Genomic DNA, 57,671 nt, shown 5'->3' on the forward strand with positions numbered 1-57,671 from the left:
GGAGGCGAAGCGAGGTCGTCATTGCCACGAAATTCGGGTACACGAACAATCCCGCCGCCCGCGAAGTCTATCTGCGCCATGACGTGACGCCCGAATACATTCGCAAGGCATGCGAGCATTCGCTGCGTCGCCTTGGCACCGACTATATCGACCTCTATCAGATCCACGTCGGCATGCTGAACGAGAAGGAGACGGATTCCGCGCTGCTCGCGTTGAACCGGCTGCGGGAAGAGGGATTGATCCGCAGCTACGGCTGGAGTACGTGGGATGTCGGACGGGCGACGGTCATGGCAGAGCAGCAGGGAGCCGTGGCGATTCAGCATGCGCTTAATGTCCTGCAGGACGCGCCGGATCTGGTTGGGCTGTGCGAATCCAAGGGGCTCGCGAGCATCAATAATTCCCCCCTTGCGATGGGGCTGCTCAGCGGCAAGTTTCACGGCGGTTCGCGGCTTGCGCCGACCGACGTGCGCGGCAGCGGCCACGAGTGGGTCGCCTACTTCAAGGACGGCAAGCCGGTGCCGGAATATCTGGATATGCTGGAGTCGGTCCGCGAAATATTGACGAGCGGCGGGCGGTCGCTCGTGCAAGGCGCGCTTGCCTGGATTTGGGGAAGAAGCGAAGCCACCGTGCCTATACCGGGCTTTAAGACAAGGCAGCAAGCGGAGGAGCTGGCGGGGGCAGTCGGGCACGGACCCTTATCGCGCGCCCAGATGGACGAGATACGCACGCTGCTCGCTTCCTTCCGTTAATCGCTTGCGGTTTGGCGGCGCTAACCCTATAATCCCATTATGCAGGAGGGATGAAGATGGAGATCAGGATCAAACAAGCTGGCGGCGTGCAGGTCGCCGTCCTTGAAGCCGAAGCGCCCCTAATTACGGATGTCCAGTCCGCGCTCGATCTGATGGCCACGGTCCGGTACGAAACCGGCTGCGACCGAATCGTCGTGAGGAAGGAGCAAATCGCCGAGCCGTTCTTCGATCTGAAGACGCGAATCGCGGGCGAGATTTTGCAGAAATTCATCAACTACCAATTCAAATTCGCGGTCGTCGGCGATTTCTCCGGCTATGAGAGCAAGAGCTTGCGCGATTTCTTCCGCGAGAGCAACAACGGCAGGGACGCGTTCTTCGTGCCGAACGAAGAAGAGGCGCTAGCAAAATTGAGCATCGCGTAACATGGCATTAGTGCCGGGATGCATGCAAATCGCGTGCTAGCGTCGGCGCCGCGCAAGCGACACGGTCGCGGCCGAGTTACCGTCACGTTTATGCGCCTAAGCCTCCGTCCGCATGACGGAGGTTTTTTATGTTCAGCTGAGCGAGGGGAGGCTAAAGGTGGCGGGCATAGCCCTAAAGAGTCATGCCGATCGTCAGTCGTTGTGGTAGACTCGAGGCGAACTTAGAGATGGAGGAGAAGATTCGATTTTGCGCAAATCATTGCATTCATTATGGCTCATCGCGATCTTGCTGATGCTGCTGCCGACTAGCGCGCTGGCCCATACCGGCGTGAAGACATCCAGTCCGGCCAAAGGCGACGTCGTCACGACGCCGCTGACGCAGCTGGAATTAACGTTCAATACGGTCATTGAGCCGTTATCGTCACTAATCGTGACGAACGAAGCGGGAGAAGAGGTGCCCGTTACCGTCGAGATCGGCAAAGATAGCATGAAAGGCGTGCTCGAGCAGCCGCTGGTCAGCGGCACGTACACCGTCAAATGGCGGATCATCGGCGAGGACGGGCATAACGTCGACGGCGATTATACGTTTAAAGTCGAACGCCAAGCAGAAGAAACGCCGATGGCACCGAGCGAGCCGACGGCGAGCGCGGTCGGCGAGACGGGCGCCGCGGCGCCCGACCAGGAAGCGGCGGCTTCCGGGCAGACGAACGCTGCCGAAGGTTCGAATGTATCGACGCCGACTCCGGACGAACAGCCCCAAGCGGCGGTTGATAACCGTGATGCCGACACGGCAGTCACGCAGCAAGCCGAATCTGGTGCGGACGAGACGTCTGGCGGTACGATCAACGGTACCACGATTATGTGGGTCATATTCGGCGTGCTGCTGCTCGGCGGATTTGTGTTCGGCGTCGTGCGAATCGCGTCCAAATCGTAAGCTAGCGCATGAACTTGTTCCCAACAATACGAAGAAGCCGTCCTTGCCGGGTGCAAGGGCGGCTTCTTCGTATTGTTCGAACGCGGAAGGTTGATTCACACGGACATCGCTTTCCATACCATATGGGCCGCGCCGGTCGCGACGGCGTCTTCGCGCAGTACGCCCTTGGAGAAAGCGGGGACATACTCGGGATAATAATACGTATGCGTCAGCGCGACCTCGATGGCCGTCTGGTAGAACCGTTCATGCGCCGTGACGAGCGGGCCGCCGAGGATGATCAGCTCGGGGTGGAACACGTTGATCAAATTCGCGAGACCAATGCCGAAATGCCTGGCCGTCCGTAGAAACAGCTCCAGCACCTGCGCGTTGTTCTGGGACAGCTCGCTAAGCAGCCGGTCGTAGGCGATCGTGTCGGGCGAAGACTGGCGGAGCGGAAGCAGCTCGTCGCGCCGGATCTTGGCTTCCGTCTGTGCCAGCTTCTCCAGCGCACGCACGGAGACATACGATTCGAGCGCGCCGTAATTGCCGTGCGATCCGAGTCGCTCGCCGCCCGCCTGGATGATCATTTGTCCGATCGAGCCCTCCATGTCTACCTTCCCGTGCACGATCTGGCCATGGGACATCATGGCGGATCGCAGACTTACGCCCGCGTGTACATACAGCGCATGTTGAAGGTCAGGCCGCTCGTCCCGCATCGCCCACTGTTCGCCCATAAGGGCCGTATTCGCGCCGTTATCGAGCATGGCGGGGATGCCGGTCTCGCGCTCGATCAGCTCGCAAATCGGCACATCCGTCCAACCCGGCGCCCGGAAGTGCAGCGGCTTCAAGATACGGCCTTTCTCTCGGTCGAGCGGGCCGACCGCGCCGATCCCGATCCCGATGATAAGCTCGCGGCCCAGACGATGATCCTTCAGCATAGCGTCCAGTTGCCGGGCCGCATGCACCACGAACGCCTCGGGCGTCATATCTTCGTCCATCCGCCAGCGGATGAGCGTCTTCGCGTTCAGATGCAGATCGAACAGCCCAAGCGCCGAGTAAAACCTCGAGATCTCTAAGCCGACGATGTAGCCGCGCGAGGCGGACGCTTGATAGAGGATCGGCTTCCGCCCGCCGCTGGAAGGCCCAAAGCCCACCTCTTCAATATAGCCGTCCCCGGTTAGCTCCTCCAGCAGTCGATTCATCGTGCTGGTCGACAGCTCGTATTGTCCAAGCAGATCCGTCTTGGAGACGATGCCGCGCTTGGCAATGGACTGGTACACCAGCTTTTTGCGATTAACTTGATTGTCCATGATCGCTCCCTGCTTACCCGTTAAAGTTGATGCGATTACTAGATTCTCTCATCATAGCCGAAACGGCGGGAAAGAGCCATAACCGAATGCCAAGGCCTCGCTCCTTACAAAGCGGGATTCACACATCGGGATAGGAGGTGTTTTGTTCAATGAGAACGAAAGTGTACTAGATGTTCAATAATAAAGATAAGAATGAGGTTGGATAAGAATTAATGATGGCCTTTTCCGCTAATCTTTATTCCAAAATAAAATAAAGGCGTTATAATAGAAAGAAAGCGACAAACGAGCTTATCGGCCTAAAAGGAGTTAACAACCATGATCCTTGCCAAAAATAACGCTTTGCTATTCGATCTGTTCTGGACCTTCTGCCGAATAGGTCCGTCGGCGTTCGGCGGCGGTTATGCGATGATTCCGATCATCGAGCGGGAGGCGGTCGCGAAGCGCCAATGGATCCCCGAGTCCGAGCTTGGCGAGCTGTTAACGGTCGCCGGCACGGCGCCGGGGGGCGTCGGTGTCAATGCGGCCGCCTTCATCGGCTACCGCACCGCGGGCGTAGCTGGGGCGATCGCGGCGGTCGCGGGTATTACGCTGCCGACCTTCCTCATCGTATTCCTGCTTGGCCTCGGCTACTCTGCCTTCGGGCAGCATGCCAAGGTGGAGGCAGCGCTGCAAGGCATACACGGGGCGGTTATCGCGCTGATCGCTGCGGCGGCGTACAAGATGGCCAAGACGTCGTTGTTCGATAAAGCAACCGCAGGCGTTGCGGCGCTGGCGTTGATGCTGCTGATATGGACGCCGATTCATCCCGCGATCCTGATGGTATTGGGCGTGGCGGCGGGTATCGCGATCATCCGGGCCAAAGAACGACTCGGCATGCGCGCGCGCACCGAAAAGGCGCAGCCGAACGTCGGCGAAGCCGTCTATTATCCCGAATACTACATTTAATAAGGAGGTGGCGGCATGGGGTCATGGTGGGCGTTGTTTCTCGTCTTTCTCAAGGCGGGCTTGCTCTCCTTCGGCGGCGGTTATTCCGTCATGCCGATGATCGAGCGGGAAGTCACGGACCGGGGATGGATGGCATCGGGCGAATACCTGGAGCTGACCGCGGTGGCCGGATTGTCGCCGGGGCCGATGGCGACGAATACCGCGACGATGGTCGGCTACCATACGGCAGGCATACCCGGCGCCATCGCCGCTACCGCCGGCATCGTGCTGCCCTCGCTCTGCATCATCGTCCTCGCCGCCGCGTTTTGCGCGAAATTATCCCGTCATAAGTGGGTCCGCTCTTCGTTCTACGGCTTGCGGCCGATCGTAACGGGTCTTATTCTTTATGCCGCCTTATACGTCGGTTTTATTGCGCTGCCGAAGCCGCTGCTGGATTGGTCCACGTTCGCGACGCTCATGATCGCCGCCGGTTCGTTGCTCGTCATGATGCGCTACAAGTGGCATCCGTTCAAGGTCATTGTCGCGGCGGCCGTCGCGGGAATCGTGCTCTTCTAACCGAATGGCTGGCTTTGTTGGTCGCCGCCTGCTTGAATGGGTATAATAATCATACGATGAATGCAGAGGCATCCTTCACGATTTTCGCAGCGTATTCGCCACGTCATTATGCGGACCGTCCGCGTTCGCAAGAACAAAGGAGCAACTTATGACAGCAACCAACGAAACCCTTGCGGCAGGCTGGAACTTCGACAACAGTTACGCCCGCTTGCCGGATGCTTTCTATTCCAAACAGCAGTTGAACCCGGTCGAGGCCCCGGCACTCGTCGTCTTGAACGGCCCGCTTGCCGCATCGCTCGGCTTGAACGAGGAGCAGCTGCGAAGCGAAGCGGCGATTGAGGTGTTCGCGGGCAATCGCGCGCCCGATGGTGCCGAGCCGCTCGCGCAAGCGTACGCCGGTCATCAGTTCGGACATCTCAATATGCTGGGCGACGGCCGGGCGCTCCTGCTCGGTGAACAAATCACGCCTGCGGGCGAACGATTCGACATTCAGCTGAAGGGCTCGGGACGCACGCCGTATTCGCGCGGCGGGGACGGCCGGGCGGCGCTCGGTCCGATGCTGCGGGAGTACATCATCAGCGAGGCGATGCACGGACTCGGCATCCCGACGACCCGCAGTCTGGCCGTGGCCGCGACGGGCGAGTCGATCCAGCGCGGCGAGGAGCTGCCGGGCGCGGTGCTTACCCGTGTCGCTTCCAGTCATATCCGGGTCGGCACGTTCGTCTATGCGGCGGGCGCCTTGTCCGGCGAACACCTGGCCGCGATGGCCGACTATACGATCGAGCGTCATTATCCGCAAGCCGCCAATGCGGAGAACCGGTATCTCGCGCTGTTGGAAGGCGTCGCAGCCCGCCAAGCGTCGCTGATCGCGAAATGGCAGCTGGTCGGCTTCATCCACGGCGTCATGAACACCGATAACATGGCGCTCAGCGGGGAGACGATCGATTACGGGCCGTGCGCCTTCATGGATGTTTATGACCCCGCGACGGTGTTCAGCTCGATCGATACTCAGGGTCGCTACGCATATGGCCAGCAGCCGAAGATCGGAGCTTGGAATCTCGCCCGTTTCGCGGAAACGCTGCTTCCTCTTCTTCATGACGAGGAGCAGGAAGCGGTCAATTTGGCCCAGAAGGCGATTGAAGGCTATATGGATCAGTTCCACGCCCACCTGCTGTCGGGCATGCGGGCGAAACTCGGCTTGTTCGGCGAAGAAGCGGAAGACGAGGAGCTGATCGGACAGCTGCAGCAGCTCATGCAGACGCATCGGGCCGATTATACGAATACGTTCCGGTCGCTTACGATCGGGGAGCTTGAAGACAACGCGTTGTTCGGTTCCGATGACTTTAAGGAGTGGGAGCGCTCGTGGAAGGCGAGGCTGGCCCGCCAGCCGCAGGCGGAAGAAGCGTGGCGAGCGCTTATGCGCGCCAACAACCCTTCGGTAATTCCGCGCAACCATCGCGTGGAAGAAGCGCTCGAGGCCGCTTCGGAACGCGGCGATCTAGAGCCGATGCAGCGGCTGTTGTCCGCACTCGCTAATCCGTATGCCTATGCGCCGGAGCAAGAGGAGTTTGCCGACATGGCCGCATGCGGCGTCGGGCCGTACCGTACCTTCTGCGGGACGTAATCGACGGCGCGTTACATCGGCTGCCATTACGATTCTCCTGAAATCGCGTGCGCGATGGAACGATAAGATCAGCGTAATCAAGGGGGCGTAACCGCCCTCTTTTTTGCCGTTGTCTGCTTTTCTGCGGATCGGTTGATCTCGGGCAGGAGAGATTGCGAGGAGTTTCGATCCGACGACCACTGATTTTTAAACACAAAACACGGATATTTCGCTATGTTGCGATGGGAGTCATTCCTATAATAGGAACTGGCTTGCATGTTGAGGGCGAAAGGAGGACGACACGCATTCTGTTTTGTAAGCGCATCCATCTAGAACTCGGACGAGGAGCATGTACATATCCAGCACATTTAGGAGGGGTTTTATGGCAAAACGCAGCAAACGCATGCGCAAGACGTTCATCGCATCTTTGGCGGCGGTGACGATGGTGGCCGGTTCTGGCGGCATGGCCGCGGCAGGCAAGCCGAGCGATGGAGACGGAGGGCGGGCGAAGGCGGTACAGCTCGAGTATTTGGACCGCGGACTCGTGGCCGCAACCACCTCGGAAGGCGTTTTCTTGAGCTGGAGGCTGCTGGCAAGCGAAGCGAACGGCAGCACGTCCGCCGGTTTGACGGGCGCCGATTTTCGCGTCTATCGCAATGGCGTCAAGCTCGCGGACGTCAAGGACAGCACGAATTTCCTCGACCGCTCCGGGTCGGCGGAGGCCGTGTATACGGTCGCCACGCTCAACGGCGGACGCGAGGTTGGCATGAGCAAGGCAATCAAACCGTGGCAGAACGCTTATTTCGACCTCAAGCTGAACAAGCCTGCGGACGGCGTTACGCCGGCGGGCGAAGCATACACGTATGCGGCGAACGACATGAGCGTGGGCGATGTCGACGGCGACGGCGCTTACGAATATTTTGTGAAATGGGATCCGTCGAACGCGAAGGACGTCTCCCAGATCGGGTACACGGGCAATGTGTACATCGACTGTTACAAGATGGACGGCACGCTGCTGTATCGGATCGATCTCGGGGTCAACATCCGCGCAGGCGCGCACTATACGCAATTCATGGTGTACGACTTCGACGGGGACGGGAAGTCCGAGATGATGTTCAAGACGGCGCCGGGCACGAAGGTGATTCGATACGGCAAGAACGGCGTCGTAGAATCCGAAACGTATATCACGATGCCGAAGGCGGATCAGGCGGCGGGTTATTCGAATACCGACGACTATCGGCTCAGCAAGCAAGGTTATTACGACCACGTCGTTAATTTGTTCATGAATTGGCACAAGCACGAAGAAGTCGTGAACGGCCATTGGCCGGCGACGCTGGAGGAAGCCTTCGGCATCGAGAAGCAATACGCGTATCCGCTGTCTAAGGCGGACGCCGCTAAACTCACCGATTATTTCATGGACGTCTATGCGCCGAAGCGAAGCGCCCGCAATAATCTGAGAGCATTCGAGGGCTTCATTCTGAACGGACCGGAGTATTTGACCGTCTTCGGCGGCGCGGACGGACGCGAGCTGCAGACGATTCCGTACAAGCCGGGCCGCGGCGACGACGGCTTGATGTGGGGCGATTACGCGATGGCGCGGATCGAGCCGGGCAACCGGGTGGACCGTTTCCTGGCAGGCGTCGCGTACCTGGACGGGACGAAGCCGTACGCCGTATTCGCGCGCGGTTATTACACGCGTTCGACGCTGGTCTCGTACAGCTGGGACGGACGCAGCTTGAAGGAGCACTGGTACGTAGACAGCGGATGGACGCCGATGACGAATCCGTTCAATGACGGACCTCACGGACGCAGCGGTACCGATCCGGAGTATGGCGCGCTGACGACGCAGGGCTTCCACTCCTTGAGCGCTGCAGACGTGGACGGCGACGGCAAGCAGGAAATCGTCTATGGGGCGGCTACGATCGACGATGACGGATCGCTGCTCTACAGCTCGATGGCCGAGATGCCGCCCCAGAGCGCGGCGCCGGGCACGACGGCCCGACTCGGACACGGAGACGCCATGCACGTCGCGGATCTCGATCCGCAGCGCGACGGCATGGAGATCTTCACGGTCCATGAAGGCGGCGCCTACGCGCCTTATGGTTACGCGATGCGGGATGCCAAGAACGGCGAAGTGTTATGGGGCGGCTATACGGGCAAGGACACGGGACGCGGAATGGTCGGCGACGTCGATCCGGCGCATTCCGGCTATGAATCATGGGCGGGGATTCCGCTGTCGCCGGCCGGCGCGCTCTGGAACGCGAGCGGCAGCCAGATCGACTCCAAAGCGCCGGGCACGAATATGAGCATCAAGTGGGCGGCCGACATGACGACCCAAATCGTAGGCGGCGCGCTGGAGGTGACGCCGACCATCGACGACTGGAAGCGCGGGACGCTGCTGACCGCAGAGGGAATGCGTACGAACAACGGCACCAAGGGCAATCCATCGCTTGTAGCCGACATCTGGGGCGATTGGCGGGAGGAGCTGCTCGTTCGCAAGGCCGACAGCTCAGCCATCCGGATTTACACCAGCACGGAGCTAACGAACCGCAAGCTGTACACGTTGATGCACGATCCGCAATACCGGGCGGAGATCGCAAGGCAGAATACGACCTATAATCAGCCGTCGTATACAAGCTTCTACTTCGGTTCCGACATCGATTGGGCGAAGGTCCCGCTCCGCAAGCCTGACATGCCGGGGGTGCTGAGCTTGCTTGACAACGAGCTGGCTCGATTCAATGAGTCTGGTGAACTGTCCGGTCCGCTCGGCGAGCAGCTTGAAGCTTCGCTCAATCAGGCCAAGTACCATCATGACAAGGGGCAGCAGGAACAAGCGGCCAAGTCGATCGAGAAATTCCTCTCCCAACTGGAGAAGCGGGGGAGCAAAGACAAGGCGTCCGACGCTGCTGCGCTGCGGTTGACGGAGCTGGCCAATCAGCTGCTGGGCGTGTGGCAGGCGTAGTCCCGATTACAACGTGCATGCAAGAGATGCGCATGCGATAGCACCTAGAAGAGCACGGAGACGGTGCTCTTCTTTGGCGTAGCTTGATGCATAGTCCAGGCCGTCGCGGCCACAATAATGGGGTATGTTTACTTTCCATATTCATCTTAAGGGAGACGACTGCCATGAACGCGCTTCTCGTATTTGCACATCCTCACGAGGATAGTTTTAATCGCGCCATTCTGAACACGGCCTCGGACGCCTTGCGTGCGAACGGGCATGACGTCACGGTGCGGGACTTGTACAAGCTGAATTTCAACCCGGTGCTCACCGGTGAGGACACGTCCGCTATGCGCGCGGGCCGCACGCCGGAAGACATCCGGACCGAGCAGGAATATGTGGCCAAGGCCGACGTGATCGCGTTCATCTACCCGATCTGGTGGACGGGGCTGCCGGCAATATTGAAGGGCTATGTCGACCGCTCCTTCTCGTACGGATTCGCTTATCAATACAACAGCGAAGGCGGCATCGACAAGCTGCTCGCGGGCAAGCGAGGCGTCATCGTCAATACGTACGGCACGCCCGAAGAGGTCTACGAGTCGATCGGCATGACGGGCTCGCTGAAGCAGACGTCCGGTGGCGGCATTTTCGAATTTTGCGGCGTCGAAGTGGCTGAACATCTGCTGTTCGGCGGCGTTACGTCCGTATCGGACGACGTGCGCAAAGAGATGCTGGCCCGCGTGGACCGCGCATTCCGAGCCTTGTAATCCAATGCGGCACGAGCGTTTCCAACCCTAGGCAGCGTTGACAGCAAAATTTTCGCGAATTTTCTAAAAGGTTATTTACCTCGCGGGGGGTAATCTGTTATTATTAGCGCAACATTCAAATGCGTTGACGAGACGAGTAGATAAAGGATTACTTTCACAGAGAGCTCCGATTGCTGGGAAGGGGCAAAGGGACCTTTATCGAAGAAAGACTCCGAGCAGCGCGCCGGAACCCGATTATTGCGGGGGGTGGCGCGACAGGAGCTCCTGTTACAGAGCTAAAGTATACGCGCACGCCATGCGGGCGCCGTACTTGAAGAGGCCACAGGCGGCGACGTCTTGGCGAATCTGGGTGGTACCACGAGTATTCCAATCTCGTCCCTGAGACTTGCGTCTTGGGGGTGGGATTTTTTTATTGCCGTCGTCGTCGGTCCGCGCTCTAATCGTAACCGATTTCGGTGGTTTGAATAGGTTTTAATAGGTTGCCGCAATCATCTTCCATTACATTACCCGAAAGGATGAAACGCATATGTCGCAAAAATTGAAAGCCGGTATCGTCGGAGGTACGGGCATGGTCGGCCAACGCTTCGTGCAGCTGCTGGATGGGCATCCTTGGTTCGAGGTGACATCGATCGCCGCGAGCGCGGGCTCCGCCGGCAAAACTTACGAGGAAGCCGTTCGGGGGCGTTGGAAACTGGATACCCCGATCCCGGATGCGGTCAAACAAATCGTCGTGCAAGACGCTTCCAAAGTGGAAGAGGTCGCGGGCGGCGTCGATTTTATTTTCTGCGCGGTCGACATGAAGAAGGACGAAATCAAAGCGTTGGAAGAAGCGTACGCCAAGACGGGCACGCCGGTCATCTCCAACAACTCCGCGCATCGCTGGACGCCGGATATCCCGATGGTCATCCCGGAGATCAACCCGGGCCACATCGCAGTCATCGAATCGCAGCGCAAACGTCTGGGCACTTCGTCCGGCTTCATCGCCGTCAAGCCGAACTGCTCGATCCAGAGCTACGTGCCGGCGCTTAACGCGCTGCTCGATTATAAGCCGACCCAAGTCGTCGCCTCGACGTATCAAGCGATCTCGGGCGCAGGCAAGAACTTCACCGACTGGCCGGAGATGCTCGACAACGTCATTCCGTACATCGGCGGCGAGGAAGAGAAGAGCGAGCAGGAGCCGCTTCGCATCTGGGGCACCGTCGAGGGCGGACAGATCGTCAAGGCAAGCTCGCCGCTCATCACGACCCAGTGCATTCGCGTGCCGGTAACGGACGGTCACTTGGCGACCGTATTCGCCTCGTTCGAGAAGAAGCCGTCGAAGGAAGAGATTCTCGCGCGCTGGCTGAACTTCAAAGGCCGCCCGCAGGAGCTGCAGCTCCCGAGCGCGCCGAAGCAATTTATCACGTACTTCGAGGAAGAGAATCGCCCGCAGACGAAGCTTGACCGCGATATCGAACGCGGCATGGGCGTGTCGGTCGGACGTCTTCGCGAAGATTCGCTGTACGACTTCAAATTCGTCGGCCTGTCGCACAACACGCTGCGCGGCGCGGCTGGCGGCGCGGTGCTGATCGCCGAGCTGTTGAAGGCGGAAGGCTACATTCAACCGAAATAAGCAGATGAACGTCGGCAAGCGGGCCGGCGATCCCAAGCAGCAAGCATGTCGGATACGTCCGGCGGCTTGCTGCTTTTATTGTTTGGGCATGTCTTTGCCGCGGTTACTCGGTTGGCAGCCTGCCTTCTTAAACTAGGCAGTTGGAGTTCTTGGTTATTTCGGCCGCGGCATAGTCTAAATGTGCCATAACTTTGGAACCTGGCAAAAGTTGGTTGATTCTGGTAATCTGTCGATGGTCTCTATCGAAGGGCAGGGAAGCACGGAGGAGGGAATCCAAGTTGAAGGTGATGAAGGCAGGATGGCGGCGGTCGGCGTTATTCGCGTTGATCGCGGCCCTGATGATGGCGATGTGGCCTGCGGCTGCGCGCGGTCAAGGCGAGAGCCCGATCCGGGTATTCGTCGACACAAGCGAGCTTGTGTTCAAGCAAGAGGTCGTCGTGCGAGGCGGGACGATGTTCGTGCCGTTCCGGGCGCTGTTCGAGGCGATGGGCATGACGGTCGCCTGGGATGAAGGCACGAAGGCTGTTACGGGCAGCAAGGAAGGACTGCAGATCGCGCTCTCGACCGACCGTCCGGCCGCGACGGTGAACGGCGAGCAGGTCGCGTTGAGCGCGGGGGCGTTCAGCGTAAACGGATCCGTGCTCATCCCGCTGCGATTCGTGGGCGAAGCGACCGGCGCGATTGTGCACTGGGACGCGAAGAATCGAGAGATCACGATCGTGACCGAAGCGCTGTGGACGGCGCTAGGTATGACGAAGGAGCAGCTGCAGCAGCAGCTCGCCGCGCTGGCAGACAACCCGCCGGCGGCGAGCGGGGAGGAATCGGCCGGGAGCGGCCAAGGCGCGGAGGGAAGCGACGCCGAGCAGAGCGGCGGAACCTCGTCCGCGGGCCAGCAGCCGGTCAAGCAGGCGGATCCCGCCCAGGTCGAGAACAAGTACAAGGGCAGCGGCACGTATAAGCCTGGCCCGGAGAAGGTGGATCTCGCCAAGCTGCAAGGCATGTATTATGGATTCCGGGACGACTACGGCGGCTACGAGTGCGGCGGCGCATGCTGGGATATGTATACGTTCATGCCGGGGAAGCAAGTTCTCGTTGGGCTCCCGCCGCACGGCGGACCGGAGACCATCGATTGCAAGCGCGACGGCTGCTCCGCCTACAAAATCGCGAGCGGGAAGATGACGCTGGCCGATGGGACCACCTATACGATCAAGAAGTCGAAGGAAGGCCATCTGACCATCAACGACATCGTGCTTTTCCCGGTCGAACCGGTAGCGGCAGGCCTCAAACTGAACAGCACGTACAAGCATATTAGCTACAGCGGGTTGGTCGGCATCACGCCTTACTCCAGCTCGAGTACGTCGTATATTACCTTCAACAAAGACGGCACGTTCGAGAGCACCGATATATCGCTTGGATCCTTGGACTTGATCGTAAGTTCGACGAATTCCGCCGGTTCCTCCGAATCGGGCGGCACATATCGAATTAAGGGCAACACGCTCGATCTCTACTTCGGCGACGGCAGTGTTCGGCGCGCGCTGTTCTTCTCTCACGATACGGACGGGAAGGGCGAGATCGACAGCGTTCAGATCGGCAGCGATAATTACTATATCCCAGAGGATTAGAAAGGAGGCCAAAGGCGATGCGGCGCCAATTCGAGAAGTGGTTCCGTTTGACCTTGCCGCTAGGGGCTATGCTGGTTTTGCTCGGCATGTTGAAGCTGACGACATATGTGATCCGCGGGACGGAGCAGCTCGTCGATACTTCGTATGCCTATGGGTACAAACTGGGTTCGCTCATCGAACAACTGCTTTAAGAGCTTGTAGCGGGTTCATTGAATTGCCAGCCGGAATGGGTCCTCTATTCGATAAATGAGGCAACCACGCAGCCATGGGACGGCACTAGCCGGTTCACCTCGGTCAATAACGAGGCGTCACAGGTATTTACGCCTGTGGCGCTTTTTTTGCTTTGTGCACCTCAATTGGGCTATGACTGACAAAGCAGCTCGCAGGAATTATACCGTGTCGCTTTCCATGAAACGAGGTTCTTTTGTTCGTTATAAAATAAAACAACAAAAAAAGATTGACTATTACGAAGAATTGGGCTAATTTATGAACAGGAAATAAACGATATTATTATAACGGTAACAAAAGTATTAATCTTAGTTTAGTGCGGTTTCATTTCCTTCTGGTTCGCCGGTCCGAATTTCAAAGATTCAGGCTTACGTACGAGTAGAGGGATGAAATAAATCTGTATGATGCGAATTGCAAACGCTAACAATGCGATTCGCGCTTAATGGGAGGTGAGAGCCGACTACCTGGAGTTTCGTCAACATTCCATCGAATAGGAGCGTGTCAACATGATTAAGAGAAGTAAGAAGAATGTAACACTTGTATTATTATCTGCTTTGCTGCTGCTTATGGCGGCCTTTCCTGTAAACGCTTCCACTCGCACCCTATCGGGCGACATCGGCGTACATGATCCGGCGTACATCGTGGAGAACGGCACGACATGGGTATTCAGCACGGGCCAAGGCATCCAAGTGCTGTATTCGTCGAACGGGACGACGTTCAACCGCGGCATCCAAGTGTTCGCGACCGAGCCGGCCTGGTGGAGCCAATACGTGCCGAATCATACGAAGCTGGACGTATGGGCACCGGATATTTATTACTATAACGGGAAGTATCATCTGTACTATTCCATCTCTTCGTTCGGCTCCAATACGTCCGCGATCGGTCTGATTACGTGCACCTCGATCGCGAAAGGGGACTGGGTGGATCAAGGCGTGGTCGTAAGCTCGAATTCGTCCTCCACGTACAACGCGATCGATCCGAACGTGTTCGCCGATAAGAACGGCAACCTGTTCATGGCCTTCGGCTCCTGGTTCGCCGGCATCTACATCACGGCGATCGACAAGAACACGATGAAGCCGACGGGCAATTCCTATCGCGTCGCGACCAAATCCGGCGGCATTGAAGGCGCAAGCGTCATCTACAATGGCAGCACCGGCTACTACTATCTGTTCGTATCCATCGGCAACTGCTGCCAAGGCACGAACAGCACGTACAAAGTGGCGGTTGGACGTTCGACGAGCGTGTTCGGACCTTACTATGCGAAAGACGGCACGTCGATGTTGAACGGCGGCGCGACGGTAATCGATAGCGGCAACGCGGCATGGGTCGGGCCGGGCGGCCAGGATGTGCCGAGCACGAACCTCATCGTTCGCCATGCGTACAGCGCGGCAGACAACGGCAATCCGAAGCTGCTCATCAGCGACCTGTACTGGGATTCCAGCGGCTGGCCGTACTATAACTAACGCTCGACGGTAAAATAAACGGAAGCCCTCTCCTAGGCGGTTGCTTGGGAGAGGGCTTTGCCGATGTTACGACCGGCGGCCGAACACGATTGAGCTGACGACCAGTCCGAGACAGAAGCCGGACAGAGGCGAGACGACGAGAATACCGAGCGTGTTCCCGCTGTCCGACACGATCAGCTTAACAGCTGCGACAATCGCTGCGACGAGGACGGCCATGAGCCAGAAGCGCGCTTTGCGGCGCGAAGAGACGACCGGCAGGCTAACCTGGTCCGTCTTCGCCCGTCGCAGAGCGGCTGCGGTGAGGAAGGCTAGGAAGAGCAACCCGGTCAAGGACAGGCCGTGCTGAAGACATTTGTACAACGGAAGCCCGAATAGCGCAGGTTGCTGCAGCAGCGGCCAGCGAAGAACAGTATAGCCGGATTGATGGGTGAACGCGTCAAGTACGACATGCGTGAGAAAGCCGATGATAACGGAGCAGAGGAATACAATCCACGCTCGCAGCGTATTGAGCTTCCATGGGCCAAGCAGCCGATAGGCGCGCCGGTCGAGCGCGAAGACCGAAGGCAGATGAAGGGCAAGCTGCTTTTTCACGACTAGATGGAACAGGGCAGCGAGCAGCACGCTCAGCGGCAGCGCATGCAGCAGCAGCCCCCAGACGGAATGGCCGATCGTGGCATGCGGTTCGAGGTTCGCAAAATATTCGAAATCCGGGGCCATGCTGCCTAATACGAGACCGGTTGTGCTGAGATAGCGAGGAGCTGTTCGCTTGATTGGAAGGGCAAACGCGGGGTGGGCAAACGTAAACGGCATCATCGATATTCCTTTCGCGTTTCGAATCGGAGTCAACTCGCGGATGTGTAGTTCGAGTGTACCTGAAGACGACGCCTGTGTGAAGAAGAGGTGCGGTCGAATAGATCATGAAGAGACCTCCGCGGCGCGGCCACGGAGGTCTCTTGCTGTTAGCTGTTAGATGAGCTTCATGCGGAACGAGTACGCATACGACTGGTTCGCTTCCAGCCAATATGCCTGGTGCGGCTTCGTCCCCCAGCTGTCGTCGCCGCCGACGCCCATTTGCTTATGATTGATACGCAGCACCGTCTTCGAGACCGGAGGGAGCAGATGCGCGTGATCGTGCGACTCGAGCTCGGACGGGGTATACGGAAGCGCATTGAATTCGATCGGCAATCCGGTCTCGATGCGCAGTCCTGCGCCATCGGAATCCTTAATCTCCGCCCAGCGCACCTGCGTATGGTTCCCGCACTCCTGCGGGCGTAGATACGGCACGAATTGGTCGGCCACGAGGCCTTCGTGAATCGCAAGCTTCGCGCTGCTCTCGCGGTCCCAGTAGGATTCATGCGGACCTTTGCCATACCAGGTTAACCGGTCGAACGAAGGATCCAGCTGCACCATGAGTCCGATCTCCGGAATCTCAGGCAGGTTGGCGCCCGGGGAGAGTGCCATCGACACGTCGATCTCGCCGCCAGCCATTACCGCGTATTGAATGACGCAAGCGGAAACATTCGTCGTGGGAAGCTCGAACGTCGCGCGAATCAGCACGCGGTCTTGCAGCGCTTCCCATGTCAACGCGAGCAATCGCCGGTCGCGGCCCGCATCGCGCCAAGTGGCGCACCGCTCATGATGCTTGTTGCCGCGGTCGTTGTCCGTGTACGCCCGCCAGAAGTTCGGGACGAGCGGAGCGAGCAGCGTCTCGCGTTCGCCGGATGTCCAGGAGACAAGCGCGCCGGTGGATTTGTCGAAGGCCGCGCGGAAGCCATTCCCCTCGACGGCAAGCACGGAATCCGAGTCCGTCAGCGTCACGGATCCGGCTGCCGCCAGCGCGCCGACACGGGCGATGCCCGCCGCAGCCGGGAGGACGAACTGCTCGAACGCGATCTCATGGCCGGCGTCGGCCCACAAGGTGGCTTCCTTCAAGTGGAGGGTGATCGTCACGACCGCTTCCGCGAGCGGATCTTGGCGTCTCGGCAGCTCAATCTCGAATTCCGTTCGGCCGTCCGGCTCGACCGCGAGCGCAATCGTCCCTTCTCCTGCAGCGTGACCGTTCTCCGTTATCTGCCAACGAACCGCGTAGGCGCTGAGATCGGTGAAGAGCGATTTGTTCCAGATCGAGAACCTTCCGTTCACCGCATCGACCGCCAAGATATCGACGTTCTGGTAGCATTTGCGAACCTCGAGCAGTTTCGGCGTAACGGCGCGGTCGGCGAAAACAAGGCCGTTGCCGCAGAAGTTGCCGTCATGCGGGCTTTCGCCAAAATCGCCGCCGTAGGCCATGTACGGCTTGCCGTCCTCCCCATACTGACGGATCGCTTGATCAACCCAGTCCCAAATGAAGCCGCCCTGAAGAATCGGATATTGATCGAATAGCTTGGTGTAATGATGTAATCCGCCGACGGAATTGCCCATGGCGTGGGCGTATTCGCACAGGATGAACGGTTTGCGCGGGTTGTCGAGCGCGTATTGCTCCACTTTGTCCGGACGGGTGTACATGTGGCTTTCGATGTCGGAGGCGTCCTCCGAGGCGCGCCAATGGAATACGCCTTCGTAATGCACGATCCGGCTCGGATCGGCTTCCCGCAAGAAATCGTGCATGCGGATGAAATTGTCGCCCCCGAACGATTCGTTGCCCAGCGACCAGATGAGCACGGAAGGGTGGTTCTTGTCGCGCTGGAACATCGAGTTCGCGCGGTCGATCACGTTGGCCGTCCACTCCGGCCGGCTGCCCGGCACCGTGAAGTCGCCAAGCTCGCTTTGATTGTAAGACCAGCTGCCGTGCGTCTCCAAATTCGTCTCGTCGATCACATACAGGCCGTATTCGTCGCACAGCTCGTACCATGCCGAATCGTTCGGGTAGTGGGAGGTGCGCACGGCGTTAATGTTATGCGACTTCATCAGCTTGACGTCGGTCAGCATATCCTCGCGGCTCGGAACCCGGCCGTGATCGCAGGAGAATTCGTGCCGGTTCACGCCCTTGAACACGATGCGCTTGCCATTAATTCGCATCAGGCCGTCTTGAATGTCGAACTTGCGGAAGCCGACGCGGCAGCTGACTGTCTCGATAGCAGCGCCGGTCTCGTCGCGGAGCGCGAGGACGAGCGTGTACAGATTCGGCTGCTCGGCGCTCCACTTCGCGGGGTTGGCGACGGGAATGCTGCCTTGCACGGCGACCGAGTCGCCTGGCACGACATTCGTCTGCAGCGTGAATGGCTGATCGAGCGCCGGAGCTCCGGCGGCATCATATAGCATGGCTTCCAGCGAGTACGCGAGGGCGTGACCAGCCTCGTACTCGTTCGCGATAAGAGCCCGAATCGTCAGCTGCGCGTCGCGATACTGTTCGTCCAGATCGGGCACGGCGAAGAAATCGTAAATATGGACCGGCTTGCGGGTATACAGATAGACGTCCCGGAAGATGCCGCTGAGCCGCCAGAAGTCCTGATCCTCCAGCCAGCTGGCGTCGCACCAGCGGTACACCTCGACGGCGAGCTTATTCTCGCCCTTGCGCAGATAAGGCGTCAGATCGAATTCGGCCGGCGTGAACGTATCCTCGCTATAGCCGACGAGATCGCCGTTCACCCATACATAGAACGCCGACTCCACGCCTTGAAAGCTGATGTAGACGGACTGGCCGTCCCATGCGGCTGGTATGGTAAAGTGACGAACATAGGAACCGACCGGATTGTAGGTTGTCGGGGCGAACGGCGGCTTCAGCTCCTCCGTGCTCTCCCATGGGTATCGAATGTTCGTATATTGCGGGTAATCATAGCCTTGAAGCTGCCAATGGCCGGGCACTTGAATGTCCGCCCAAGCGCCGCAGTCGAACGCGTCCTGCTCGAAGCCGGCGATTCGGGCGTCGGGATTGGCTGCCCAGCTGAATTTCCAGGTGCCGTTCAACGACAGATAGCTGGCGGATGCGCTTCTGTCGCCTCGGATGGCTTCCTCGACGGACGCATACGGCATGAGCGCCGCATGGGCCGGCATCCGGTTGAGCGCGAAAATATCCGGATTGTTGTTCCACTCCGGATATCCGTTGGCCGGGGCGGTGTAGGCGAATTTGGTTTTCGTCTTACGTTCGCGGTTATCGAGTTTCAAGGACAAATCCCCCTCAGGCTAGAAAGTAAACGCTTTATTCCAGCGTAATGGATGAGATCGGGGACGTAAATATAAGATAAACAGCGGGAGATAGAAGAAAATAGTCCTTTAACCGAGGGTTGTCCTCCCTAAATCTGCGAGCGGCGGAACAGACCTGCGCCTGCGCAAGTCCGTTCCGGCCGACAAGAAAAGTTTAGAGACCCGCGCTGCGCTTCAGCCGCTCCGCGATTTGAAACAAATCCTCGGCCGAGACGCCCGGCGCGAATTCCTCCGGCACGTCCGGGAGATCCGGAATGACGCCGCAGTATCCGGGAAGTCCCGCCATCGCTTCCAGTCTGCCGCCGTCGCTCGGATGCGTCCCTTTCCATATGCTGGCGATCTGTTTATAATCCTGGTCGCTAAAGGTGTAGAGCCTTCGGTGCTCGCCGGCTGCCTCCCATACGCGGGTCGCATCGAACGCCTTATTCTCCAGTTTCGGAATCGGGAACATCTTCGTTACGTCGACGCCCGTCGCCATCTCGAGCGCTTTGGCGTAGGCGAGCACGTGGACGCCGCCGCGGACGAGCAAATAGCCGGTCATCGCCCTAGCCGTCGGATGGTCCGTCATCTCGTAGACGCGCATTTTGTGCGTTCGCGCGCCGCACTCGAGGAAGAAATTATGTAGCAGATCGAAGATCAGATTTCCGCTATTGACGACATAGCTCCCATTCCAGGGACGTCCCATGGAATCGTAGGGGAGCGCGGATTGCGCCGATTCGATGAAATGCGAAGTCATCCGCACATCCTTGCCGACGCGCAGCGGCGTCGAATCCGGATCGCCCGGAGCGCTCGAGCCGATCAGCATGATGTTGATCGTATTGGCGACCAGCTCGACATGCCCGAATTCTTCCGCCGTTATGCTGGCGACGATGTCGTAGAATGGGCGCAGCTTCGACTTGCCGCGGAAGTTGAACGATTGAAACATGTAATTGTTCAAGGTCGACATTTCGCCGAACTTCCCGCCCAGCAGCTCCTGAACGGCGCTTGCGCCGTTCGGATCGGGATGATTCGGAATCGGCAGATCGATTGCAAGCCGGTCTACTCGTTTAAATACCATGGTAGCCCACACCCTTCCGAGGTTCTCGTTACGATTATGGGTATGGAGAAAGGCTTGCCCATTATGCACGCCGAGGCGCGCAACCGGCAAGAATGAAGTCGAAGCGAAGCGCAATGGCTCGGAACGGTTCGGGGATTCATGCGCGACGCGCGAAATTGTAACTATTTTGCGCGAACGGCGTATATGGTACGATTATTGAAAACGCATCCTAGGAGGCAAGAGCGATGAAATGTCCAATTTGTACCGATGTCCGCATGCGGGAAGTGGAGAAAGATGGCGTCTTGATCGACGTCTGCCCGGATTGCAAGGGCGTATGGCTTGACCGCGGCGAGCTCGACAAGCTGCTGAAAGACGTCAGAACGCTGCAGAACGAGTATACGCGGATGGAACAGCAGTATTACGGAGGCCAACCGGCTTCGAACCCGCCCGCTGGCGGGTTGTTCGATCAATATACGAAGCCGTCCGCGCAGCCGCCGAGCAATCCTTCGCAGCCTTCTTCCTGGACCCCGCAGCCGGGCGGGGGTTACGGCAGCCCGCCATCGGGCGGCTACGCGAATCCGCAGAGCGGGTACGGCGGCTCGTCCGGCAACCACGGCCAGCCTGGCTACGGCCATACCCCGCCGCCTCCGCAATACGGACATAAGCCCAAAGACGGCAAGTATTATCCGCCGCAGCCCGGCCAACAAGGCTATTACGGGGGCCACTCGTCCGGCGGCTATGGCTACGGACACGGCGGCAAGTATAAGAAGAAGAAAAACGTGCTCGACGTGCTGGGCGATCTGTTCGAGTAATCGAGGGCATCGGATGACGAAGCCGCTGACGAGACATAAACCCCTTTGGCATAGGCCTGAGGGGTTTTCGTCATTCGATGCGCTTTTTTCGACAGGAACAGAAGGGGGGAGTCGCGTAATCGCGGCTTTTTTGTTTTTTTTGAGAAGGACGCGCACCCTGCATCGGCTGGCAGGCGAACAATGGAATGCCCAAGCGGGCTAACCTTTTCATCATACGCTGTAGGGAGAAATGACCAATAGCGAGAATAGGAGGGATGCGCCTATGGCAAGAAAGAAAACCTTTGTTCGCACGAGCAAAGACGGGCTTGTCCCCGTTCGGGTACTGCGGCGAGTTGCCCGGAAGATGCTGCCTTTCTATCGGGCGATTGCCGTCCACCCATCCTATGCGGCGAAGTGGAGCAAGGCCGTCGCAGGGACCGACCTCGACAAGATGGCCAGGTTGCTGCGCGCGGCATCGCCCCATATCAGCTTTGAGCAGCTGGGTACCAACAGTATCGGATATTTCGTGGCTTTTCCATCAGGCGATTCGAGATTCGTGTTAACCAATGGCACGACGATTCTGCCGGGTTCCGCGCAGTCCGTTTTTGAAGCGCGCATACACAGGGCGATCGCCCGAGCCGTATTGCCGCTGTATGCCAAACTTGCGCATGATTGCAAATTCGCGGCAGCCTTCAATAAGGCAGTGCGCAGGAGCAATGATGCGCTTGTTAGAGCGATGGTCCGTTCCCTCGTTCGTACGCCGGCTTTGATCGCGATCGGAACAGGGACAGAAGAGGGGGGCGTGTCGCTCACCTTCAAGTATCATTCAACCGAGTTTGTCTATCGAAATTTATTATTCCTGGATACCGAGTAGCTGAGCTTAACCGCGTGATATCCACATGCGAAGACCCTTGCATCCCGCTTTGGGATCAAGGGTCTTTTTGCCAATCGCCTATTGTCGCCTGGATAACGATAGGCACATCATTTGCTTCGTACGGGCTGGATGATACAGCGGCTATACGACCGGAGGGTTGGTCGGCAGCTTCTGGTTGTCGACAAAAGTAGGCTTGGTCAGCGAGCAATGCGCGGAGATGGTTACGTCCGGCACCAAATCGGCGAGCTTGCGGATGAAATAGCACGTCTCGGGCAGATGATGCTCCAGGAAGCGGAGCGTCGTCCGATCCAACAGCGCGGTCGCCCGGTACAAGTGTATGATCTCCAGCACGAACTCGTAGAAGCCGTTCACGGCGGTCAGCGTTTCCCGGGCCAGGCGGATCTGGACGGGGATGCCGGGTGGGGAGAAGCGGAGATAGCCCCGAATGATTTCGTTCTGGCTGAACAATGCCCGGAAGGCGTCCGAGTGAATTTGCGCGCGCGCGCGAATGCCGTTCTCTGCCGGGTCCAGCACGTTGATCAGCAGGATTGCGTGACCGAGCTGATCCTCCAGCCAGAGATCCATCAAGTCGACGAGCGGCAGCGGAGGCGGGGTTTGGCCGTGCGTCATATAGCCGAGTATACGCAAGTATTCTTGATTCTCGTTCAGCGTGCCGTTCAAATAAGTCGGGGATAGATTCAAATTCACCTGGTTGGCGATGCGCAGGCGCTGCAGGCTGCCTTCCAGCTGAAAATACCCGCTCGCGATCGGCCAAGCCTTCCTTGCGAACGCGACTAAGCCCGGATTCTCGTAGCCGCCGTCCTTATCCAAGTCGTGCAATTCGTTAAAAAGCAACTGAAAAGCGTCAATGTACGATTGTGCGAGCCGGATGGGCTCTTGCTCCATTACGGCCAAATGATCGCGCACGAAATAGGCATGGTCCTGCAAAATTTCGATCCAGAAACGATGCTCCTCCCACGGGGTTAAGGCACGGATCGTCACTGGCAACACCTCCCTCGGATATGTATGGAGAACCGCTATCCATTAGTGTATGAGCCTTGTTCGGCGGGTATGAGGAACAATCGGAAACAGAGCTTTGGCGCGTTCGATTGAACGATATGTACGCAAGAGGAGAGCGCTTTATTGCGGCTCTCCTCGTTTCAGATTTATCGCCGGCGCGCCGTCCGGCCGCGCTTGCTCCGGCCGATCAAGAACCGCACGTTCGCTTCGCCGCTTCCTCCCGCGTTCGCGCCAAATTCAAGTCGGAATGCGCCTCGCTTCAAAGCCGTCTTCACCTGCGTCGGAGTCATAGACGGGCAGCGCTGAAGCAGCAGCGCCGCGGCGCCGGCCACGAGCGGCGTCGACACGCTGGTGCCGCTCATGTAGAAATAGCGCCGGCCCACGCGCTGATGCGCGAGCTCCCGGTCGAGCGCGGAACCGGGCGCCCGCAGGGATGTGATGCTTTCGCCGGGCGCCACGAGATCGGGCTTGCGCAGTCCGCCCTTGGCCGGGCCCCGGCTCGAGTACCAGGAGATGCGATCGTCGGCCTGCGTGATCGTGCGCCGGTCGTCGACGGCGCCGACGGTGATGGCGGAGGGGCTATTGCCCGGCGACTCAATGGTGCCGAGGCCGGGTCCGTTGTTGCCCGCGGCGGCGACGACGACGATACCGGCGCGGACCGCCCGCTCGACCGCTTGACAGAGCAGGTCGTCTTGGCAGCTGCCGATGGCTGGTCCCCCCAACGAGAGGGAGAGGATGCGGATGCCGTAACGCTTGCGGTTGGCGATGCACCATTCGATGCCGGCGATAATGTCGGAATCGTAACCGTCCCCGTAGGCATCCAGCACTTTGACGCCGACAATGCCGGATTCGGGCGCGGCGCCCGCGTATTTGCCCTTGCTCGCCCAACCGTTCCCGGCGGCGTCCCCGGCCAGATGGGTGCCATGGCCGTTGTCGTCGTATGGCTGCTTGCGGCCGTTCACGAAATCCTTGAACGCGACGATTCGGTTCGTCGGCCGGGTAAGGTCGGAGTGCGGGTATACACCTGTATCTACGATGGCAATGTTGATGCCTTTGCCGGTCAGTCCGCTTGATCGGCGCGCTTGCGATGCGCCGATCGACGGCGTCGCCACATGCAGCGAGGCGGTCCGTTTCCGGTCCAGATACACCTTTTCGACGTCCTTGCAGCCGCATAGCTTATCCAGACAGGATGGCGATACGATCGTGGCGAAGGCCGACATGAAGGTGAGCCGCCGGCGGACGGGCATGACTTCGCGGCCGAGCTCGCGTCGAAGCTTCCGAATCGCGTGCAAGGAAGGGTGTTTCTTCATGCTTACAATAATGCGCAGTTTCGAATTTGTTCCCCGCGGTGGTTGGACTTGCTGTCGTCTGCGAATCAGCGCGGGACACATTTTCGGCGAAGGCTGTTCCTTGCGCCCTCTTTGTTGTCCGTTACGCATACGGCTATTCACCTCTCATCCGACATGTTATGAGGGGCAGCAAGCGGGGGTTCGCATGGGGCGAATCTATCCAATCTATCTAATCTATCTAAAATAGGTAGATGGATCGTTTCCTTTCAAGCCTGTCCGGCATCTATTAGAGTATCCTCCTACGAAAGGGTTGATAGAATTGGCGCTTAGCAAAAAAAGTTTGTCGAAAGCAGTCACGAAGAAAGCGGCCGTAAAAGCGGTCAAGAAATCCGCCGTGAAAAAACCGGTGGCGCGCAAGAAACGCCGGATCAGACAGACGCTGGAGCGGTTCCACGTCATCGCGGTGCAGCAAACGACAACCAATCTGCCGTATGATACGCCAGGGTGGACAGCTACGCTGACGCGCGGCACGATCACGCTCGCGGCGGAATTCGACGATTTCGGCGTTGCCCGCTTCAACAACATCCCGACGCTCACGACCGTTGGTTACACGCTGCGTATCTTCGACGAAGCGAACAATCAGCTCACGCAAAAATCCGTGCCGTCCGGTCTCGAAGTGTACGTCGCAAGATTCAACCTCCCAACCTAACAGGTTGACAAAAGCTTGCCCCCGCTTGCGGGCGGCAAGCTTTTTGTTTCGGATCGGCGTCCAAGCATGCGAACCCGCTCGTACATACGCTATTCTGCTAGAGTTTAAGCGTTGTGTAGTAGAAAGGAGAGGGTGATGACAATGGCGGAATGCAACGCGCAAGCTGCGGGAGCTTGCTCCGAAGCCGAAGGCAGCCAGACGATCGCGAGCGGAGCCGCTTCTCATGCGGAAGGCTACCTCACGCAGAGCATCGGGCCGGCTTCCCACGCGGAGGGAGGCGGTTCCGCCGCGGCGGGCGTGTACGCCCATGCGGAGGGCGAAGCGACGCGCGCGCCGGGCGACAACGCGCACGCGGAAGGATTCGGCACGGCGGCGAACGCGTCGTCCTCGCATGCGGAAGGCTATCTCACGCAAGCCGGCGGACCCGGCTCGCATGCGGAGGGAGGCGGGGCGATCGCCAGCGGTCTCTATGCGCACGCGGAAGGGAACGAGACGCGCGCGATGGGCGCTCATTCGCATGCGGAAGGCCAGATAACGATGGCCACCGGCTTTAACGCGCATGCCGAAGGCGAGCTGACGCAAGCGTCTGGACTCGACTCCCATGCGGAAGGGATGGAGACGATCGCCTCCGGGCAAGGCGCGCATGCCGAGGGCGAGCGCAATACGGCCAGCGGCCGGGCGTCGCATGCGGAAGGAAATCTGAACACGGCGAGCGGTATCGCCGCGCACGCGGAAGGACAACGGGCGCTGGCGAGCGGCGATCTCTCGCATGCGGAAGGCAGCCAGACGATCGCCTCCGGTCAAGGCGCGCACGCCGAAGGCTTGATCACGACGGCGAGCGGATTAGCCGCTCACGCGCAGGGAGCTTTGACGGTCGCAGATGGCTTGTTCTCGCATGCGCAAGGGCTAGGCACGCAAGCCGCCGGGCTCGACGGCGTCCACGTCATGGGCCGGTTCGGCATCGCGAACGAGGAATCGTACTCGTGGTACCTGGCGAATGGCAACAGCGAGCTGGAGCTCGGCATCGCGGCCAAAATACTAAGCAGCGGCAACGTGAAAATCGACGGCGCGCTCAGCACGCCGGCCGCCGATTACGCGGAGATGTTCGAGACGGCGGACGGCAAACCGATCGAACCCGGTTATTTCGTCGCGTTCGAAGCGGAGAAGGTACGGATCGCGCAGCCCGGGGACCGTTATATCGCGGGGGTAACCAGCGCGCGACCGGCCATCGTGGCGGACAGCGGCGAACTCAGATGGGAGGGGAAGTATGTGACCGACGAGTGGGGGAGAATCGTCTACCGTGACGAGGAGGCTCCGGGCGTGCTGGATCGCCAAGGACAAACGGTAGTCCCCGGCCGACGCGAGCGCAGGCCCGTGCTGAATCCGGCGTGGGATCCAACCATCCCATACACCCCGAGGGCGCAGCGTCCCGAATGGGTCGCGGTCGGGATGCTGGGCAAGCTGCTCGTCCGCGACGACGGGAGCTGCCAAGCCGGCCGATGCTGCGTCGTCGGCGAAGGCGGGATCGCGACAGACTCGGAGAACGGCTATTATGTGCTGAAGCGAACGGGAGCACGTCAAATTCTGATCATGCTCGGCATTACGTATTGATCAGAATCGTCATCTTTGACCTGTGCCGTATTGCATGTTGAATCGAGTCTCGATTGGAATTTATGAACGCGCCGCCCGCTCTACCCATAGCCGGTCAAAATGATTATAATACGATCATTGACTAGGGAGGGCGGCTATGAAAAACCTCTTCAAGAAAGAGAAACTGCAAATCGCGGTTATCGCCGTCGCTTCGGGCATCGGCTCGGAATTCAAAATTTACCCTTTCACCGGCGATTCGTTCCGCATCGGACTGGGCGTCAGCGTCTTCCTGCTGTTCCTGCTGTTCATGCGCAATATCCCGTACATGTGGACCGGTCTTATCACCGGCATCGTCAGCGTGTTATTTCAGGGCGGCGAATGGATGCTCCAAACGAAATCGCTGTCCGTGGCGGACGCGCTGCAGCATAATTTGCCGGCCGGCATCTATTATGTGGTGTATGCGTACGGGATGATGCATATTTTGAAACGGACGGATAAGCTACACCCCCTGCTTCTCGGAGGCTTCGTCGCGATCGTTGATTTCGCATCGAACGAGGCGGAACTTCTGCTAAGAGGGCTATTCATCGGCGCCGATGCGTTCTATTTGCTCGAATGGTTTAATCTGCTTGCCATCGCGTTTATTCGGAGTTTCTTCGTGATCGGGTTGTACAGCAGCATCTCGGTCAGCCAGATGCGGGCGCTGCATGCCGAGCAGGAGAAGCGGATGGAGCAGATGCTGAACATCGGTTCCGGTCTGTACGGCGAGACGTTCTATCTGAAGAAATCGATGGAGGAGATTGAGCGGATTACCGCCGACAGCTTCACGCTGTACCGTCAGTTAAGCGGCGCAAGCGACAGCGGCTATGGCAAGCAGGCGCTCGGCATCGCCCAGCGCATCCACGAGGTGAAGAAAGATTCGCAGCGCATCCTTGCGGGATTGTCGAAGCTGTACGACAGCGAGATGGCCGTGAATATGGAGATCGAGGAGCTGCTGCATCATGTCGTGAAGGGCAACGGAAAATATGCCGAAATGCTAGGCAAGACGGTCGCATTCCGCGTGGACATGCAGGCGCGCTTCGTCACGGCGCATTACGTTCCGCTCTTGACCGCGCTCAACAATCTAACGGCGAACGCGGTGGAAGCGATCGAGCGGGAAGGACACATCGCGATCCGCGTGCAAGAGTCGAATGATGAGATTGTGTTCGAGGTCGAAGATTCCGGAGGAGGCATACCGGAGCAGGACCGCGCGATCGTATTCGAGGCGGGATACACGACGAAATTTAGCGAAGCGGGCGTCGCCGCGACCGGCATCGGATTGTCGCATGTGCGCGATATCGCGCGGTCGTTGGGCGGCCGGGTAGATATCGCAAAGCGCGATGGAAGCGGAAGCGGCACGACGTTCGTCATGCGTGTATCGAGGACGGCAATCGTTTAGTAGCAAGGGGGATACGGAAATGACCATTACATACGTAATTATCGACGACGACGCGGTCAGCCGCCGGATGCTCCAAGGCATCATCGAGCAATGCGGGCTTGGCGAGACGGCGGGCATGGCGGAAGGCGGCGTGCAGGGGGTGCAAGCCGTGCTCGGCGCGAGGCCGGATATCGTGCTCATCGACCTGCTCATGCCGGACCAAGACGGAATCGAGACGGTCAGGCAGCTGAAGCAGCGGGGATACGCAGGCAAATTCGTCATGATCTCGCAGGTCGAGAACAAAGAGATGGTCGGCGAGGCCTACCAAGCCGGCATCGAATTGTTCATTCATAAGCCGATTAACCGCATCGAGGTAGAAGCGGTGCTGGCGAACGTAAGGGAACGGTTGAAATACGAGCGCCATATTCAGCAGATAAAGCAGTCGCTCTCCGCGTTCGACATGAGCGAATCCTCGCCGCCGCGCAAAGCGCCCGAGCCGCGCGAAGTCGTGAAGCCGATCTTGATGGACCTCGGGATTATGGGCGAGAGCGGCAGCAAGGATATTCTGGCGATGATGGACTATTTGGCCAAACAGCCTGACCGTCACGCGTTCCCTGCGCTTAAAGAGCTGTACGAGGCGGCAGCCCGTAATGGCAGGGGCGAACAAGAGATCGAGAAGGAAAGCAAAGCGATCGAGCAGCGGCTGCGCCGGGCGGTGATGGCGGCGCTCGCGAACATGGCGTCGATCGGACTGACGGATTACAGCAATCCGAAGTTCGAATATTACGCGCCGCTGTATTTCGATTTCCAAGACGTGCGATTGAAGATGAAGGCCATCGAGGAAGAGCAGCCGGAGGGCAAGAGCAAAGTCAACATCAAGAAATTTTTGCAAGTGCTGCACGTCGAAATGCTGGGCAAATTGGAATAACTCGCTAACCAAACCGTACTGTGTCGGGCCGCTGCCTGCATGGCACGGTTTTTGTTGTTTTCGGATTACCCGATAAGTCGATGCGTCGCTGAGCCCCGCTACCTTCCGATGTCGATCAACCTCGCGTGAGGTAATGTGACTCTATTCGCCTCAACTTGTCCGTGACATGGGGGGATTGTATTGGACATGTGAGTGATAGCGATTACATAATTATACGATGTCATGTTTATTATCATATTCTGTGATTATTTATGTAGGATCGCGTAGGTTTGCGTAGTGTGCCGTATACGATATCTTCCAAGAAAGCGATGCTGCTTCATATTCTCGATAAAGGTGGGTTTCGTATGAAAAAGAAGATCGGACTTATCGCAGCTTGCGCCATGATGGCGTTCACGCTTAGCGCCTGCGGCGACAAAAATTCGGAAAACTCGGCAAGCGGGGCGGGGGGCGAAGCGGGCAAGAAGTACGTGTTCGGCACGGACGCGACCTATCCGCCTTTCGAGTTCGAGAAGGACGGTAAATACGTGGGCATCGACATCGATCTGCTGAACGCGATCGCCGCGGAACAGGGCTTCGAGGTCGAGATCAAGCCGATGGACTTCAAAGGCATCATCCCGGGCATTACGTCCGGCCAGCTGGACGGCGCGGTCGCGGGCATCAGCATCACCGAAGAGCGGAAGAAGGTCGTGGACTTTACCGAGCCTTATTACGAAGCAGGTCTTTCCCTGATCGTACACAAGGATACGACCGACATCGACAGCCCCGAGGATCTCAAGGGCAAAGTGATCGCGATCAAGAAAGGAACCTCCGGCGCGATTAAGGCGGAGGAGCTTGCGAAGGAATTCGGCGCCGAAGTGAAGTATTTCGATGACAGCCCGGCCATGTACCAAGAGGTCTCGAATAAGAACGCGGACGTGACGATCGAGGACTTCCCGGTCATCTCTTACAAAATCGCGGTCGATCCGAATTCCAACCTGAAAATCGTCGGCGACCGTCTGAACGGCGACTTCTACGGGATGGCGGTGGATAAAGGCGATACCGAACTACTGCAGAAACTCAACGACGGCTTGAAGAAGCTGAAGGAGAACGGCAAGTACGACGAGATCGTGAACACGTATACGGGATCTGCTGCAAAGTAACGGTTCGCCGTGCGCCGGCAGCCTTCAGCCTTCGTAGCGCATACGCCTACGCGCGGCTGGAGGAGCCGGCGTCTTCTAGTTCAATCCATGCCTGTATGGAGCTACACCTTCGGAAAGGAGCTGTTCACCGATGTCAGAAACGCTGCAAATTATGTCCGACGCGCTGCCCGTCCTGTTCGACGGCTTGCTGATCACGCTTAAGATCGCCGCCATCTCGCTCGTGATCGCATTCGTGATCGGCCTTGCCGCCGGTTTGATGAGCACGGCACGCAGCCGGATCATTAGAGGACTGGCGGGCATTTACGTCGATATTATCCGGGGGACGCCGCTCCTCGTGCAAGTCTTCTTCATCTATTTCGGTCTGCCCGAATTTTTCGATTTCCGGATCGGTCCAGAGGTCGCCGGCATCGCGGCCGTCAGCTTGAACGCCGGCGCGTATATCGCCGAGGTCGTCCGCGCGGGCATCAACTCCGTGGACAAGGGACAGGTCGAGGCGGCCCGTTCCCTGGGGATGAACCGCTTCTATACGATGCGGCTGATCGTACTGCCGCAGGCGCTGCGCCGCATGATTCCGGCCTTCGTCAACCAATTCGTCATCAGTATTAAGGACACCTCGCTGTTGTCGGTTATCGGTATCCGAGAGCTTACGCAGAGCGGCGAGATCATTATTTCCACCAATTTCAAGTCGTTCGAGATATGGGGCATGGTCGGCATTTTCTACTTCGTGCTGATTCTGGCGCTTAGCCGGCTGTCTCGCCTGCTCGAGAGGAGGTTGAACCTGCGATGATTACCGTGCAGCATCTGAAAAAACAATTCGGTTCGAATGTCGTCCTGAAGGATATCTCCGCGACCATCCGGGAGAAGGAAGTCGTCTGCGTCATCGGCCCGTCCGGTTCCGGCAAAAGCACATTCCTGCGCTGTTTGAATCTGCTGGAGGACGTCACGAGCGGCAAGGTCGAGATCGCCGGGGTCGAGGTGACGGATCCGAAGACGAATATCGACAAGCTGCGCGAGGACGTCGGGATGGTGTTCCAGCGCTTCAACTTGTTCCCGCATCTGACCGTGCTGCAGAACATCATGCTCGCGCCGAAATACATCAAGAAGCTGGACAAAGCCGCCAACGAGAAAAAAGCGATGGAGCTGCTCGCGAAGGTGGGCCTGGCGGAGAAGCGGGATGAGTATCCGGATCGCCTGTCGGGCGGCCAGCAGCAGCGGGTCGCCATCGCCCGGGCGCTGGCAATGAATCCGCGCGTCATGCTGTTCGACGAACCGACCTCGGCGCTCGACCCGGAGATGGTCGGCGAGGTGCTCCAAGTTATGAAGGACTTGGCGCACGAAGGCATTACGATGATCGTCGTCACTCACGAGATGGGCTTCGCCCGCGAAGTCGCGGACCGCGTCCTGTTCATGGACGGCGGCTATATCGTCGAGGAAGGCCCGCCTGCCGCGATTTTCGATGCGCCGAAGCACGAACGCACGCAAGCCTTCTTGAGCAAGGTGCTGTAATCGGATGTGTACGTCTGTACGAAATAGAGAGTGGCCCACAACCCGCGAACCCCGCGGGTTGTTTGTTTTCGATGAAAATCCGCCGCTTGCCTCGATCTGATATTGTCATCTTTCCCTAGTAAAGGCATAATGGGAATAATAGTTATCTATCAAAAAAAGGGGAATTCTATCATGAAAAATCCAACAGGCATTGTCCGCAAGGTGGACGAGCTGGGCCGTCTCGTCATCCCGATCGAGATCCGCCGCGCAATGTCGCTCGATATCGGCGAATCCGTCGAAGTGTTCGTCAACGAGACGCAGGTCATTTTGAAGAAATACAGCCCCGGCTGCCTCTATTGCGGCAACATCGACGCCTTGCTGTTCAAGGGAAAGCTGATCTGCGCCGACTGTGTGCAGGAGACGACCCGTCATTTTCAATAAACCGCAAGCGAACGATATTCGATCAGACCTGAAGAAAGGGTTGTTACAGATGGAACCTCGTTTGCCGCAAGCGCCGCTTTGTAAGAGAGCTGGCGCTTTTTTGCTGTGCATAAACCTGGATAAGATGGTGGGGCTGCGCACGGTTGACATGCGTTTCCGGAATGAGAAGCCGTCTTGTCAGGAATTAACGTAGTGTTAACTCCATATCACCAACATGGTATGATAAGATAAGGGGTACGAATGTTCGCATATTCGGCGAGAAGGGAGCGCATCGATGTCGATCGAGATCAAAGAAATCGTGTCCAAATCGATTCTGAGCGAGACGAGAGGGTATCTCGACGTGGGATTTACCCATTCGCTCAATCCGTACAGCGGCTGCGCCTTCTCCTGCGCGTATTGTTACGTCCGCGAGATGCCCATCCAGCGGTTCAAAGAGATTCCCTGGGGCGAGTGGGTGGACATCAAGACGAACGCCGCGGAGATCTACCGGAAAGAGGTGGGCAGCCTTCGCCGCCGCAACAAACCGGTCCGGCTGTTCATGTCCTCCGCGACCGACCCGTATCAGCCGATCGAACGGAAGACGCGGATCACGCGCGGCATTCTGGAGGCCATGCTGGATGCGCCGCCCGATTTGATTCAGCTGCAGACGCGAAGTCCGCTTGTCACCCGGGATATCGATTTGCTGGTGAAACTGAAGGAAGCGTGCAGCGTTCTCGTCTCGATGACGGTCGAGACCGACCGGGAAGACATGAAGCGGCTCTTCGCGCCATACGCGCCGGGCATTCAGCTGCGGCTGAACGCGCTGCGCGAGCTTCACGAAGCAGGAATTCCCACGCAAGCGGCCATATCGCCGGTGCTGCCGTTTACGCCTGAATTTCCGAAGCGCCTCGAAGGCATCGTGGACCGGATTTGGATCGACACGCTGAGCATCGGCGACGGCACGATGGGCAGACGTTCGAAGCGGCTCGGCATGCCGGAGCTGTTCGAAGCGAACGGGCTGTCGGACTGGTATGAACGGGATACCCACGAGCGCGTCGAGAAGTTTTTCAAGAAAAGCTTCCCCGCGGAGATGGTCCGCGTGTCGAAAGACGAGGCGTTCCCGATGTAGTCGTGGTTGTACGCATATTTAGAATAACGCGGCCGGGAAGCGCTTCGCTTCCGGCCGTTTTTTCATTTGCAGCCGAAGCCGTGATAGACAACGAAGTCTCGTAATTGGAGTATAATGGCGCGAAATCATAGTCCCTTGCTCGAATTTATCGCGAATAATGGCCGACAACGCTCAATATCTTTTAACATGCAACGATGAAAGCGCTTCAGAAGGCGTGTTTTTCGATGCACATATGTAAGTAACTGGTAGAAGAGAAAGAGGGAGGGCACGCAATGAAGAACGGTAAAAAACTGTGGTCGGCTGCAACCTCGCTTGTTTTGTGTACAACCCTGCTGTTCGCTTGTTCGAGCAACGGCGGCAACAACGGAGGAACGGGAGGAGAAGGCGGCAACTCGCCGAACGCGAACAACGCCGGAACAGGCGGCAGCGGTGGCAACGCGGGCGGGGAGAACGCGGGAGCTTCGAACGGCGGCGACGCGGGGGGCGACGCGGCGAAGAAGGTCATCACCATTACATATCGGGACGACGGCATCGGCGAGAAAGGCGTCCTGTTCCAATGGATCAAGGCGGTGTCGGAGAGCTATCCGGACAAGAGCGTGGAGATCAAGCCGACGCCGATTCAAGCATCGGAGGGCGATTATTTCGCCAAAATCGCGCTCGCGCTCAAGTCCAAGGACACGGCGCCGGACATCGTCACGGAAGATACGTTCATTCTGAACTCGGATGCGAGCGCGGGTTTCCTCGAGCCGCTCGACGACCGGCTGAAGGAGTGGGAGGACTGGACGAACGGCTCGTTCATCGAGGCGATGAAGAAAGGCGTGACCGCAAGCGACGGCAAAGTATACGGGGTGCCGTATAACACGGATTCGCGCGGTCTTTGGTACAACAAGAATCTGTTCAAGCAGGCGGGGCTGCCGGAGGATTGGAAGCCGAAAAATTGGGACGAGGTACTGGATGCCGCCCGCACGATCAAGGAGAAGCTGCCGGACGTCGTGCCGATCTGGATGAACATGGGCAAGGCGACGGGCGAGGCGACGTCGATGCAGACGTACGAAATGCTGCTGTACGGCACGGGCGAGCGTCTCTATGACGATGCGACCGGCAAATGGATCACGAAAAGCCAAGGCATCATCGACGCGCTGACGTTCGTCCAAACGGTCAATAAAGAAAAGCTCGGTCCGCCGCTGTCGAAGGTGCTGAACGGGCAAGCCGGCAATACGGCTTCCCGCGAATACCTGCCGAAAGGGAAGCTGGCGATCCAACTGGACGGCTCGTGGATTACCGGCAACTACCTGCCGACCGGCGCGGCGCCATGGCCGGAATACAAGGACGTGCTCGGCTTCGCGCCGATGCCGACGAGCAAAGGGCAGGCTCCGGGCTCCATCACGCTCGCGGGCGGCTGGGCGCTGTCCATTCCGGCCAACGCGAAGAACAAGGACGAAGCGTGGAATTTCATTAAGTACGCGCTGAACAAGGAAAATACGCAGAAGCTCGTCATCGCCGCCGGCAACATTACCGTCCGCGCCGACGTGGCGAAGGACCCGGGCTATACGGAAATGCCGTTCAACGGCATCGCGACCGAATACTTGCAGAATGCCGAGTTCCGTCCGGCGCAGGACAAATATCCGGAGGTCTCGACGCAAATTCAGACGATGGTCGAGTCCGTCGCGACGGGCACGTCGCCGGAGGCGGCCGCGAAGAAATACGCGCAGGACGTGACCCGCATCGTCGGCGAGGATCACATCGTGGAGAAGTAAGACGGCCGGCTTGCTTGACGCGCTGCCGCAAGCGGCGCTTCGAGCAAGCCTTCTTTTGATCATAAGCCCGGAAGGGAGGATGCGCGAGATGAGCAGTATAGCCGCCGCCGCGCCCGCGAAACGAAGGAACACGTGGACGTGGCTTTATTTTTTGCTTCCGTCGGTCGCGATCATGCTGGTGTTCTTCATCTATCCGATCTTGCTGACGGTGTTCTATTCGTTCACGAATTTGGCGCTCACCGGCGAAGCCGCCAAGGAGCTGAACTTCGTCGGCCTTGATAACTACGCGCGCATGTTCGAGGATCCCACGGTGCGCTCGAGCATTTGGAACACGCTCGTATTCCTGATCGGCTCGGCCGTCATCGGCCAGCAAGTATTGGGATTCCTGATCGCGCTGCTGATGAAGCATAAGAACCGGTGGTTTCGCCGGATTATCGGGACGATCGTGCTGGCGGGCTGGGTGACGCCGGAGATCGTCTGCGCCCTGTGCTTGTACAGCTTTTTCGGCGACGAGGGGACGCTCAACGCGATCTTGCAATCGTTCGGGTTCTCGACCGTCACGTGGCTGTATACGATACCGATGGTCACCGTCATTCTGGCGAACATCTGGCATGGCACCGCGTTCTCGATGCTCGTGTTCCAAGCCGCGCTGGACGACGTGCCGAGCGAGATCGAGGAGGCTGCGGTCGTGGACGGCGCGTCGAAGTGGCAGATCCTGACCCGCGTCACGATCCCGTACATCAAGGATACGATTACGACGAACATGATGCTCGTCACGCTGCAGACGCTCGGCGTCTTCGGGCTCATCTACGCGATGACCGGGGGCGGGCCGGGGACGTCGACGACGACGCTGCCGATCTTCATGTACAATCAGGCGTTCGTGAATTATCAGCTGGGCTACGGCACCGCGATCTCCTTGCTGCTCCTGCTGATCGGCGTCATCCTGAGCCTGTTCTACATTCGTTCCATGAAAGAGTAAACCGACAAGGAGAACGACCGTTATGAATGCGATCCAGCGAAAATGGGTTTTTCGAATATTGCCGTACGTCATCCTGGCGTTCATCGGCATCTGTTTCGTGCTCCCCTTGCTGTGGGTGCTCGTCGCCTCCGTCGATTCGAACGCGATGCAATCACTCAAGGCGCCGACCAAGCTGACGGCGGGCAATTACATCGACGTGCTCACGAATCCCGACAATCAGCGGGCCTTCCTGATCGGTCTGCTCATGTCCGGCGGCCAAGCTGTCATCGTCGTCCTCCTGGGACTGCTCGCGTCGTACCCGCTGTCGCGGTACCAGCTCCGGTTCAAGAAGCCGTTCATGCTGACGATCCTGTTCATGACGTCGCTGCCGATTACCGCGGTCATGGTGCCCGTCTATCAGCTGTTCCTGACGCTCAAGCTGTACAATAACATCTTCGGCGTCGTCCTGTTCTTCGTCGCGTCGGCGATGCCGTATGGCATCTGGATGCTCAAGAACTTCATGGACTCGGTGCCGTCCGAGCTGGAGGAGGCGGCTTGGATCGACGGCGCGTCGGTGTTCGTCGGCATCCGCAAGGTCGTCGCGCCGCTCATGATTCCCGGCATTTGCACGGTCGCGATCTTCACGTTCTCGGGCAGTTGGGGCAACTTCTTCGTCCCGTACATTCTGCTGCAATCGCCGGAGAATTTCCCCGCGTCGCTCAAAATCTATCAGTTCTTCGGCCAGTACGGCATGGCAGACTACGGCAAGCTGGCGGCGTTCTCCGTCATGTACGCGATTCCGTCGATCGTGCTGTACGTGTTGTCCCAGCGCTTCATGTCGAAAGGCTTCGGCCTGCAGGGCGGGACGAAAGGGTAGGCGAGCGGACCAGCAAATGAGAGCAACCAACCCCCAATTGCGATTGGGGGTTGGTGTCGTTCGGAGCCTATTAACCTGCTAACCGCAGGAGAGGATTTATTTATGCGCCGGTAACTTCTATAATGAGTAGGCAACCAACTAGATCAGAATGACAGGTGAAGGCATTGGTATTATTAGGCACTTTGGTTAACGGAGCGGCGATCATCGCGGGCACGCTGCTGGGCAGATTGCTGACGGGCATTCCGGAGAGCATGAAGAACACGGTCATGAACGCGATCGGCTTGGCGCTGCTCGTGCTCGGGGCGCAGATGGGCCTGAAGACGGACAACTTTCTCATCGTGCTGCTGAGCTTGGTCATCGGGGCGTTGGTCGGCGAAGCCATCAAGCTGGAGGACAAGTTCACGAATGCCGGCTTATGGCTCGAGAAGCGGATCGGTTCGCAGGAGCCGGGGGCGATCGCGCAAGGTTTTATCACGTCCAGTCTCGTGTTCGTCGTCGGGGCGATGGCGATTCTCGGCGCGCTGGACAGCGGGATGAAAGGGAATCACGACATTTTGTACGCCAAATCGATCATGGACGGATTCATCGCGATCGTGCTGACATCGACGCTCGGCATCGGCGTGCTGTTCTCGGCTATTCCGATTCTGCTGTATCAAGGCGCGATCGCGCTTTTCGCTACGCAGATTACGCGCTTCGTGCCGGATGCGATCATGGATGCCATGATTACGGAGCTGACGGCCGCGGGCGGCATTATGATTTTGGGCATCGGCTTGAACCTGCTCGGCATCACGCGCATTAAGGTCGCGAATCTGCTGCCCGGCCTCGTCGCCGCCGCGGCGATGAGCGCCGCTCTGCACGTATGGTAATGGTGCGATAACTCGATTCGGAGAGGGGAAACACGTTATGAAATTGGATTTGACCGGCAAAATCGCGTTGGTGACGGGGGCGAGCGGCGATCTCGGGCGCGTCATGGTCCGCACGCTCGCGTCCTGTGGCGCGGATGTTGTCATCCATTACAACAGCAACGCCGCGAAGGCCGAAGCGCTGAGGGCCGAGGTGGGCGCGATGGGACGCAGGGCGCTGATCGTACAGGCGGACATAACGGACCAAGCGTCGATCGAAGCGATGAAGACGGCCGTTGAGCAGCAGCTCGGCGTCGTCGATATCGTGGTTGCGAACGCGGTCATTCAGTATGCCTGGACGTCCGTGCTGGAGCAGCCGGCCGCAGATTACCAGGGACAATTCGATTCGTGCGTGATGCAGAGCGTCTATCTTGCGAAAGCCTTCGCGCCGGGCATGATCGCGCGCGGCCAAGGCGGCCGCTTCATCGGCATCAACACGGAGTGCGCCATCCAGAACTTTGCGAACCAATCCGCGTACGTGGCGGGCAAACGCGGGATGGACGGCGTCTACCGGGTGCTTGCGCGCGAGATCGGCGAGCACGGGATTACGGTGAACCAAGTGGCGCCAGGCTGGACGATCAGCGACCGGGACCGCGATAAGGGGACGGAGCGCAGCGAAAGCTACGAGAGCACCGTGCCGCTCAAGCGCCGCGGGACCGACCAGGAGATCGCCAATACGGTTGCTTTCCTCGCTTCGGATCTCGCCAGCTTTATTACGGGTGCTTACATCCCGGTGGCGGGCGGCAACGTTATGCCTGCGATCTAGCGGTATCATTAGCCGGGAACGGCGGGATGTCTCCGGTGGTCGAGTTCGGTTATAACGATATTTGCCGGGTTGAACTTCGGTGATCGGCTGTGTTAAGATGTGGGTACTTTTATGATTGGGGTTGAAGCGGAACATGAACAAGTAATCTTTCTTGCGACCGATAACAAGTGGATTTAACAAGGCCGGGCGATGCGAGCGTGGAATGTTACACGATCGCTGCCGGTAATTGCGAAGCGAATGCTGAATTAGCGTCTGATATACAAGCACGGATACGTTCGTTCGTATTCGGCAGCTTTGTGTTTCGCCGCCGCTCATCGCGCTTTGACACCTTGTTAGATTGTTATTGGCAAGAAAGTTACGCGTTCGTTCCGCTCGACCATCGGTATTCCTTATCCATGGCCCGCTTGTGAATGGGGTGGATTTCTCCGGAATGAAACGAGCCGCGCTGCGATGATCAGCGCCAGCCGTTTCGCCTTACCGTACGGATTAGAGCGGCGAGAAGCGTAACCTTCTTGCGGCTCTTTTTATTTTTCCAGGGGGGATTCCACATGTCATTGATTAACGTAAGCAACCTGTCCTTCGCGCACGAAGGCAGCTACGATCCTATATTCGAGAACGTCAGCTTCCAGATCGACACCGATTGGAAGCTCGGATTTACCGGAAGGAACGGCAGAGGGAAGACGACGTTTATGAACCTGCTGCTGGGTAAATATGAATATGACGGCGCGATTTCCGCGAACGTCGGCTTCGATTATTTCCCGTTCCCGGTCGCGAACAAGGAGCAGAATACCATTGACGTCGTCGCCGAGATTTATCCCGATTACGAGCATTGGGAGCTCCTGCGCGAGCTGTCGCTGCTGAAGGTGGACGATGACGTGCTGTATCGTCCGTTCGAATCGCTGTCTAACGGGGAGCAGACGAAGGTGCTGCTGGCGGCTTTATTCCTGAAGGAGAATCGTTTCCTGCTCATCGACGAGCCGACCAACCACCTCGACATGGAAGCGCGCGGGCTCGTCAGCGACTATCTCAAGTCCAAGCGCGGCTACATTCTCGTCTCGCATGACCGCGCGTTCCTCGATAACTGCGTCGATCACATCCTCTCCATCAACCGGACGAACATCGACATCCAGCGCGGCAGCTTCTCCGACTGGTGGGCGAACAAGGAGCGGCAGGACAACTACGAGCTGGCCGAGAACGACAAGCTGAAGAAGGATATCAGGCGGCTGTCGGAAGCGGCGAAACGCACGAGCACCTGGTCGGACGAAGTGGAGAAGACGAAGAACGGCACGCGCAATTCGGGCTCTAAGGTCGATAAGGGCTATATCGGCCACAAAGCCGCCAAAATGATGAAGCGCTCCAAATCGATCGAGAGTCGGCAGCATACGGCGATCGAGGAGAAGTCCAAACTGCTGAAAAACATCGAGCAGGCGGACAGCCTGAAGATCGCGCAGTTGAATTACCACAAGCAGCAGCTCGTCGAGCTGGATCGGGTGTCCATCGACTACGGCGGGCGAACGGTCTGCCGGGAGATCAGCTTCGTGATCGAGAAGGGCGACCGCATCGCGATGTCCGGCAAGAACGGGTCCGGCAAATCGAGTCTGATCAAGCTGATCTGCGGCGAACCGATCTCGCATGCCGGCACCTTCCGCGTCGGCAGCCAATTGAAAATCTCGTACGTGTCGCAGGATACGTCGCATCTTCATGGCGATCTGAAGGACTTTGCCCGGCAGCATGGGATTGACGAGAGCTTGTTCAAATCGATCTTGCGCAAGCTCGACTTCGCCCGCGTTCAATTCGAGAAGGATATCGCCTCCTTCAGCGGCGGGCAGAAGAAGAAGGTGCTCTTGGCGAAAAGCTTGTGCGAGCCCGCCCATCTGCATATTTGGGATGAACCGCTCAACTTCATCGACGTCATCTCCCGGATGCAGATCGAAGAGCTGCTGCTGGAGCACGAACCGACGATTCTGTTCGTCGAGCATGACCGGGAATTTTGCGAGAATATCGCGACGAAGATCGTGCGCTTGTAGGAGATCCGGCCGCGTCCCGGTTGCGGCCGCGTCTCCCACTACCTAACCGAAAGGGTGACCGCGTTATGAACATCCAACTTGTCCTGTTCCTCACTTCTTTGGGCGAAGAGGCGACTTCTCATCTTATGCTGAAGACGTTCACGTCCGACATCCGCCCCGTCCGGGGCGATCTGATCGACGATCCCGGCTTCGATCCTCGTTTCCATAACGGCTATGAAGTCGTGAAGGTGACGATCAGTTATGCGGCGGATGAATGCTGGGTCTCGCTGGCGCCGCTGGCGATCGAGGTACAAGAGATGCCGATGGCCGACTACAAGGCGAAGCTCGAGGCGAACGGTTGGCGGGAAGTGACGAAGGACGAGCTGCGGCAGGGCGGATGAGCGCGTTCCGGGGGCCGGCCGTCAGCTTCAGCCGCAGCGTCGGGCACGCGGGCGCCGATTGCGGCACGAACGCGAGCGTAAGAGACGATAACGCTTCATATATTATATAGAGCGGCGCATGGTAGGAGCGGAGCTCCCGTTCAAAGGAGGGACAACGGATGTTTATCCTCGCGATTCTGCTGATCTTGCTGGTGCTGTACGTGCTGTATACGAAGCGGGAGACGAACGAAGAGCTGCTTGGGCTTAAGCTGTTTGGCTACTATATTTTGGGCGCCTTCTCGTTCACGGTGAATTCTCTGGTGCTGCCGGTCGGTTTCGTGCTAAGTTTCTTCCTCCGGCCGAAAACGAACGCCGGCATCAAGCGCGGCGCCTCGATATTCGGATTAATCATGCTTATCCTGAATTGGATTCTGTGACGACGAACCAAGACATACATGTCGCGACCCTGCCTTTCGCATGAACCGCTTCGGCCGACGAAGCGGTTTTTCGCCGTTCTCGGGCAGGTTGGGTGGCGGCAACTCGGGCAACACTACGAAGGAAGGAATACCCATCACAACCTGTTTGGAAGATGGAGGTGGCATCATGGCGGTTCCATGGTTGGAGATCGGAAAATCACTGATCTGCGGCTTGGCGGTATACGCCGTTTATTTTGTGCTCATGCTCGCGGGAGCGGTAACCGGACGGGCGATCCCCGCGGTAGGCAAAGTGATGGATGCATTCAACCCGCGCGTCGAATCGCTCGTCGTGAATGTGTTGTTCGTCATCGTGTTCCTGGTGAGCGCGTATTATTTCGTCGTGCCCGAGCTTGATTGACAATTTTGCCGTTCCATGCGGGCGACTTGCGGCTCCGGCATGGGTTGACGGTGTCCGGCGATGCAAGCTATGATCGATGGACAACGTCTGATATCCCGAGGTGACATGCATACCATGAAATATTCGAAGGCGACGAATTACGCGCTGCATACGATGCTCTATCTTGCGGCCGCCGCACCGAATAAGCCCGTCGGCGTCCAGCAGCTGGCGGAACATCAAGACGTCTCCCCGACGTACCTGTCCAAAATTCTGACCAAGCTTGTCAAAGCCGGCATGATCGAATCGGCCTCCGGCGCGAACGGCGGCTATCGGCTGCGCCGAAACTGGGAGCAGATCTCGTTCCTCGATATTATCCATGCGATCGAAGGGACCGCGTCGTTGTTCGATTGCAGTCTCGATCACGGGCCCGAGTGCCTCGTTCAGCGCGTCGTGCTGGAGGCGGAAGCTAAGATGGAGGCGCATCTGCGCGGCCAGACGTTAGCCCAGCTCGTATCGGAACAGAAGATCGGTCGGTAAGGATCGGCCTGAGGAGGAATGACATATGAATGAACAACCCGTCTACACGGGCGACAGCCTAGTCCTGCGTCACTTCGAACGCTTGTCCGCGATTCCGCGCGGCTCCGGCAACGAGAAAGCGATCAGCGATTATGTCGCCGAATTCGCCCGGCAGCGTAATTGCGAGGTGCTGCAGGACGACCGCTATACGCTCATTATTCGCAAGCCGGCCGCGCCCGGGTACGAAGCGGCGCCGCCGGTCATTTTCCAAGGCCATCTCGATATGGTCTGCGAGAAGAATAAGGGCACGGAGCATGATTTCACGCATGATCCGATCCGATTCCGCCTGGATGGCGATCTGCTGTATGCGCAGGGCACGACGCTCGGCGGGGATAACGGCATTGCGGTCGCCACGGCAATGGCGATCATCGATACGCCGGACATGGCGCATCCGGAGCTTGAGATTCTGCTCACGACCGAGGAAGAGACGAACATGGGCGGTGCCTTCCATCTCGACCCATCGCCGCTTAAGGGCCGGATGATGATCAACTTCGACTCGGACCGCGAAGGCATCCTGTTCGTCAGCAGCGCCGGCGGCGTCAATACGTACCATGAGGTGCCGATCCGCTGGCGGGGGGGCGACCCGAACGAAGGCCAGCCGTACACGATCAGCGTCAAAGGACTGAAGGGCGGTCATTCCGGCGACGATATTATCCATGAGCGCGGCAACGCGAACAAGCTGCTCGGCCGAGTATTGGACGAATTGCGGCGCCAGACGAGCTTCGCGCTCGCGGGCGTGACCGGCGGGGCGAAGGTCAACGCGATTCCAAGGGAAGCGGAAGCGGCCCTTTATCTGGACGCCGACAACTTGCCGATCGCGGAAGCGGGAATCGCCGAGCTGAACGCGATTTTGCGGAGCGAGTTCGAGGCGAGCGACAGCGGCGTCTCGGTCGCGATCGCGCCGGGCATCGATGAATCGGCTCATCCGGCAGCGGCCGGACGCGTCTTCGCGGAGGAGACGAAGGCGGCCGTCATCCGGCTGCTGACGCTCATCCCGAGCGGGGTCTTAAGCATGGACAAAGCGATCCCGAATTTGGTTTGCACGTCGTCCAATCTCGGCGTCGTCGCGACCACCGAGGAGAAGGTCGTCATGCAGAGCTTGGCGCGCAGCTCGCTCCGGTCACAGACCTTCGACGTACTGCGGATCATGTCAACGCTGGCCGAGACGGCCGGATGCCAATTCCGCCAAGACGATTATTTCCCCGGATGGCCGTACCGCGCGGATTCGAAGCTTCGACCGGTCTGCGAGAAGGCGTACGAACGCCGCTACGGGCGTCCGCTCGAAATCAAGGCGGTTCATGCTGGACTTGAATGCGGCGTGCTCATCGAGAAAATGCCCGATCTCGACGCCGTCTCGTTCGGCCCGAATCTGTATGAGCTCCATACGCCGCAGGAGCATTTGTCCATTTCGTCCGTCGAGCGGACGTGGGAGTATTTGCAAGACGTGCTGCGCGAGCTCAAGTCGTAAAGGATGGGTTGAAGCACAAGCCTCCGTTTCCGAAAGGGAACGGAGGTTTTTTATTAGGAGGGGAGAAGGGAATGACGCCGACCCGACATCATTCGACAAAAACACCCTCTATCCATGGCGGTGGACGGCCTCTATAATTAGTCTGCCGCGCTTACAACGATTAACAGATTTGACTGAAATCGCATACGGAGCGTTCGCGATTCCAGACCTGGGCGCACGCATATTAAATACCGGCAGTGAAGCAAAGGAGGTGAGGCAGAGCAGGAATTAGGACGATACCAACGGCAAGGGAGAGGAAGCTGATGATGATACCGATCGTTCCGATTCGGGGGATCAGCACGACATGTTTTCAAGATTTGATCATATCGGTTGCGACTTATTGGGAGCGGGAATACGTCTATCTTTTCGCGGAATCGCTGAACGTCCGGTTCGAGCCGGAACCGGGACGGCTGCTGGGGGCAGCCATACACACGGAAAAACGCACGTCGTTGGATTGGTTATTCCGATTTACCGGAATGGAGCTGCGTCAGCGAAGCTGCGCGGATTCAAGCGAAGCCCTTGCGGTCGTTCGGTCGGAGCTCGCGGAAGGACGTCCCGTGGCCATCGAGTTCGATGCCTACTGGAATCCTTGGGGCAACAAGACCGCGTATCAACAAGTGCATGGCGAGCATATCTGTCTCGTTGTAGGCATCGAGGAGGAGGGTCAATCGCTTGTATGCATCGATCCGACCTTCAGCTCCGGGCAGGAACGACTGCCGTTCGATCATTTTCGGAATGGGAACCGCGGCGGGTTGATCACCGTAAGTCGGCATGACCCGGTCGAGCTCGAGCCGACCGAACTGATCGGCCGCATCGCATCGCGATATCTTGAGAACCGGAATGCCGAAGCTCTTCACGCGATAGCCGCCGCGATCCGGGATTCGGCCAGTCTGGCCGAGGAGTTCGAGCAGGTATTCGACTTCTGGGCAAGTCCGTTATTCCAGCGGCTGGATACGATTTATTATGCGCGGCATTATTTGTGCGAGACGACCGCTCTGCTGCTTCTGCGCTGTCCCGAGTCTTCGCTCAACCAGGCGATCGAACGAATATGGCGGATAAGCGAACAGCTGACGAAGGATTGGGACGTCGTGCAGAAGCTGCTGATCAAGCACTACGGCGTGCGCGCCGCGAAGAAGGAGGAGCGCGCGCTGCAGCAGCTTTCGCAGTGGATGAAAGCGAATGCCGTTCTGGAAGAGAAGTTGGAGGCGGCTTTCGAGACTTTGGCGGAGACGCCGCGCCCCGTTGGCTGAACAATTCCGTTCAGCCATCGCGAATAGGCGTTCGTCAGCAATGGAGCATCACGTCGACGACAGCCCGGCGAGACTTGGATTTCTATTCGTAGATTACAAAAAAAGGCGATCCTGCGCTTAGGATCGTCTTTTGTCTTTAATGCCGCTCATCGGAACGGACCGTTAACTGCTCGCGCTCGCATATTGTTTCACGGCGCGCGTCCACAGAAACCGGTTGAGCGCCAGGAAGAGGATCGGCGCTGCGATGCCCCATGCGATATAGGCGGGTTTTAACTGGCCAAGTACGAAGAGCGGAGAGAAATTGGTGATCAGGAAGATCGGCAGGACGAACACGCCGATCCGCCGCACCCACGTATGATAGATGCCCATCGGCATATTGTTGAAGTCCCACAGCGCGTGGGAAATCTCCGTCAACGCGCGCGTGCTGACGAATTTGAACGCCAGCAGCTCGGGAAGCAGGAAGAGGGCGTAGGTCAGCGCAACCGCGCCGACCATATAGCCGGCGAAGCTTGCCAAGCTGCCGATATCGAACGGGATGCCCATTCGATGCCAGCCAATGCCGACCATGACGGCGCCTCCCAGCAGGTTCGGCAGCGGCATGCCGATATCCACATGCCGCAGCGTCGTAATAAATTGCAGCGACACGGGCTTGGTCATGAGAATATCCAGCGAGCCGGTACGGATATGCTGGGACAGATTCATGAAATTGGTCATGAACAAGCCGACGAACAAACCCGTCATCATCGTATACGTGCCGACGAACATGAGAATCGAATCCGGCTTCAAGCCGTTGATCGTCACGCCCGTCCGGTAGACGACGAGCACGTAGAGCAATTTCGCGAGCAAATAGCCGCATTCCACCACGATGCCGGTCACGAAGTTGGCGCGAAATTCCAACTGCGCGATGAGGCCGTTCTTGATGAACAGGCCGTAGATGTTCAGGTGTTTGCGCAGTTCGCGCCGCCATTCCGATCGATGCATGTTCATCCTCCCACCGCCGAATACGACTTCATGCCCCGCCGCCACAGCAAGTTCGCGATGACCGTCAGCACCGCGATCCAAACGAGCTGCAGCGCCAGCCCCTCCATTATGCCCGCAAAGCCGAGCCGCCCGTTCATGACGTCGACGGGGAAATTGATCGTGTAGGCGAACGGGAGCCAATCAAGCACTCTGCCGACGACCGGTCCGAGAATATCGGTCGGGAAAATGCCGCCGCTCACGACGATGATCACGATGCGCGCCGCTTCGAACAGATGATACACGTCCGTCAGCCAGAACGACACGGTGCCGATGCAGAAGAAAATGAGAAAGTTCAGCGCAAGCGCGAATACGACGGCAAGCGCGAAGAGCGCGATGTTGGACGGTCTGATCAAGAGACCGACGTAGAATTGCAAGGTGGCCAGCGCAACGGCGATCAGCAGTCCGGAGATGAGGAAGAACATGAGCTTGCTCCCGAAGAAGCAGGCGGCCCGGTAGAAGAAATAGCCGATCGGCTTGACGATGAACTTGTTCAGCCCGCCGTTCTTGATATCGTCCAGCACGTCGTATTCGAAGCCCGTGCCGATCAACTTGGTGACGACCGCGGCGAGAATGGTGTACGTGATCATCTGACTGTATGTATAGCCGTAGACGACGCCTTCCTGCGAGCTCTCGTAGATCGCCGTCCACAGGAAGTATTGGATCACGACCGGGAAGACGGCGCTGACCAAGCTCAGCATGAAGTCGAGCCGGTATTCGAGCGAATTCTGGAAGCCCATCTGGAACGATTTCGCATACTTAGCCCACGCGTTCATGCTCGGTCCCGCCTTTGCGATATAAGCGCGCGATGCCTTCTTCGATCGGAATATCCTCGATATTCAAGTCGAGCACCGGCAGCTGCTCCAGAATTTTGGCGGTGGATGCCTTCAGCAGCTCCCGCTCCACTTCGATTGTCGCTTGCACGATCTCGTATTCCTTGACGATGCCGAAGCGGGCAAGCTGCTCGCGGCCGACGGGTTCCTCGAATTTCAGCTTCAGCAGCTTCTTCTCGTTCACGATCTCGTTCACGCTGCGCAGCTCGCCGTCGTACACGAGGCGTCCGTTGTTAATGATGATCGATCGCTTGCACAAGTCTTCGATGTCGTTCATGTAGTGGCTCGTCAAAATGACGGTCATGTTCGTTTCCAGGTTGTAATACTTCAGGAAATCGCGGATCTTCTTCTGCGACATGAAGTCGAGTCCGATCGTCGGCTCGTCGAGGAATACGACCTTCGGCCGGTGCAGCAGCGACGCGATCAGCTCCATCTTCATCCGTTCGCCGAGCGACAGCTTGCGTACCTGCACGCCGAGCAGCTCCTTGACGTCGAGCAGCTCGGTTAATTCGTCGAGCGTGCGGCGGTAGGCCTGCTCGTCGATTTCGTACATATATCGGTTCAGCAGGAACGACTCGTTCGCGGGCAGGTCCCACCACAGCTGGTTTTTTTGTCCCATCACGATGGAGAACTGCATTTTCAGCCGCTTGCTTCGCTCCCAAGGCACGTGGCCGAGGACGGAAGCCGACCCGGAGGACGGATGCAGAATGCCGGCGAGCATCTTCAGCGTCGTCGTCTTGCCGGCGCCGTTCGGACCGAGGAACCCGACCATCTCGCCTTCCTCGATCGCGAACGAGATGCCTTTGACCGCGTCTTTCTCAAGGCGCTCGCGGCGAAACAGGTTGCGGAGCGAATGCTTCAATCCTGCCTCTTTGGTGTAGTAGGGGTAAGATTTCGATAGTTGATCGACTTGGATGGCAATCATAGAGCCTCCTTGGCGGCAGCGGATTGGTAGATCGCCTCGAATAGGCGGGTTCGCTCTTGCACTTGCGCGTCGGGTACGCCCGGCCTGCGGCCGGCGATCACGTCGGCGAAGAACGTCAGTTGGTTCTCGTAATAATTCTGCGGCTCGAATTCGATCTTGCCGATGCGCGTATCGTCGTATCCAAGAATATCGAGCGTGATCTTGAAACGGCCGAGCCGCGCGCGGAAGAAATCCTTCACGCGAATTCGCGCTTGCTCCAGCTCGATCCAATGCGTAGCTTGATACGGCTCGTCGAACGACGCATGGAACGAGGCGGCCGCTCCGCTCGGCAGCGAGAGGGAGGCGTCGAAACGCCAGTCGCTGCCATGGGGACCAGCGAAATCCGACCGGCCTTCGTACGTGACCGGCGCGAGACCGGCGACGGCTTGCACGAATTGCAGCCAATATGGCCCTTCGTCACGGAAGACGCCTCCGCCTAGCTCCGGATAGAAGCGATAGTTGTCGGCATGGCGCATGGGGTGGGAGATATGCGTCTTCAGCGCGATCAGTCGGCCATATTCGCCGGAGTCGATCAGCTCCTTGGCGCGCCGCTGCCACGGATGATGCTGGACCATGATCGCTTCGTGGCAGAGAACCCCGTTGTCGCGGCAGGCTTGCTGAATGTCCGCCAGCTCGCGCGCGGTGAGGCAGATCGGCTTCTCGATCAACAGATGCTTGCCGGCTTGCGCGACGCGCACGGCCCATTCCTTGTGCGCATGATTGGCAAGGGCGATATAGACGAGGTCGATATCCGCATCCCGCAGCAGGTCGTCATAGCTTGCGTGCGCGCGGGGGATGCCATGTTCGGCGGCATAATCGCGGGCTCTGGATGAATCCCGGCCCGCGACGGCCGCCACGCGCATATGTTCGAGTTCTTGTACGGGCCGGAGAATGGATGCCTGCGCGATATGCGAGCATCCGAGCAGCCCGATCGATAGCATTCGGCTCTTCATCGTGGCGGTTTAAGCTCCTTCTTCGTTATCGGCCGTTCAAATACAGCAGGACGCATTTGGAGCAGACGGGCATCAAGCCGCAGCTGAGCTTCTCGCGAACATCCTGGAAGCCTTCATTATGCCAGACCTCCTGGACGCTGCTCGCCGACAGATTGCCGACGGCGAATTCGGGAAACAGCTTGCACGTGCTGACCTCGCCGCTCGGCATGACATCCATGCGCGTGGAGATGGCCAGACACTGCGTTCGGTTTTGCGCGGGCTTCTCCTTACCAAGCACGAAATCGCGCACCTCGTGCGTCTCCAGCGCCGGCTGGTAGCGAGGACGGATCTTCCACGCCCGGGCGTTGATCCGCTTCATCTCCTCGATCAGCGGGTCGATCATGGAAGGCGAGATGTTGTATTTGAACGAATGCCAGCTTGCTTTATGGCTGCTGATGCGGTTGGACAGCCACTGAAAGTTCTCGTGCACGTACGTATCCATGCGGTCCGACACGTCGTCCGGCAAATACCATGGGAAAGTGAAGTAGACCGAATCGACGCCGAGCTCTTCGAAAAATTCGAGGAAATCGTACAGCTTCGGCACCATCGCGTCGCTGATCGTCAAGTGAATGGATACTTTGCCCTTGTAAATGCCTTTGCGCTGCAAATCGAGCAGCAGATGGGTCGCATGCATGACCTTCTTGAACGTACCTCTGCCGCGAATGGCATCGTTCTCCTGCTCGAACCCTTCCAGGCTGAGCAGCATCGCCAAGTTCGACGAAATCTTCAGGATGGAATCCATCTTCTCTTCCGTCTGAATCGCATTCGTGCAGCACGTCGTCCAACGTGGATCCTGCTCGAGGAGATCGCATACCTGGTCGAATTTGCTGTAATAGAGCGGCTCACCGCCCCATAAGAACACTTTGGATTTGACCGGCCGCGTCTCGATCAGAATCTTCTCGACCAGCTCGATGTCGACTTCGCGCTTCTTCTCGGCGCGTTCCATATCGTGGTGGAAGCCGTCGGCGTTCCATTCGAAACAGTGCTTGCAGCGCAGGTTGCAGCCATTATTCAGCTTGATGCCGATCTCCTCGGGAATCGCGGTCGCGAACGTTCGGTTCATCTCCCGCTGGCGGCTGGCGACCGACATGTTCTTCACCGTGCGCTTGATCCTTTCGAATGATTCGCGGTCAAACCGGACTTCTGTCTTCGGCTGCATGATAATTCCTCCCCAAATCGTGCAATGTATTTCGCTCCCGTGCTAAGTTCGCATGCAACTCCTCTAGAATAGCGGTGGAAAATCCGGATCGGCGCCAATCGTCGTAGGCGATGCCGAAGCCGTGCCGAATCCATAAATCGGCATTCTTTTGCTCGTGCGGACCGAACGGTTCGAGGAACACGATCGGCGTGGCGGCGGAGAGCGAATCGACGAGCGTCGATCCGCCCGGCTTGCTGATGATCGCCAAATCGCGGCGGGCGACGTCGAAGAGCAAAGGGTAGCGAGCGTCGTTCAAGAAGCGGGGCAGCTTGCCGGCCTCGATCTCCGCGAACGGCGGAAAGATGTACTCGCCGCGTTCGTCCGGCCGCCAAGGCGACCAGTCGGGATCGACGAGGAAAAAGCGCTCGCCTTCTTGGCCGTTCTCCGCTTCTTCGGGGTAGTAAGTCACGATATCAAGCGAAACTCCCGCCTCGCGAAGCTCGGGGATTTTGGCTTGATACGTGCCCATGCCCCAGCCTCCGCCGTGAATGAGACAGCTGCGCCGACGTGAGGCGAACGGAACCGGCTCGTCGTCGGTGACATTGATTCGGTTCAGCAATCGTCCGCTATCGGCATGGAACAGCCAGATGTTGCTGCTCCGCTCGCACAGGTCCAGGTAGTTCTGGAAGGAGGGCGAATAGTCGGAGTCGATATGGATAATATCGACCTGTACGTCGGCGAGGCCGTACACGTCCTTGTACTGCTCGACGATCGGAAGCCAGAAGCCGGAGAACACCATGAACGTCCGGCGCTTGCCGGCATGCCATCGTGCGAGCAAGGCATCCACCGCCAGTGCGTCCAGACTGCTGCGGAAATCGGTCGCGAGCGCGAGCTTCTGTCCCTTCAGAGCGAACTTGAAGCTGTTATGGAACTCGCGTTTGGTGGAGCCGATCTTGCCGCGTTTCGCATCCTCGAGGTAGTTCTCCAGCACTTCGACCTCGGTGTGAAGACCGCGTTGCCTAAGCTGGTAATTTAATTGGATCGCCGGTATATACACGCCAAGCGCGACGCCCGAGCAGAGCAGGGTAATCGTGTTGGACACAAGACCGCCTCCCATGCGGGTCAATTGTAGATCGCGAAGCGCCGCGCCAGCAGATGTTCGCGGAACCGCGCCAGCAGGCGCGCACGCTCCTCATGATCGCGGGCGGCGACGGACACGTAGCATCGGCCCTTGAACAATCGGCCCGTCGATTCCGGCTCAGCCTCGCCCACGATTCTCGAAGCGAGGCTGAGCGCATTGGCCGATATCGGAAGAATGCCGCATTCGCGACCCGGCATGAACAGCAGCGCCGCCTCGTCCAGTTCCGCCAGCCATCCCGCGTAATCGAGCTCGCGCTCGTAACCGACGGACAGGAAGGTCAAGCCGCCTTGCAGCCCCATCGCCGCCAAATGACGGTCAAGCGCCGCGTTTATGAATCCCATCGATTGCCGCGCGTTCACTTCGACGATCGGCACGAGCTCGCCGCTCGCCAGCAGCATCGAATCGATGCACACGCTGCCGTAATAGCCATCCTTGGATAGTTCGCGTCCGGTGCGTTCCATGAGATCGAAATAACCGATCGATTCCATACGATCGAGGAAAGCCCGATCGGCCGTGACCGATCCGAGATAAGCGAGCCCGTCGTTGCGCATGAGCTGCACGGAGACGAGCGTCCATTCGCCGTCCGCGCCGATTGCGAATTGGCAGGAGAAATCCTGCTCTTTCTGCAAGAACGGTTCCAGCAGCAAGCAGGTGACGCGCCCTTGCCGCTCTTGGCTGCTCACGTGCTTGACGACGCGCCGCAGCAGCGGAGCGGTCGTGATCAGCATGTTGCCTTTGCCGGATACGCCGTACGGATCTTTGATCAAGAACGGTCCGTTGTCCAGCATTCGTTCGCCAATGCTCGCGAGCTGCTCGGCGCCGTATGCGACGGTACCCGGCGTCTGGAGGCCCAGCCGCTCGTAGAGCGCATTGGAATAGATCTTGGAATTGACATGACGAACAATCTCGTAGTCCGGCATCGCCGTCCTCAGCCCATGGCGTTGCGCGAACCGGTCGCAATGGGGAATAACCGCATAGGCGCTCAGGTCCGAGCCGTTCGCCAGCAGGCGCTCGACGACGGGAGCTGCTTCTTCGGTCAACGCTAGTTCGAATAGATTAGGCGATGCGTCCCCGCGGTATACGTTGGGCGCGAGCGGCGCATGATTCGTCTCGAAGCGAAAACCAAGCCGCCGCAAGTAGTCGTGCTGCGCCTCGTGGAAGCCGAAGCGCGTCAGCAGCGTGCCGCCCTCGCCGCAGAGCGGGAAGAGCAGTTCGTCCATGGCGCTCGCGATGAAGGCGCGTTCCTTGTCCGGCACGAACGGCAGCTGGCTCGCGTTCGGATCGCGCCAGAATCCTTCGGCGTCGAACGTTCCTGCGGCAACCGTCGCGCAGGGGCCGTCATACATGTTCCTTCATCCGTCCGGCGATATAGTCGCTCAGCTTGGCGATCGAGGCGAGGTGGTCGAAATCGAATGTCTCGAAATCGATTTCCAGCGAGAACGCATCTTCCAGGCTGAGAATAAAGGTGATCATTTGCAGCGAATCGAGTCCGATGTCGTTGACAATGTCGGTGGATGGCGTCATCGCAGCGGCCAAATCGGGGTTTTTGCGCACCTCGGCAAGTACCCGCTTAATGGTTTCGATCGTATCCGTCTTCATTTCGTTCATCGCGATCACTCCTAGCGTCGATCATTGGATAATAAGAAGAGAATTTAGACAAGCGTCATGGCGAAAATGTACATGTACGGATTGTCCGGCAATTGCATCGTTCGCAAGGTGGCGCTTGCGTCCAGCTCCAGCGTCTGCAGCCAAATGCCGACCGGGAAATGAACCGCGCGCGTGCCTTGCCAATAGAACGGGAAGCGAAGACCGATGCGCTCGCCATAGCTCAGCTGACGATGGTCCCACAGCCTGCACAGATCGGAGAGCCCGAGCTTGGCCTTCTTGCAGACGAGCCGGCCGCCGGCGTCATAAGCGAGCGTCACCTCGTCTTCGTAATCGCCCCAGGTGGATACGCCGAGCAGCGCCAGCCGGCGATAGGGCATGCTGCCGTTCACGCGAACTGTCTGACCTTCGCAGCTGATGTGGTCATCGCCGGCCGTATCCGTTCTCGGGAAGAAGAACGGGATGCGCTCGCATTCGATCGTCTCCTCATTCGGTAGGTGGATGCCGGGCAGGCTGGTTTGCGTATGCTCCATGCAGCCCCAAATGTCCAGCTCCGGCCAAGAGACGCCCTTGCTGTTTAAATACGGCTCGAGTCGAATCGCATGCGCGTTCAATGTCGTCATAGACTCGCCTCCTTGACGGATTCAGGGCCGAGCAGGTCCGTCAGATCGGCTAGCGCGCGCTTCTCGAGCTCGATGATCGGCGCGAGTCTTGAGCGAATTTGCTCCGCTGGAACGGCGCCCTTCATTTGGAGCTTCTTCAAATTGTTGCGCAGCGAGAACCACTTGCTCGCCAAGCTCGCCAGCGTGTCCGCCGTGCCCGCTTGGACAAGCGCCCGCGCGCCGGGGAGCGACAGGTGCTGCATGAACAGGACGAATTCCAGGAAGCTCTCGCGATAGGCGACGATCGGTCTCATCGGATCCCACCACGCATCGACCAGTCGCGTGCAATCGCGCTCGCGGGCAAGGTCGCCATGCATCCGCTCCAGTCCCTTGACGGCGAAAGCCATCTTGGTCCGCGCGAAGTTCAGCTGCCGAAACAACGTCTCGTCGTCGGCGCGCAGCGAGGGGGCGGTGAGCTCGAAGCCGTAGGTGCGGCCGTTGAGCTCGGCCCCGCCGGAGAAGAAGGCGTCGACAACCTCGTAATCGACCCATCCGGCATGTTCGGGTACGAAATCGACGACATACAGCTCATGCGAAGCCGGATTGTAAGCGGTAATTAGAATGTCGTGGTTGTTGTGCGTCTCCCGGTAACAGATCGTCGACCACGGAATGTGCCAAATATCGCCGGTCAACACGATCGTCGAACCGCGTCCTAGCACGATATCCTCGGCCAACTCCTTCAGCGAGCGGCCCTCGTGTTCAATGCGCCGCACGCCGTAGAGCTTCTCCAAGTTCGTCCAGAAAGGAGGCGCTTCGCCAGGCGGCAGCGCGCTGAAATCCGAGAGGGAGCGATAAACGAATCCCCAGCTGTCGGAGAATAGCCAATGGAACGGCAAGCCGGATGTCTGAAGGGACGAACAGATCAAATATTCCGTGCAATCCATCACGTTTCGGCCGGACGAAAACAGCTCCGGTCTCGCGAATGTCACCTCTTGCGTCAAAGCGTAACCTCCTGATCGGTTGTCTTGAGCACGGGCAGGACATACTGGCCGATTCGCTCGATTTCGCGGTCGCCGGCCATGCCCGAGAGCAGGAAGTAATCGGCGCCCAGTTCGTGATAACGCCGAATGGTGTCGATGACGTCGCGATAGCTGCCGACGATGGACAGACCGTGGGCGGTGCTCACTTGCGCGATGCCCGACCACAGATGGCGGTCGACCCGGTAATTCGAATAGGCCAGCAGCCGCCGATGCTCGGCGATGCCGACGGAATCGACATGTTTGAGAAGCAGGCTTTTCATTTTCTTATCTGTGCGGCTGAAGCGCGCGCCGAGCGACTCGGCGGCATGCCACGCGGCTTCGGCTGTGGGTCTGGCGATGACGTCGATCAGCAGGCCGCAGCGAATTGCTCGACCGAAGCGCTCCGCCTGCCGTTTGGCTTCGGCGAAGACGCTGCCCGTCGACTCGAAGTCGGATGCATAGACGATACTGAAGTCGGCGTGCCGCGCCGCGATCGCGACCGCCTCCGGAGAGCTGCCAGCCACGAACAAGCGCGGCGGCGGCGCTTGCGGCCTTACGCGGTACTGGCGAAGGCGATAGAACTCGCCTTCGTGGGTTATCGATTCGTCGCCGGCTTGGCCGAGAATGCGGGCGAATTCCTCCGTGCGCCGGTACCGGTCGTGATGTGCGTCAATATTTCCCTCCTTGCTTAATTCCAGATGCGAGCTTCCCGTCACGATATTCAGATCAATGCGGTTGCCGGCGATCGCGTTGAGCGTATTGACCGACTTCGCCGTGTAGGCCGGATACGCCGAGTTCGTATTCTGCGCGACGAGGAACCGCAGCCGGTTCGTCGAATCCGCCAGCCGGGTCGCGAGAATCCAAGGATCCATCGCTTGCTGCAGGCTGACGATCAATGCGGCGTCGAATTGATTCCCATCCGCCTTCTTCGTTTGATCTACAATGTCGGCGTAATCTTCACCGTTCAAATTCCAGCAAAATTCCATCGGTTACGCATCCTTTTTTCGGGAATAGGGCTTGCGTACGGTTGGCGGCACCACCTCGTTTCTTAGTAAGTGAGACTGATCCGAAATGTATCATCCTGGTGCTGGATTTTACTGTAAAGCAAGAAAGCGAACGTTACTAGGGCCGAAATTTTGGATTTCGTTGTATATTTTTAGGTTAATTTAGTCGTGTTTCGGGTATTGACGCCATTTGATCATACAAGCGATAAGGGGCTTAAAAGGAACACCGTGCCGCACGCGAAAAAATAGTCTTCCCCTTTTGATCCAAGGAGGTATACTGTTGAGAGATAGTGCCGCGGGCAGATGATATGGACTTCTCCAGGGGGAACGCAAATGGTTCTAGAAGAGCGGTATGTGCAATTATACGAATCGTGCACACGGGATCAGTCGATCGGGGAGAAATACGAAATTACGCTGGACGAGCTGGCGGAGCTGTGGAACTGCTCGAGACGCAACGTGAAGCTCATCATCCGAAGAATGGAGGAGGAAGGGCTAATCCGATGGCAAGCGGGGTTGGGGCGCGGACATCGTTCCCGGATTGCTTTCCGCATGGAATTGGAAAGCTACTTGCTGGAATTGGCGATCAAGCGGGCATCAGGCGGCGCGTATAAAGCTGCGATCGAGCTGCTGGAACGATACGGCCGGCATACCGGCGCGAACCGCAAGTTCATGGAGTGGCTGAGCGGACGATTCGGTTTTCATCAGGAGGACGGCGCTCAGGCAGGGATGGACATGCTCCGGCTGCCGATTTATCGGTCGGTCATTACGCTAGATCCAGCGGAGGCGTTCTATGTATTCGATTCGCATCTGATCCGGCAGATATTCGACCGGCTGGTCCGGTTCGATATCGACTCGAATCGGGTCGTGCCGGGCATCGCGCACGATTGGAAGTTCGAGCAGGACGGGAAAGTCTGGACGTTCTATCTGCGCAAAGGCATCCGCTTCCACCACGGCCGCGAGCTGACGTCCGACGACGTCGCGTTCTCCATTGAGAGACAGCGCGCATCCCAACCGGAAAATTGGTTATTTCGCAGCTTGCTCGAGATCGTGCCGATCGGTCCGCGGGTCGTCCGGTTTCAACTCCGCGAGCCGAATTTCATGCTGCCGCGGCTGCTGTGCGCCACCTCCATGTCGATCGTGCCCAAGGAACTCGTCTTGGAGCAGCCGGGATTTTGGCGGCTGCCCGTCGGGTCGGGGCCATTTCGACTCTCCGTCTGGGCCGAGGATCGCATCGTACTCGAAGCGCATCCGGAGTTTTTCGAAGGGCGCCCGCATCTGGATCTCGTCGAGCTGATTTTGCTTCCCGACGATTTGCCGATCTCCGACAGGTCGCGCAATTGGGGGCAGCTGCTCATGGACCACGAGCTGGTGGAGAAGCCGCCCGAGACCGGTTGGGTCCGCAAAGAGAAGCTGTGGCAGGGCTGCACCGTGCTCGCTTGGAATATGCGCAAGGACGGACCGCACCGCCATCTTGCCTTTCGCAAGGCCGTCGATCATGTGCTCGACCGAGGCGGCATGCTTCGGCTTACCGCCGTACAGCGCGGATTGCCGGCGTCCGGATTCCGCGTGCCGAAGACCGGGGAAGACGTCGTCGACGATCATGATCCGGCGCTGGCCGCCGGGTTGTTGGCCGAAGCGGATTATGCCGGGGAGCCGATCTCGCTGGTGACGTACAGCATTCACGAGCGGGATGCGGAGTGGATTCGCGATCGGTGCGCGGAAGCGGGCATACCGGTACGCATTCGGCTGGAAACATGGCGGTCGATCAGGCGCAAAGAGGCGACCGCAGACGAAGATTGCCTATTATACGGCGTTGGCTTGGGGGATGGGGAAGCGGACGTCATCGAGGTCTACGAGCAGCCGGGTGGTTTTATTCCGGCTTATATGGATCCTGCCCTGGCAATGTGGGTCAGGAAGCAAGTCGATCTGGCCTTATCGACGCCCGAAGAGCAAGAACGCGCCGGCGTCCTGCGCGGAATCGAGGAGCGTCTGCGGGATGAAGCGCATCTGCTGTTCTTGCTGCACAAGAAGCTGACGACGTACATTCATCCGGCGGTCAAAGGCGTGCGGTTCAATTCGCTTGGCTGGATCGATTTCAACCGGGTGTGGCTCGATCCGACGGAAGTGAAGCGATCGGAATAGGGAAAGGGAGACGGTACGCCAACGTGACTCGTAATGCCAAAAAGGCATTCCGGCGAAGATCGCCGAAATGCCTTTTCTTTAGAATGCGGCTATTCTTGTTAAGTGATTCTTTAACCGCTCTTCAAGAATTACCGCCGTCGCCGCGGCAGGGCGGCAATTTACGTACTCGAGACCGGCTTGTCGCTAGAGGGTGATGTATCGCTGCTTGGCCAATGACGTTCCGCAAGCTTCGCGAAATACCGGATCGTAAAATCCCGGAACTTCGAGACGGCCTGCGTCATATAGCGTTCATCCGGCCAAGATAGCGAGATCGAGCGTCTGCAGT

At 58.4% G+C, this 57,671-nt stretch carries 54 protein-coding genes and 1 other annotated feature (2 of these 55 running past the window's edge); of the genes, 36 read left to right on the plus strand and 18 right to left on the minus strand.

What is annotated here, in order from left to right; genetic code table 11:
• The 3 genes from ACFSKT_RS01410 to ACFSKT_RS01420 form a co-directional block, all read left to right on the plus strand.
• Positions 1-749, plus strand: the 3' portion of a protein-coding gene (locus ACFSKT_RS01410) for an aldo/keto reductase (protein WP_377720017.1). It extends 235 nt beyond the left edge of the window; 749 of the gene's 984 nt are visible here — the last part of the coding sequence; its start codon lies beyond the left edge, outside the window; its stop codon occupies positions 747-749.
• A gap of 56 nt (positions 750-805) precedes the next feature.
• Positions 806-1,171 (plus strand): DUF4180 domain-containing protein, encoded by a 366-nt coding sequence (locus tag ACFSKT_RS01415; RefSeq protein WP_377720018.1) that lies wholly within the window; start codon positions 806-808, stop codon positions 1,169-1,171.
• A gap of 247 nt (positions 1,172-1,418) precedes the next feature.
• On the plus strand, positions 1,419-2,105 hold the full coding sequence (locus ACFSKT_RS01420; protein WP_377720019.1) for a copper resistance CopC family protein: 687 nt from the start codon (positions 1,419-1,421) through the stop codon (positions 2,103-2,105).
• Positions 2,106-2,200: 95 nt separating this feature from the next.
• Here ACFSKT_RS01420 and ACFSKT_RS01425 read toward each other — a convergent pair whose 3' ends face one another.
• Positions 2,201-3,394, minus strand: a complete 1,194-nt coding sequence (locus tag ACFSKT_RS01425; RefSeq protein ID WP_377720020.1) for an ROK family protein — start codon at positions 3,392-3,394, stop codon at positions 2,201-2,203.
• 315 nt (positions 3,395-3,709) lie between these two features.
• Between ACFSKT_RS01425 and ACFSKT_RS01430 the strand changes: the two genes are divergently transcribed.
• The 9 genes from ACFSKT_RS01430 to ACFSKT_RS01470 all read left to right on the plus strand — a co-directional run bounded on the left by ACFSKT_RS01430 (position 3,710) and on the right by ACFSKT_RS01470 (position 15,130).
• Positions 3,710-4,339 carry a chromate transporter gene (locus ACFSKT_RS01430; RefSeq protein ID WP_377720021.1) on the plus strand — a complete coding sequence of 210 codons (630 nt, stop codon included), beginning with the start codon at positions 3,710-3,712 and terminating at the stop codon, positions 4,337-4,339.
• 15 nt (positions 4,340-4,354) lie between these two features.
• Positions 4,355-4,894, plus strand: coding sequence for a chromate transporter (locus ACFSKT_RS01435; protein WP_377720022.1), 540 nt, complete (start codon positions 4,355-4,357; stop codon positions 4,892-4,894).
• A gap of 148 nt (positions 4,895-5,042) precedes the next feature.
• A complete protein-coding gene (locus tag ACFSKT_RS01440; RefSeq protein WP_377720023.1) occupies positions 5,043-6,518 on the plus strand; it encodes a protein adenylyltransferase SelO in 1,476 nt (491 codons plus the stop codon).
• Between the two features lie 361 nt (positions 6,519-6,879).
• Positions 6,880-9,459: a rhamnogalacturonan lyase gene (locus tag ACFSKT_RS01445; protein ID WP_377720024.1), complete on the plus strand. Its 2,580-nt coding sequence runs from the start codon at positions 6,880-6,882 to the stop codon at positions 9,457-9,459.
• Between the two features lie 164 nt (positions 9,460-9,623).
• Entirely contained in the window at positions 9,624-10,205 is a 582-nt protein-coding gene (locus ACFSKT_RS01450) for an NAD(P)H-dependent oxidoreductase (protein WP_377720025.1), read from the plus strand.
• Positions 10,206-10,320: 115 nt separating this feature from the next.
• Positions 10,321-10,588, plus strand: a binding site (T-box leader).
• Between the two features lie 143 nt (positions 10,589-10,731).
• Entirely contained in the window at positions 10,732-11,817 is a 1,086-nt protein-coding gene (gene asd, locus ACFSKT_RS01455; RefSeq protein WP_377720026.1) for an aspartate-semialdehyde dehydrogenase, read from the plus strand.
• Between the two features lie 287 nt (positions 11,818-12,104).
• A complete protein-coding gene (locus ACFSKT_RS01460; RefSeq protein WP_377720624.1) occupies positions 12,105-13,439 on the plus strand; it encodes a copper amine oxidase N-terminal domain-containing protein in 1,335 nt (444 codons plus the stop codon).
• A 17-nt stretch (positions 13,440-13,456) separates the two neighbouring features.
• The gene (locus ACFSKT_RS01465; protein WP_377720027.1) at positions 13,457-13,630 is read left to right on the plus strand and encodes a hypothetical protein; all 174 of its coding nucleotides are present in this window, start codon (positions 13,457-13,459) and stop codon (positions 13,628-13,630) included.
• A 543-nt stretch (positions 13,631-14,173) separates the two neighbouring features.
• Positions 14,174-15,130 (plus strand): glycoside hydrolase family 43 protein, encoded by a 957-nt coding sequence (locus ACFSKT_RS01470; RefSeq protein ID WP_377720028.1) that lies wholly within the window; start codon positions 14,174-14,176, stop codon positions 15,128-15,130.
• 66 nt (positions 15,131-15,196) lie between these two features.
• On the opposite strand, the gene ACFSKT_RS01475 is transcribed toward ACFSKT_RS01470, so the two are convergent.
• From ACFSKT_RS01475 to ACFSKT_RS01485, 3 genes are all read right to left on the minus strand, one after another.
• Complete coding sequence (locus ACFSKT_RS01475) at positions 15,197-15,940, minus strand: DUF4184 family protein (protein ID WP_377720029.1); 744 nt, start codon at positions 15,938-15,940, stop codon at positions 15,197-15,199.
• Between the two features lie 156 nt (positions 15,941-16,096).
• Positions 16,097-19,234 (minus strand): beta-galactosidase, LacZ type, encoded by a 3,138-nt coding sequence (gene lacZ, locus ACFSKT_RS01480; protein WP_377720030.1) that lies wholly within the window; start codon positions 19,232-19,234, stop codon positions 16,097-16,099.
• A gap of 193 nt (positions 19,235-19,427) precedes the next feature.
• Positions 19,428-20,330, minus strand: a complete 903-nt coding sequence (locus tag ACFSKT_RS01485; RefSeq protein WP_377720031.1) for a manganese catalase family protein — start codon at positions 20,328-20,330, stop codon at positions 19,428-19,430.
• Positions 20,331-20,554: 224 nt separating this feature from the next.
• Here ACFSKT_RS01485 and ACFSKT_RS01490 point away from each other — a divergent pair, with 224 nt between their 5' ends.
• Both ACFSKT_RS01490 and ACFSKT_RS01495 read left to right on the plus strand, forming a co-directional pair.
• Positions 20,555-21,121 carry a TFIIB-type zinc ribbon-containing protein gene (locus tag ACFSKT_RS01490; protein WP_377720032.1) on the plus strand — a complete coding sequence of 189 codons (567 nt, stop codon included), beginning with the start codon at positions 20,555-20,557 and terminating at the stop codon, positions 21,119-21,121.
• 262 nt (positions 21,122-21,383) lie between these two features.
• On the plus strand, positions 21,384-21,974 hold the full coding sequence (locus ACFSKT_RS01495; protein ID WP_377720033.1) for a hypothetical protein: 591 nt from the start codon (positions 21,384-21,386) through the stop codon (positions 21,972-21,974).
• 141 nt (positions 21,975-22,115) lie between these two features.
• Here ACFSKT_RS01495 and ACFSKT_RS01500 read toward each other — a convergent pair whose 3' ends face one another.
• Positions 22,116-22,976 carry a DUF2935 domain-containing protein gene (locus tag ACFSKT_RS01500; RefSeq protein ID WP_377720034.1) on the minus strand — a complete coding sequence of 287 codons (861 nt, stop codon included), beginning with the start codon at positions 22,974-22,976 and terminating at the stop codon, positions 22,116-22,118.
• A gap of 164 nt (positions 22,977-23,140) precedes the next feature.
• Positions 23,141-24,286, minus strand: coding sequence for a S8 family peptidase (locus ACFSKT_RS01505; protein ID WP_377720035.1), 1,146 nt, complete (start codon positions 24,284-24,286; stop codon positions 23,141-23,143).
• A 316-nt stretch (positions 24,287-24,602) separates the two neighbouring features.
• On the opposite strand from ACFSKT_RS01505, the gene ACFSKT_RS01510 reads away from it, so the two are divergent.
• The 21 genes from ACFSKT_RS01510 (at position 24,603) to ACFSKT_RS01610 (ending at position 44,889) form a co-directional block, all read left to right on the plus strand.
• On the plus strand, positions 24,603-24,992 hold the full coding sequence (locus ACFSKT_RS01510) for a hypothetical protein (RefSeq protein WP_377720036.1): 390 nt from the start codon (positions 24,603-24,605) through the stop codon (positions 24,990-24,992).
• Positions 24,993-25,133: 141 nt separating this feature from the next.
• On the plus strand, positions 25,134-26,603 hold the full coding sequence (locus ACFSKT_RS01515) for a peptidase G2 autoproteolytic cleavage domain-containing protein (protein ID WP_377720037.1): 1,470 nt from the start codon (positions 25,134-25,136) through the stop codon (positions 26,601-26,603).
• 136 nt (positions 26,604-26,739) lie between these two features.
• Positions 26,740-28,017 (plus strand): sensor histidine kinase, encoded by a 1,278-nt coding sequence (locus ACFSKT_RS01520; RefSeq protein WP_377720038.1) that lies wholly within the window; start codon positions 26,740-26,742, stop codon positions 28,015-28,017.
• Between the two features lie 19 nt (positions 28,018-28,036).
• The gene (locus tag ACFSKT_RS01525) at positions 28,037-28,924 is read left to right on the plus strand and encodes a response regulator (protein ID WP_377720039.1); all 888 of its coding nucleotides are present in this window, start codon (positions 28,037-28,039) and stop codon (positions 28,922-28,924) included.
• A 344-nt stretch (positions 28,925-29,268) separates the two neighbouring features.
• On the plus strand, positions 29,269-30,063 hold the full coding sequence (locus tag ACFSKT_RS01530) for a transporter substrate-binding domain-containing protein (RefSeq protein ID WP_377720040.1): 795 nt from the start codon (positions 29,269-29,271) through the stop codon (positions 30,061-30,063).
• 130 nt (positions 30,064-30,193) lie between these two features.
• Positions 30,194-30,850: an amino acid ABC transporter permease gene (locus ACFSKT_RS01535; protein WP_377720041.1), complete on the plus strand. Its 657-nt coding sequence runs from the start codon at positions 30,194-30,196 to the stop codon at positions 30,848-30,850.
• The gene (locus ACFSKT_RS01540) at positions 30,847-31,569 is read left to right on the plus strand and encodes an amino acid ABC transporter ATP-binding protein (protein WP_377720042.1); all 723 of its coding nucleotides are present in this window, start codon (positions 30,847-30,849) and stop codon (positions 31,567-31,569) included. Before ACFSKT_RS01535 ends, ACFSKT_RS01540 begins: the two co-directional genes overlap by 4 nt.
• Positions 31,570-31,740: 171 nt before the next feature.
• Complete coding sequence (locus ACFSKT_RS01545; protein ID WP_377720043.1) at positions 31,741-31,989, plus strand: AbrB/MazE/SpoVT family DNA-binding domain-containing protein; 249 nt, start codon at positions 31,741-31,743, stop codon at positions 31,987-31,989.
• Between the two features lie 274 nt (positions 31,990-32,263).
• Positions 32,264-33,097, plus strand: coding sequence for an SPL family radical SAM protein (locus ACFSKT_RS01550; RefSeq protein ID WP_377720044.1), 834 nt, complete (start codon positions 32,264-32,266; stop codon positions 33,095-33,097).
• A 272-nt stretch (positions 33,098-33,369) separates the two neighbouring features.
• Positions 33,370-34,854: an ABC transporter substrate-binding protein gene (locus ACFSKT_RS01555; protein ID WP_377720045.1), complete on the plus strand. Its 1,485-nt coding sequence runs from the start codon at positions 33,370-33,372 to the stop codon at positions 34,852-34,854.
• 88 nt (positions 34,855-34,942) lie between these two features.
• On the plus strand, positions 34,943-35,833 hold the full coding sequence (locus ACFSKT_RS01560) for a carbohydrate ABC transporter permease (RefSeq protein WP_377720046.1): 891 nt from the start codon (positions 34,943-34,945) through the stop codon (positions 35,831-35,833).
• A 22-nt stretch (positions 35,834-35,855) separates the two neighbouring features.
• Complete coding sequence (locus tag ACFSKT_RS01565) at positions 35,856-36,689, plus strand: carbohydrate ABC transporter permease (protein ID WP_377720047.1); 834 nt, start codon at positions 35,856-35,858, stop codon at positions 36,687-36,689.
• A 164-nt stretch (positions 36,690-36,853) separates the two neighbouring features.
• Entirely contained in the window at positions 36,854-37,555 is a 702-nt protein-coding gene (locus tag ACFSKT_RS01570; RefSeq protein WP_377720048.1) for a DUF554 domain-containing protein, read from the plus strand.
• Positions 37,556-37,592: 37 nt separating this feature from the next.
• Positions 37,593-38,357, plus strand: coding sequence for an SDR family NAD(P)-dependent oxidoreductase (locus tag ACFSKT_RS01575; RefSeq protein WP_377720049.1), 765 nt, complete (start codon positions 37,593-37,595; stop codon positions 38,355-38,357).
• A gap of 548 nt (positions 38,358-38,905) precedes the next feature.
• Entirely contained in the window at positions 38,906-40,384 is a 1,479-nt protein-coding gene (locus tag ACFSKT_RS01580) for an Lsa family ABC-F type ribosomal protection protein (RefSeq protein ID WP_377720050.1), read from the plus strand.
• A gap of 65 nt (positions 40,385-40,449) precedes the next feature.
• Positions 40,450-40,764: a hypothetical protein gene (locus tag ACFSKT_RS01585; RefSeq protein ID WP_377720051.1), complete on the plus strand. Its 315-nt coding sequence runs from the start codon at positions 40,450-40,452 to the stop codon at positions 40,762-40,764.
• Between the two features lie 158 nt (positions 40,765-40,922).
• Positions 40,923-41,180, plus strand: a complete 258-nt coding sequence (locus ACFSKT_RS01590) for a hypothetical protein (RefSeq protein ID WP_377720052.1) — start codon at positions 40,923-40,925, stop codon at positions 41,178-41,180.
• 166 nt (positions 41,181-41,346) lie between these two features.
• On the plus strand, positions 41,347-41,577 hold the full coding sequence (locus tag ACFSKT_RS01595) for a hypothetical protein (protein WP_377720053.1): 231 nt from the start codon (positions 41,347-41,349) through the stop codon (positions 41,575-41,577).
• A 114-nt stretch (positions 41,578-41,691) separates the two neighbouring features.
• The gene (locus ACFSKT_RS01600; protein ID WP_377720054.1) at positions 41,692-42,093 is read left to right on the plus strand and encodes an Rrf2 family transcriptional regulator; all 402 of its coding nucleotides are present in this window, start codon (positions 41,692-41,694) and stop codon (positions 42,091-42,093) included.
• Positions 42,094-42,118: 25 nt separating this feature from the next.
• Entirely contained in the window at positions 42,119-43,600 is a 1,482-nt protein-coding gene (locus ACFSKT_RS01605; protein WP_377720055.1) for an aminoacyl-histidine dipeptidase, read from the plus strand.
• A gap of 302 nt (positions 43,601-43,902) precedes the next feature.
• A complete protein-coding gene (locus tag ACFSKT_RS01610) occupies positions 43,903-44,889 on the plus strand; it encodes a BtrH N-terminal domain-containing protein (protein ID WP_377720056.1) in 987 nt (328 codons plus the stop codon).
• 162 nt (positions 44,890-45,051) lie between these two features.
• Here the strand turns inward: ACFSKT_RS01610 and ACFSKT_RS01615 are convergent, their stop codons facing one another.
• The 11 genes from ACFSKT_RS01615 to ACFSKT_RS01665 are packed head-to-tail and all read right to left on the minus strand — an operon-like array spanning position 45,052 to position 55,186.
• Positions 45,052-45,870, minus strand: coding sequence for an ABC transporter permease (locus tag ACFSKT_RS01615; RefSeq protein WP_377720057.1), 819 nt, complete (start codon positions 45,868-45,870; stop codon positions 45,052-45,054).
• A 2-nt stretch (positions 45,871-45,872) separates the two neighbouring features.
• Positions 45,873-46,682 carry an ABC transporter permease gene (locus ACFSKT_RS01620; protein WP_377720058.1) on the minus strand — a complete coding sequence of 270 codons (810 nt, stop codon included), beginning with the start codon at positions 46,680-46,682 and terminating at the stop codon, positions 45,873-45,875.
• On the minus strand, positions 46,666-47,664 hold the full coding sequence (locus ACFSKT_RS01625) for an ABC transporter ATP-binding protein (RefSeq protein ID WP_377720059.1): 999 nt from the start codon (positions 47,662-47,664) through the stop codon (positions 46,666-46,668). Before ACFSKT_RS01625 ends, ACFSKT_RS01620 begins: the two co-directional genes overlap by 17 nt.
• Entirely contained in the window at positions 47,661-48,656 is a 996-nt protein-coding gene (locus ACFSKT_RS01630) for a Gfo/Idh/MocA family protein (protein ID WP_377720060.1), read from the minus strand. Before ACFSKT_RS01630 ends, ACFSKT_RS01625 begins: the two co-directional genes overlap by 4 nt.
• Positions 48,657-48,681: 25 nt before the next feature.
• The gene (locus tag ACFSKT_RS01635) at positions 48,682-49,854 is read right to left on the minus strand and encodes a radical SAM protein (protein ID WP_377720061.1); all 1,173 of its coding nucleotides are present in this window, start codon (positions 49,852-49,854) and stop codon (positions 48,682-48,684) included.
• Positions 49,826-50,935, minus strand: a complete 1,110-nt coding sequence (locus tag ACFSKT_RS01640; RefSeq protein WP_377720062.1) for a hypothetical protein — start codon at positions 50,933-50,935, stop codon at positions 49,826-49,828. Before ACFSKT_RS01640 ends, ACFSKT_RS01635 begins: the two co-directional genes overlap by 29 nt.
• 20 nt (positions 50,936-50,955) lie before the next feature.
• Positions 50,956-52,320, minus strand: coding sequence for an ATP-grasp domain-containing protein (locus ACFSKT_RS01645; protein WP_377720063.1), 1,365 nt, complete (start codon positions 52,318-52,320; stop codon positions 50,956-50,958).
• Positions 52,313-52,582 carry an acyl carrier protein gene (locus ACFSKT_RS01650; protein WP_377720064.1) on the minus strand — a complete coding sequence of 90 codons (270 nt, stop codon included), beginning with the start codon at positions 52,580-52,582 and terminating at the stop codon, positions 52,313-52,315. Before ACFSKT_RS01650 ends, ACFSKT_RS01645 begins: the two co-directional genes overlap by 8 nt.
• A gap of 44 nt (positions 52,583-52,626) precedes the next feature.
• On the minus strand, positions 52,627-53,202 hold the full coding sequence (locus ACFSKT_RS01655) for a hypothetical protein (protein WP_377720065.1): 576 nt from the start codon (positions 53,200-53,202) through the stop codon (positions 52,627-52,629).
• Positions 53,199-54,182 carry a cysteine peptidase family C39 domain-containing protein gene (locus ACFSKT_RS01660; RefSeq protein WP_377720066.1) on the minus strand — a complete coding sequence of 328 codons (984 nt, stop codon included), beginning with the start codon at positions 54,180-54,182 and terminating at the stop codon, positions 53,199-53,201. The genes ACFSKT_RS01655 and ACFSKT_RS01660 overlap by 4 nt, the downstream gene beginning before the upstream one ends.
• Complete coding sequence (locus ACFSKT_RS01665; protein ID WP_377720067.1) at positions 54,179-55,186, minus strand: LLM class flavin-dependent oxidoreductase; 1,008 nt, start codon at positions 55,184-55,186, stop codon at positions 54,179-54,181. Before ACFSKT_RS01665 ends, ACFSKT_RS01660 begins: the two co-directional genes overlap by 4 nt.
• Before the next feature lie 351 nt (positions 55,187-55,537).
• Here ACFSKT_RS01665 and ACFSKT_RS01670 point away from each other — a divergent pair, with 351 nt between their 5' ends.
• A complete protein-coding gene (locus ACFSKT_RS01670; RefSeq protein WP_377720068.1) occupies positions 55,538-57,346 on the plus strand; it encodes an ABC transporter substrate-binding protein in 1,809 nt (602 codons plus the stop codon).
• A gap of 158 nt (positions 57,347-57,504) precedes the next feature.
• On the opposite strand, the gene ACFSKT_RS01675 is transcribed toward ACFSKT_RS01670, so the two are convergent.
• A protein-coding gene (locus ACFSKT_RS01675; RefSeq protein ID WP_377720069.1) for a LysR family transcriptional regulator crosses the window boundary here: on the minus strand, positions 57,505-57,671 show its end. The gene runs 766 nt beyond the window's last position; the window shows 167 of its 933 coding nt (coding positions 767-933); its start codon lies off the right edge, out of view; it ends in the stop codon at positions 57,505-57,507.

This window comes from Paenibacillus xanthanilyticus, from assembly GCF_042682185.1.
Lineage (GTDB): Bacteria > Bacillota > Bacilli > Paenibacillales > Paenibacillaceae > Paenibacillus_Z > Paenibacillus_Z xanthanilyticus.

Excerpts from the sequence above, each read along its gene's own strand:
- ACFSKT_RS01520 (WP_377720038.1), top strand. The coding sequence starts at position 26,740 with ATGAAAAACCTCTTCAAGAAAGAGAAACTGCAAATCGCGGTTATCGCC.
- ACFSKT_RS01495 (WP_377720033.1), top strand. The coding sequence starts at position 21,384 with ATGGCAAGAAAGAAAACCTTTGTTCGCACGAGCAAAGACGGGCTTGTC.
- ACFSKT_RS01515 (WP_377720037.1), top strand. The coding sequence starts at position 25,134 with ATGGCGGAATGCAACGCGCAAGCTGCGGGAGCTTGCTCCGAAGCCGAA.
- ACFSKT_RS01440 (WP_377720023.1), top strand. The coding sequence starts at position 5,043 with ATGACAGCAACCAACGAAACCCTTGCGGCAGGCTGGAACTTCGACAAC.
- ACFSKT_RS01645 (WP_377720063.1), bottom strand. The coding sequence starts at position 52,320 with ATGTATGACGGCCCCTGCGCGACGGTTGCCGCAGGAACGTTCGACGCC.
- ACFSKT_RS01575 (WP_377720049.1), top strand. The coding sequence starts at position 37,593 with ATGAAATTGGATTTGACCGGCAAAATCGCGTTGGTGACGGGGGCGAGC.
- ACFSKT_RS01430 (WP_377720021.1), top strand. The coding sequence starts at position 3,710 with ATGATCCTTGCCAAAAATAACGCTTTGCTATTCGATCTGTTCTGGACC.
- ACFSKT_RS01445 (WP_377720024.1), top strand. The coding sequence starts at position 6,880 with ATGGCAAAACGCAGCAAACGCATGCGCAAGACGTTCATCGCATCTTTG.
- ACFSKT_RS01565 (WP_377720047.1), top strand. The coding sequence starts at position 35,856 with ATGAATGCGATCCAGCGAAAATGGGTTTTTCGAATATTGCCGTACGTC.
- ACFSKT_RS01560 (WP_377720046.1), top strand. The coding sequence starts at position 34,943 with ATGAGCAGTATAGCCGCCGCCGCGCCCGCGAAACGAAGGAACACGTGG.
- ACFSKT_RS01450 (WP_377720025.1), top strand. The coding sequence starts at position 9,624 with ATGAACGCGCTTCTCGTATTTGCACATCCTCACGAGGATAGTTTTAAT.
- ACFSKT_RS01605 (WP_377720055.1), top strand. The coding sequence starts at position 42,119 with ATGAATGAACAACCCGTCTACACGGGCGACAGCCTAGTCCTGCGTCAC.
- ACFSKT_RS01530 (WP_377720040.1), top strand. The coding sequence starts at position 29,269 with ATGAAAAAGAAGATCGGACTTATCGCAGCTTGCGCCATGATGGCGTTC.
- ACFSKT_RS01490 (WP_377720032.1), top strand. The coding sequence starts at position 20,555 with ATGAAATGTCCAATTTGTACCGATGTCCGCATGCGGGAAGTGGAGAAA.
- ACFSKT_RS01540 (WP_377720042.1), top strand. The coding sequence starts at position 30,847 with ATGATTACCGTGCAGCATCTGAAAAAACAATTCGGTTCGAATGTCGTC.
- ACFSKT_RS01650 (WP_377720064.1), bottom strand. The coding sequence starts at position 52,582 with ATGAACGAAATGAAGACGGATACGATCGAAACCATTAAGCGGGTACTT.
- ACFSKT_RS01470 (WP_377720028.1), top strand. The coding sequence starts at position 14,174 with ATGATTAAGAGAAGTAAGAAGAATGTAACACTTGTATTATTATCTGCT.
- ACFSKT_RS01550 (WP_377720044.1), top strand. The coding sequence starts at position 32,264 with ATGTCGATCGAGATCAAAGAAATCGTGTCCAAATCGATTCTGAGCGAG.
- ACFSKT_RS01555 (WP_377720045.1), top strand. The coding sequence starts at position 33,370 with ATGAAGAACGGTAAAAAACTGTGGTCGGCTGCAACCTCGCTTGTTTTG.
- ACFSKT_RS01585 (WP_377720051.1), top strand. The coding sequence starts at position 40,450 with ATGAACATCCAACTTGTCCTGTTCCTCACTTCTTTGGGCGAAGAGGCG.
- ACFSKT_RS01625 (WP_377720059.1), bottom strand. The coding sequence starts at position 47,664 with ATGATTGCCATCCAAGTCGATCAACTATCGAAATCTTACCCCTACTAC.
- ACFSKT_RS01415 (WP_377720018.1), top strand. The coding sequence starts at position 806 with ATGGAGATCAGGATCAAACAAGCTGGCGGCGTGCAGGTCGCCGTCCTT.
- asd (WP_377720026.1), top strand. The coding sequence starts at position 10,732 with ATGTCGCAAAAATTGAAAGCCGGTATCGTCGGAGGTACGGGCATGGTC.
- ACFSKT_RS01485 (WP_377720031.1), bottom strand. The coding sequence starts at position 20,330 with ATGGTATTTAAACGAGTAGACCGGCTTGCAATCGATCTGCCGATTCCG.
- ACFSKT_RS01545 (WP_377720043.1), top strand. The coding sequence starts at position 31,741 with ATGAAAAATCCAACAGGCATTGTCCGCAAGGTGGACGAGCTGGGCCGT.
- ACFSKT_RS01425 (WP_377720020.1), bottom strand. The coding sequence starts at position 3,394 with ATGGACAATCAAGTTAATCGCAAAAAGCTGGTGTACCAGTCCATTGCC.
- ACFSKT_RS01670 (WP_377720068.1), top strand. The coding sequence starts at position 55,538 with ATGGTTCTAGAAGAGCGGTATGTGCAATTATACGAATCGTGCACACGG.
- ACFSKT_RS01620 (WP_377720058.1), bottom strand. The coding sequence starts at position 46,682 with ATGAACGCGTGGGCTAAGTATGCGAAATCGTTCCAGATGGGCTTCCAG.
- ACFSKT_RS01600 (WP_377720054.1), top strand. The coding sequence starts at position 41,692 with ATGAAATATTCGAAGGCGACGAATTACGCGCTGCATACGATGCTCTAT.
- ACFSKT_RS01665 (WP_377720067.1), bottom strand. The coding sequence starts at position 55,186 with ATGGAATTTTGCTGGAATTTGAACGGTGAAGATTACGCCGACATTGTA.
- ACFSKT_RS01465 (WP_377720027.1), top strand. The coding sequence starts at position 13,457 with ATGCGGCGCCAATTCGAGAAGTGGTTCCGTTTGACCTTGCCGCTAGGG.
- ACFSKT_RS01435 (WP_377720022.1), top strand. The coding sequence starts at position 4,355 with ATGGGGTCATGGTGGGCGTTGTTTCTCGTCTTTCTCAAGGCGGGCTTG.
- ACFSKT_RS01580 (WP_377720050.1), top strand. The coding sequence starts at position 38,906 with ATGTCATTGATTAACGTAAGCAACCTGTCCTTCGCGCACGAAGGCAGC.
- ACFSKT_RS01595 (WP_377720053.1), top strand. The coding sequence starts at position 41,347 with ATGGCGGTTCCATGGTTGGAGATCGGAAAATCACTGATCTGCGGCTTG.
- ACFSKT_RS01460 (WP_377720624.1), top strand. The coding sequence starts at position 12,105 with ATGAAGGCAGGATGGCGGCGGTCGGCGTTATTCGCGTTGATCGCGGCC.
- ACFSKT_RS01475 (WP_377720029.1), bottom strand. The coding sequence starts at position 15,940 with ATGCCGTTTACGTTTGCCCACCCCGCGTTTGCCCTTCCAATCAAGCGA.
- ACFSKT_RS01615 (WP_377720057.1), bottom strand. The coding sequence starts at position 45,870 with ATGCATCGATCGGAATGGCGGCGCGAACTGCGCAAACACCTGAACATC.
- ACFSKT_RS01635 (WP_377720061.1), bottom strand. The coding sequence starts at position 49,854 with ATGCAGCCGAAGACAGAAGTCCGGTTTGACCGCGAATCATTCGAAAGG.
- ACFSKT_RS01525 (WP_377720039.1), top strand. The coding sequence starts at position 28,037 with ATGACCATTACATACGTAATTATCGACGACGACGCGGTCAGCCGCCGG.
- ACFSKT_RS01655 (WP_377720065.1), bottom strand. The coding sequence starts at position 53,202 with ATGACGACATTGAACGCGCATGCGATTCGACTCGAGCCGTATTTAAAC.
- ACFSKT_RS01610 (WP_377720056.1), top strand. The coding sequence starts at position 43,903 with ATGATGATACCGATCGTTCCGATTCGGGGGATCAGCACGACATGTTTT.
- ACFSKT_RS01535 (WP_377720041.1), top strand. The coding sequence starts at position 30,194 with ATGTCAGAAACGCTGCAAATTATGTCCGACGCGCTGCCCGTCCTGTTC.
- ACFSKT_RS01590 (WP_377720052.1), top strand. The coding sequence starts at position 40,923 with ATGTTTATCCTCGCGATTCTGCTGATCTTGCTGGTGCTGTACGTGCTG.
- ACFSKT_RS01630 (WP_377720060.1), bottom strand. The coding sequence starts at position 48,656 with ATGAAGAGCCGAATGCTATCGATCGGGCTGCTCGGATGCTCGCATATC.